Here is a 56,239-nt window from a genome sequence, read left to right as displayed (position 1 = left end):
CGTCGAGCTGGCCCGGCTGGTCCGTGGCGAGGTGCACCGCGCCCTGTCCGGGCGGCTGGACCCGGGCGGCAAGGGCGTGAACGTCGCCCGCGCCCTCACCCTCGCCGGCGTCGACGCCCTCGCGGTGCTGCCCTCGGGCCGCGCCCCGGGCGGGCGGCTCAACGGCCTGCTCGACGCCCTGGGCGTCCCCGCCGTCACCGTGCCGATCCACGGCGCCACCCGCTCCAACATCACGCTCGTGGAGCCGGACGGCACCACGACGAAGATCAACGAGAGCGGCCCGGTGCTGACGGCCGAGGAGGTCGAGGAGGTCACCGAGCAGGCCGTGGCCCGCGCCCGTGGTGCCGACTGGCTGGTGACCTGCGGGTCGCTGCCCGAGGGCATGCCGGTGGACTTCCATGCGACCCTCGTCCGGCGGGCGGGTACCCGTACCGCCGTGGACACCAGCGGGGCCCCGCTCGCCGCCGCCGTCGCGGCGCGGCCGGACCTGGTCAAACCCAACCACGAGGAGCTGGCCGAGCTGGTCGGCAGGCCCCTCGTCAGCCTCGGCGACGTCCTCGCCGCGGCCCGTGAGCTCCGCGCCGCCGGTGTCGGCGCGGTCCTGGTCAGCCTGGGCGCGGGCGGCGCCGTGCTGGTCGAGGAGTCCGGCGAGTACCACGCCGCCACCCCGCCCGTGACCGTGCGCAGCACGGTCGGCGCCGGCGACGCCACCCTGGCCGGGTTCCTGGCCGCCGGGGGCGCCGGGCCGGACGCCCTCGCCCGCGCCGTGGCCTACGGGGCCGCGGCATGCCGCCTGCCGGGCAGCGAGATGCCCGGACCCCACGAGCTCCCGCTCGCCGACGTCCGCGTCGGGATCCCGCACGCCGATCTCGTCCTCACCGGAGATGCCGCATGACCGAGCAGTCCGCCCTGATCACCGCCGATCTCGTCGACCTCGACCTCCCGTCCGCGAACCGCCGTGCCGCGGTCGGGGCGCTGGCCGAGCGGCTGCAGAAGGCGGGCCGGGTCACCGACCTGACGCAGTTCCTCGCCGACATCGAGGCCCGCGAGCAGCAGATGCCGACCGGGCTGGAGGGCGGGATCGGCATCCCGCACTGCCGGTCCGCCGCCGTCACCGTGCCGAGCCTCGCCTTCGGGCGCAGCACCGCGGGCGTCGACTTCGGCGCCGAGGACGGGCCGGCCCGGCTCGTCTTCATGATCGCCGCTCCGGAGGGCGGCGACACCGACCACATGACCGTGCTGGCCGCGCTGGCCCGCCGGCTGGTCCGCAAGGCGTTCAAGGACGAGCTCCTCGGCGCGACCGACCCCGGTCACGTGGCCGAGTACATCCGGAAGGAGGTCGGGGCGTGAAGCTGCTGGCCGTCACCGCGTGCCCGACGGGCATCGCGCACACCTACATGGCCGCCGAGGCCCTCGAGGTCGCGGCGGAGGAGGCCGGGCACGAGATCGTCGTCGAGACGCAGGGCTCGGCCGGCTCCACCCCGTTCACCCCGGAGCAGCTCGCCGAGGCCGACGCGATCATCCTCGCGGCCGACGTCGAGGTCCGGGACAAGGACCGCTTCGTCCACCTGCCCACGGTGACCGCCGGGGTGAAGAAGGCGATCGGCGGCGCTCCCGGCCTGATCGAGCAGGCCGTCGCCGCCGCCGAGGCGGCCCCGAAGGGCGGCGCCGCCGGCTCGGCCGCCGCAGCCGCCGAGACACAGCTCGCCGTCAAGCAGAGCGGTCCGGGCGTCGGGTCGAAGGTCCGCGGCTGGCTGATGACCGGCGTCTCGTACGTCATCCCGTTCGTGGCCGCGGGCGGCCTGCTGATCGCCCTGGGCTTCGCCCTCGGCGGCTACCAGATCTCCGACGCGCCCTCGGTCACCCAGAGCTTCTCCTGGACCTCGCACACCAGCTGGGCGGCGCTGCTGTTCCAGCTCGGTTCGCTGGCCTTCGGGCTGCTCGTCCCGGTGCTGTCCGGCTTCATCGCCTACGCGATCGCCGACCGGCCCGCGCTCGTGCCCGGCTTCGTCGGCGGCCTGGTCGCCGTCGAGGTCCACGCCGGGTTCATCGGCGGTCTCGCCTCCGGTCTGCTCGCCGGTGGCCTCGTCTTCTGGATGAAGAAGTGGAAGGCCCCCAGGGCGATCGCCGGGATCATGCCGGTGCTGGTGCTGCCCCTGGTCGGCACGGCGATCATCGGCGGGATCATGTTCGTGGTGATCGGGCAGCCGCTCGCCGCCGTCACGACCGGCCTCACGACCTGGCTCAACGGCCTGTCGGGCAGCAACGCGATCCTGCTCGGCGCCCTGCTCGGCCTGATGATGGCCTTCGACATGGGTGGTCCGGTGAACAAGGCCGCCTACGCCTTCGCCGTCGCCGGGCTGTCCACCAACTCCCAGACCGCGCTGCTGATCATGGCCTCGGTGATGGCCGCGGGGATGACCCCGCCGCTGGCCATGGCGCTGGCCACCACCGTCCGCAAGAAGCTGTTCACCGAGGCCGAGCGGGAGAACGGCCGGGCCGCCTGGTTGCTCGGGGCCTCCTTCATCACCGAGGGTGCGATCCCGTTCGCCGCCGCCGACCCGCTGCGCGTCATCCCGTCGCTCATGGCCGGGTCCGCCGTGACCGGTGCCCTGTCGATGGCGTTCGGCTCCACGCTGCGGGCCCCGCACGGCGGCATCTTCGTGGTCCCGCTGATCGGCAACCCGTTCGGCTACCTGGTGGCGATCGTCGCCGGGACGCTCGTCTCCGCCGCGATCGTGATCGTCCTCAAGTCGGTGGGCCAGAAGAAGAAGGCCGCCGCCACCACCGAGTCCCCGTCGGCGCCCCGCGCCGCCGCCCACGCCTGATCGTCGAAGGAGAGATCGTCATGGCCGAGCGCCGCGTCAAGGTCGGATCGTCCGTCGGGCTGCACGCCCGTCCCGCCAACCTGTTCTGCAAGGCCGCCGGGCAGCAGCCCGCGAAGGTCACCATCGCCGCGGGCGACCGCGGCCCGGTCGACGCCCGCAGCATCCTCTCGGTGCTGGGGCTCGGCGTGGCCTCCGGTGAGGAGGTCGTCCTGACCAGCTCCGACGACGCCGAGGGCGAGTCCTCGCTCGACGCGCTGTCCGAGCTGCTCGCCACCGACCTGGACGCCGTCCCCAGCTGATCTGCGGCCCCGCCGCCCGTGCGCGGTGGGTGGGGCTCCGGCCCCCCCCACCGCGCCCCGCCCGGTCCCCGCCCCCCCCCCCCCCCCCCCCCACCGCCGTGTCCGGCGAGATGTCAACGGCGGGTTACGGCCTCTCCCAGCGATGGCCCTGCTCGCGCGCAAGCGCGACGATGGCGGGCAGCCCCGCCGTTCCCGCTGCCGCGAGCGGCCCGACACCTCGTGAACGGAGCCCCTCCACGGTGACCGCGAGCGCCCACCGCACCGAACTCCTCGCCCCGGACTCCCTGGCCGCCCACTCCGGCGTCGTCTCCGAGACCGAGCACAGCGCCCTGCGCGCCGACATCCGCAGGCTCTCGACGATGCTCGGCCGGACCGTCGCGCTGCAGGCCGGCGACGAGGTGCTGGAGCTGGTGGAGGAGGTCCGCAAGCTCGCCCGGGAGGCGGGCGGGGAGGGCGGCGACCCGGACGCCGTCACCCGCCGGCTCTCCGGCCTCGACACCGGCACCGCCGTCGTCCTGGCCCGGGCCTTCTCGCAGTACTTCCAGCTGGCCAACGTGGCCGAGCAGCTGCACCGCTCCCGCGAGCTGCGCAGCCTGCGCCCCACCGACCGCCGCCCGCTGCACACGGTGCTGGAGCGGCTGGCCGCCGAGGCGGACCGCGGCGCGGTGCAGGAGGTCCTGGCCCGGGCGCAGCTGCGGCCGGTGTTCACGGCGCACCCGACCGAGTCCTCGAGGCAGTCCGTGCTGGCCGTCCTGCGGCGGGTGGCCGAGGGCCTCGACCACGGCGCGTCGGACGACGAGCTGGGCGCCCTCGTCGACCTGCTCTGGCAGACCGACGAGATCCGGCCGGGCAAGCCGACCGTGACCGACGAGGCCCGCGGGGTCGCCTGGTTCATGGAGCAGCTCGGCACCGGCACCGTCCCGGACCTGGTCGGGGAGTTCGAGGCCGAGGTGCGCGCACACGGCTTCGAGGTCCCGCCGGACTCGCGGCCGTTGAGCCTGGGCTGTTGGGTCGGGGGCGACCGGGACGGCAACCCGAACGTCACGCCCGAGGTGACCCGCGAGGTCCTGGAGCTCTACTCGGACCGCGCGCTCAAGATCCACGGCGCGCTCGTGGAGCAGCTGATCCAGGAGCTGTCGATCTCCACCCGGGTGATGGGCGTGTCCGAGGAGCTGCGCGGCACACTGGCCCGCGACCGGCGCGCGCTCCCCGAGGTCCACGACCGGTTCATCCGGCTCAACGCCCACGAGCCCTACCGGCTGCACCTGAGCTACGTCCAGGCCCGGCTGGAGAACACCCGCGCCCGGATCGCGAACCGGGGCGCCCACGTCGCCGGGCGGGACTACCTGGGCGTCGCGGACTACGTCGCCGACCTGGGTGTGCTGGACCGCTCGCTGCGGGGGCACCTCGGCGGCCGGATCGCCGACGGCACCCTCGCCCGCGCGCTGCGCGCGGCCCGCGCGCTCGGGCTGCACCTGGCCGAGCTGGACATCCGCGAGCACAGCCAGAAGCACCACGACGCGCTCGGCGCGATCTACGACGAGCTGGGCGAGCTCGACAAGCCCTACGCCGAGCTGACCCGCGAGGAGCGCCGCGCGCTGCTGTCGCAGGAGCTGCAGGGGCACCGCCCGCTGGTCCGCCGGCACTACGGCGTGCCCGAGGCGGCGGCGCAGGTGATCGCCACCTTCGACATGCTGCACACGGTCCAGCACGAGTTCGGGCCGGAGGTCGCCCGGACCTACATCGTGTCGATGGCCCGCGACGTCGACGACCTGCTCGCCGTCGCCGTCCTCGCCCGCGAGTCGTACATGGTGGAGCTGCGGACGAACCCGCGCTCCTCGGTGGACCTGGTCCCGCTGTTCGAGACCGTCGAGGAGCTGTCCCAGGCGGGCCCCCTGCTCGAGGGCCTGCTGTCCGACCCGGGCTACCGGCAGCAGGTGCGCAACCGCGGCGACCTGCAGGAGATCATGCTGGGCTACTCGGACTCCAACAAGGGCGCCGGCATCACCAGCTCGCAGTGGGAGATCCACCGGGCCCAGCGGCAGCTCCGCGACGTCGCCGCGAAGCACGGCGTGCGGCTGCGGCTCTTCCACGGCCGCGGCGGGTCGGTGGGCCGCGGCGGCGGGCCGGCGGGCGAGGCCATCGCGTCGACGCCCTACGGCTCGGTCGACGCCACGATGAAGCTCACCGAGCAGGGCGAGGTCATCTCCGACAAGTACTCGCTGCCCACGCTGGCCCACGACAACCTGGAGATCCTGCTCGCCTCGATGCTCGACGCGAGCGTGCTGCACAAGGCCTCCCGCTGGCCGGACGAGACCCTGGCCCGCTGGGACGAGGTCATGACCTGCGTGTCCGAGGCCGGCAAGAAGGCCTACCGCGAGCTGGTCGGCGACCCGGCGCTGCCGGAGTTCTTCACCGCGGCCACCCCGGTCGACGAGCTGGGCCGGCTCAACGTGGGCTCCCGGCCGTCGAAGCGCCCGGGCAAGGGCACCCCCTCGCTCGACGACCTGCGGGCGATCCCCTGGGTCTTCGGCTGGACGCAGACCCGGATGGTCGTCCCCGGCTGGTACGGCCTGGGCAGCGGGCTGAAGGCGGCGCGCGACGCGGGGTACGGGAAGGTCCTCGACGAGATGCGCGAGTGGGCCTTCTTCGCGAACCTGCTCGGCAACGTCGAGATGACCCTGGCCAAGACGGACCTGCGGATCGCCTCCTACTACGTCTCGACGCTCGTCGAACCCGGCCAGCAGGGGCTGTTCGAGCTGATCCGGGCCGAGCACGGGCGCACGCTGCGCGAGGTGCTGGCGCTGACCGGCGGTCCGGTGCTGCTCCACCGGCACCCGGTCCTGCGCAACACCCTCGCGGTGCGCAACGGCTACCTCGAGCCGCTGCACCACCTGCAGGTCGAGCTGCTGGACCAGCGCCGGCGGCGGGGCGAGGAGGACGGCGCGAAGGACACCGACCTCGAGCGTGCCCTGCTGCTCACCATCAACGGCATCGCGGCCGGGATGAAGAACACCGGCTGACGCGCTCACGGGTCGCCTCCGGCCCGGCGACGACCCGTGAGGATCAGTCGGCCCGGACGGCCGGTTCGGAGCTGCGCGGGACGGCGATGTCCGTGGGCACCCCGCGCCCGCGCAGCACCACGGGCTCCCCGAGCTCCCAGCGGCGCGCCTCCTCCGGGTCCGCCAGTGCCACGGCCGCGCCGGAGGCCGCGATCCCGCCGCGGGACTTGGCCAGGTCGGTGAGCCGGGCGGCCTCGTTCACCGGGTCGCCGATCACGGTGTACTCGTAGCGCCGCGGGTCGCCGACGTTGCCGGCCACGGCGTCGCCCGCGGAGACGCCGATCCCCGCCGCGAGCTCCGGCATCTCCTCCGCCAGCCGCTCGGCCAACGCCCGGGCGGCCGCCAGGGCGCACCCGGCCGGGTCGTCGAGGGAGGCCGGCGCGCCGAACACGGCGAGCGCGGCGTCGCCCTCGAACTTGTTGATCCAGCCGCCGTGCTCCTCCACGACGCCGACGACGACCGCGAAGAACGCGTTGAGCACCTCGACGACCTCGGAGGGCGGGCGCTCGGTGGCCATCGTGGTGGACCCCACGAGGTCGACGAACAGCACGGCGACGCACCGGACCTCGCCGCCGAGCTCGACGTCGTCGGACGCAGCGGCGGCGCGCGCGACCTCCTCCCCGACGTGCCGGCCGAACAGGTCCCGGATCCGCTCCCGCTCGCGGAGTCCCTCGACCATCGTGTTGAACCCGGCCTGCAACCGGCCGAGCTCGGTGTGGTCGTAGACGGGGACGGAGACGTCGAGCTCGCCCTTCTCCACCCGCTGCATCGCGCGGCGCACCGCGATCACCGGGTCCGCGGTCGAGCGGGCGGAGCCGATCGTGGTGAGCAGGCCGGCGAAGAGGGCCGCGGCGCCGATCCCGAGGATCATCACGGCCAGCCGGTCCACGCTGACGTCCCGGAACATCAACGCGGCGGCACCGGCGAGCAGCAGGCCGAACACCGGCACCGCCGTGCCCAGCGCCCAGAACAGCACGGGGCGCAGCAGCACCCCCGGCAGTGCCCGGCTGCGCGGCGGCACACCGGCCAGGACGACCGACGCGGGCCCGCGCAGGATCCGCTCGCCGAGCAGGTAGGACAGCGAGCAGGTGGCGATCCCGCCGATCGTGATCGTCGCTGCGACCGAGAAGGCGAGCCGGGCGGAGAACTGCAGGTTGAGCAGCCCGAACAGCACCACCGCACCGGCCCACAGGAAGGCGAGCACCACCACGAGGCGCAGCGGCCCGTAGAGCACCAGGCGCCGGGCGCGCCGGGCCGGGTCGACCCGCGCGCTGCGGCCGCGGAGCCGGAACAGCGCCCGGCCGACCGCCAGCCCCAGCGGCGTGACGGCGACCAGGTACCCCGCGAACACGGCGATGTTGACCAGCCGGACCTGCCCGGGGTCGGCCACCCGCCCGTCCGGGACCACCCATGCCGCCAGCACGAACACCACGGCCGCCCCGCCGAAGTTCGCGAGGACCACCGCGACGCTGAGCAGCAGCCGGAGCGGCAGCCCCAGCACGAAGCCGCCGGGCCGCAGCTGACGGTCCGTCATGGGCGGAGTCTAGGCCGAACGGGGGAGCGGCTCAGACACGGCGGACCGTCCCGCTCAGGTGCACCGCGCCCTTCCGACCGCGGACGGCGAGGTCCCAGCCCTCCTTCGCCTGCTCGGTCACCAGCTCCGCCGTGGACGGCAGGAGCAGCGGCTTGCGGAAGCCGACCTCGTAGGTCGCGGCCTCGGGCACCCGGCCCTGCAGCGCGGCGAGGGCCCGGGCGGCCGACCACATCCCGTGGGCGATCGCCCGCGGGAAGCCGAAGGCCCTGGCCGTCACCGGGTTCAGGTGGATCGGGTTGACGTCGCCGCTGACCGCGGCGTACCGCCGTCCGGTGTCCGCCGGCACCTGCCAGACCGCCGCGGCGGGCCCGTCGACCTCCGGCAGGTCAGGCAGCTCGCCCGCGAGTCCGGTGGGCGCCTGTGCCCCGCGGGCCAGGTAGGTGCTGCGCCCGTCCCACACCCGGACGCCGTCGACCGACACCTCGGCCACGAGGTCCACCTGCGCCCCGCGCGGGTGCGCGGCGAACCGCTCCGCCCGCACCCGGACCTCGAGCCGCTCGTCGGGCGCGATCGCCCGGTGCACCCTGATCCGGTTCGCGACGTGCACGAGACCGGGCAGCGGCAGCGGGAAGGACCGGCCCGCCATCAGCTCGACCTGCAGCGGGAAGGCCAGGACGTGCGGGTACGTGAGCGGCAGCGCGTCGCCGAGCGGGAACCCGCACACCCGCGCGTAGTCGGCGAGGTGGCCGACCTCCGGCGTGACCGACCGCTCGAGGACCGTGTCCGGCAAGGACCGCGCACGGCCGGGCAGGACCGCGGCGACGGCCGCCTTCGCGTAGAGACCGATCATCACGCCCCCAGCATCGACTGGCCGCACACCCGCACGACCTGCCCGTTCACGCCTCCGGACTCGGCCTGGCCGAGCCACCCGATCGTCTCGGCCACGTCGACCGGGAGCCCACCCTGGCGCAGCGAGTTGACCCGGCGGCCGGCCTCTCGGGTGCCGAGCGGCATCGTCGCGGTCATCTCGGTCTCGATGAAGCCGGGCGCGACCGCGTTGATCGTCACCCCCTTCTCGGCGACGACGGGAGCGAGCGCCCGGACCATGCCGATGATCCCGGCCTTGGACGCGACGTAGTTCGCCTGTCCGCGGTTCCCGCCGATGCCGCTCTGCGAGGACACGCAGACGATCCGCGAGCCGTCCTGCAGCAGCGTGCCCTCGGCGAGCAGCGCCTCGGTGATCCGCAGCTGGGCCCGCAGGTTGACGTCGAGCACGGCCTTCCATCGGTCCGGGTCCATGTTGGCGAGCAGCTTGTCCCGGGTGATGCCGGCGTTGTGCACCAACAGGTCGAGGCGGCCGTGGCGCTGGGTCAGGTGCGCGATCAACCGCTCCGGGGCGTCGGCCGCGGTGATGTCGAGCTGCAGGGCGGTGCCGCCGGTCCGGTTGGCGACCTTCGCCAGGTTCTCCCCGGCCGCCGGGATGTCGACCACCACGAGCGTGGCGCCGTCCCGCGCCAGGGTGTCGGCGATCGCCGCGCCGATCCCCCGCGCCGCGCCCGTGACCACCGCGACCCGCCCCGCCAGCGGCTTCTCCGGCAGCGTCGGGCTGTCCATCGCACCGGGGTCCCGGGGCGACCCGACGGGCACCCCGACCCGGACGACCTGCCCGTCGACGTAGGCCGAGCGGGCGGACAGGAAGAACCGGACCGCGCTGTCGACGGCCGCGGGCGGTGCCTCGGCCGCGACGACCAGCAGGTTCGCGGTCGCCCCCGCCCGCAGCTCCTTGGCGATGGTGCGGACCAGACCGTCGAGCGCCTGGGCGGTGGCGGCGGCCTCGACCCGCGCACCGGCCGAGGCCTCGGCCGGGTCCGGGCCGAGCAGCAGCAGCCGCCCCGACGGGGCCAGCTTCCGCACGGCCGGGGTGAGGATCGCACGGGCCGCGGCGAGGTCGTCGAGCGTGGTGGCGGCCGTCAGGTCGACGACGACCGCGGCGAGCTTCTGCTCCCCCACCGCATCGAGCACCTGCTGGCCGGACTCCTCGACCAGCGCCGCGATCGGCTTCGCGAAGCGGCCGGCCCCGACCGAGGTGACGAGCGCCGGCCCGGGCAGGAGCGGCTGGCCGGGTTCGTAGCGGCGCAGCAGCGGCACCCGCGGCACGCCGAGGCGCCCGGCGAGGGCGGTGTTGGAGAGGTCCCGGAAGCGGTCGGTGCTCATGTCTCCTCCGCGGGAACGAGTGCGTCGTCGGTGCTCATGTCTCCTCCGTGGGAGAGAGTGCGTCGGTCGTCATGTCAGGCCGCCTCGAGGATCGCGACGACGCCCTGGCCGCCGGCGGCGCAGATCGAGATCAGCCCGCGGGCCTTCCGCCCGCCCTCCCCGGTGCCCTTCTCGTGCAGCAGCTTCGCCAGGGTGGCGACGATCCGGCCGCCGGTCGCGGCGAACGGGTGTCCGGCCGCGAGCGACGAGCCCGTGACGTTGAGCCGCGACCGGTCGATCGGGCCGAGCGGGGCGTCGAGCCCGAGCCGGTCCTTGGCGAACTCGACGTCCTCCCAGGCCTTGAGGGTGGCCAGCACCGTGGAGGCGAAGGCCTCGTGGATCTCGTAGAAGTCGAAGTCCTGCAGGGTGAGGCCGTTGCGTTCGAGCAGCCGTGGCACGGCGTAGACCGGCGCGGTGAGCAGCCCGTCCCGCCCGTGCACATAGTCGACGGCGGCGGTCTCGGCGTCGACGAAGTGGGCCAGCACCGGCAGCTTGTGCGCGGCGGCCCACTCGTCCGAGCCGAGCAGGGCCAGCGCGGCGCCGTCGGTCAGCGGGGTCGAGTTGCCCGCGGTCATCGTGGCGTCGTCGCCGAACTGCGTCCCGAACACGGGCTTGAGCTTCGCCAGCTTCTCGACCGACGAGTCCGGGCGCAGGTTGTCGTCGCGGGTCAGGCCCAGGTACGGGGTGACCAGATCGTCGAGGAACCCCCGCTCGTAGGCGGCGGCGAGGTTGCGGTGGCTGGCCGCGGCCAGCTCGTCCTGCGCCTCGCGGGAGACGCCCCACTCCTTCGCCGTGATCGCCGCGTGCTCCCCCATGGACAGGCCGGTACGCGGCTCGGAGTTGCGCGGGATGTCCGGGACGATCTGCCCCGGCCGCAGCTTGGCCAGCAGCTTCACCCGCTGCTGCACCGTCCGCGCGCCGTTGATCGCGACGAGCACCCTGCGCAGGTCCTCGTTGACGGCGATCGGGGCGTCGCTCGCGGTGTCGACCCCGCCCGCGACACCGCTCTCGATCTGCCCCAGCGCGATCTTGTTCGCCACGAGGATCGCGGCCTCGAGGCCGGTGCCGCAGGCCTGCTGCACGTCGTAGGCCGGGGTGGACGGGGCCAGCCGCGAGCCGAGCACCGCTTCGCGGGTGAGGTTGAAGTCGCGGGAGTGCTTGAGCACGGCACCGGCGACCACCTCGCCCAACCGCTCGCCCGCCAGCCCGTGGCGGGCCACCAGCCCGTCGAGCGTGGTGGTGAGCATGTCCAGGTTCGAGGCGCGGGCATAGCGACCGTTGGCGCGCGCGAACGGGATCCGGTTGCCCCCGATGACGGCGGCGCGCCGCGGTGTGGACGGCATGGCGTTCCCTCCTGTGCGGATGAGCCCTCCTGTGCGGATGGGCCCTGCAGTGCTCGCGGGCATTACCCACGAGTAGCCAGAACCCACAGTACCGGGTACCGTCGGTTTCATGAAGTCGGAGGCGGAGCTCGCGCAGCCGCCCGTCGACGTGGCCCGGGACCGGCGCGACTCCCGGTGGGACGCCCACCGCGAACAGCGCCGTGCCGAGCTCGTCGGTACCACCGTCGCGGCGATCCGGCAGCACGGGGCCGGTGTCGGGATGGACGAGATCGCGGCCGCCGCGGGCACCTCGAAGACCGCCGTCTACCGGCACTTCCGGGACCGGGCGGGGCTGTACACGGCGGTCTGCCACGCGGTCGCGCGCGTGCTGACCGGGCAGATCCGGCGGGCGACCGACCGGGCGCTGGCCGAGGGCGCCGGCCCGCACGCCACCGTCGCCGCGGGCATCGACGCGTACCTCCGGCTGATCGAGTCCGACCGCGAGGTGTACCGGTTCGTGGTACAGCGCCCGCTCCTCGGCGCCGTGGTCGCCGGCGCCGACCCCGTCACCGACCTGGTGACCGTGATCGGCGACCAGGTCGCCGAGGCCATGGAGGCACACCTGCCCGGCGCGTCGGCCGCGCGCACGTGGGGCCACGCCCTCGTCGGGATGGTCCGCGGGGCCGCCGACGACTGGCTCGCCCGCCCCACCGGCATCACCCGCGACGAGCTCACCGCCCGTCTCACCGATCTCGCCTGGACCGGACTCGCCGGCCTGGCGACCTCACCTCGCGCCGCCCGCGACGCGAGCACCGGCACCGCAGGAGGCACCGCATGACCCCGTCCGTGGACGCGCTCCGCTCCACCCTCGACGGCCGCTGGGCCGACGTCCGGAGCTCGGTCCGGGAGCAGATGTCCCGGTTCCGGCCGGTCGACCCCGACCTGTCGCGCGAGGAGTACCGGGCGAAGGTCCTCGAGCTCGTCCACGAGCTCGCCGCCACCGGTCAGCCGCACACGGGCTTCTCGCCCGACTACGGCGGCAAGGGCGACGTCGGCGGCGTCGTCACCGCGTTCCAGGCGCTCGGCTACGGCGACCTGTCCCTGCTGGTCAAGGCCGGGGTGCAGTGGGGCCTGTTCGGCGGCGCCGTGCAGGTCCTCGGCACCCGGCGGCACCACGAGCGCCACCTGCGGCAGATCATGGACGGCGAGCTGCTGGGCTGCTTCGCCATGACCGAGACCGGCCACGGGTCCGACGTCCAGCACCTGCGCACCACGGCCACCTACGACCCGGTCGCCGAGGAGTTCGTGATCGACACCCCGGAACCGGGGGCGCGCAAGGACTACATCGGCAACGCGGCACGCGACGGCCGGATGGCGGTCGTGTTCGCCCAGCTCGTCACGCGCGGGGAGACCCACGGCGTGCACGCCTTCCTGGTCCCGATCCGCGACGACGCCGGCGCCGCGATGCCCGGCGTCGAGATCGGCGACTGCGGGCACAAGGCCGGGCTCAACGGCGTCGACAACGGGCGGCTCACCTTCCACTCCGTGCGCGTGCCGCGCGAGGCCCTGCTCAACCGGTTCGCCGACGTCTCGGCCGACGGCACCTACACCAGCTCGATCGAGAACGAGGGCCGCCGCTTCTTCACCATGCTCGGCACGCTGGTGCGCGGCCGGATCAGCGTGGCGGGCGGTGCCGGCAGTGCGTCGCAGAAGGCCCTGGCCCTGGCGGTCCGCTACGGCGAGCGCCGCCGCCAGTTCGCCGACCCGGGCACCGGGCAGGAGACCGCGATCCTCGACTACCGCGCCCACCAGCGGAAGCTGCTGCCTGCCCTGGCCACCACCTACGCGCTGCAGTTCGCCCAGGACGACCTGGTCGCCGAGATGCACCGGCTGCAGGCGCCCGGGACCGATCAGCAGGGGGCCCAGCCGGACGAGAAGGCGCAACGCGACCTGGAGAGCCGGGCCGCGGGCATCAAGGCGATCGGCACCTGGCACGCCACGCACACCATCCAGACCTGCCGCGAGGCGTGCGGCGGCGCCGGGTACCTCTCGGAGAACCTGCTCCCGCAGCTCAAGGCGGACACGGACGTCTTCACCACCTTCGAGGGCGACAACACCGTCCTGCTCCAGCTGCTCGCCAAGAACCTGCTCGCGGACTACGGCAAGGGTGTGCAGAAGCTCTCGCCGCTCGGGCTGGCCCGATTCGTCGGCAGCCAGGCCCTCGACGCCGCTGCGGAGCGGACCGGCGTCAACAAGCTGCCGCGGCGGCTCCCCGGCCGCGGTTTCCGCCCGCGGGACCGCGCCGAGCAGCGCCGGCTGCTCGCGGACCGGGCCGAGCACCTGCTCGCGGGTGTCGCGCGGCGGCTGCGGCCGGCGCTGAAGAAGGGCGCGGACCAGTTCGGCATCTTCAACGCCGCGCAGGACCACCTGCTCGACGCCGCCCGTGCCCACGTCGACGTCCTGGTGTTCGACGCGTTCGTCGCCGGGATCGAACGGACCGCGGACCCGGCGGTGAAGGCGCTGCTGGAGACGGTGTGCGACCTGCACGCGCTCGCGACGGTCGAGCGGGACCGCGCCTGGTACCTCGAGCACGGGCGGCTGACCGCGGCCGAGACCCGCTCCGTGGTCGCCGCGGTCAACGCGCTGTGCGCCGAGCTGCGGCCGCACGCGCGGCTGCTGGTGGACGGCTTCGGCATCCCCGAGGGCTGGATCGCCTGCCCGCTGCTGGAGGACCCGGCCGCGGAGAGCGGCGCCACGGCGTCGGTGCCGGAGATGGTGGGCTGAGCCGGGGTTGCCTCCGAGGGCTGAGCGTCACACGTCGCTCGATGCCGTAACGGTCCTCATCACTCTTTCGATGGACGAGTAGCACGGCGGTTGCGCCCGTGCGGCTCCCCGAAGCCGCGTGGAGTAGCCGTCGCCCGCTCCCTGTTGGTCCATCCGGTGGAGGACGCCCCATGCGGCGATCTCGCGTGCGCCGGCGGTCGGTCGCGCTGTTCGCGCTGCCGCTCGCCCTAGGCGCCGCGCTGCTCGCGTGCAGCGCCCCCACGGCTGACCCGGCTCCGCCGCCGCCGAAGGTGGCGCCCGAGGTGCTGCCGTACGTCGACGTCTCGCTGCGTCCCTCGCCGCTGCCCGACATGGTCGCGCAGACCGGGGTCCGCTCGGCGGTCCTCGCCTTCGTGCTGTCGGCGGACGGGAGCTGCACCCCGTCCTGGGGCGGCGAGACGCCGATCACCGACCCCGTCGTGGTCGAGGCGGCCCGCTCGCTCGAGCAGGTCACGGTGGCCACCGGCGGGGCGACCGGCACCTACCTCGAGAACACCTGCACGGACGCCGGCGCACTGGCCGGGGCCTACCGCGCCGCCCTGGCGTCGGTCGGCGCCACGCGGCTCGACGTCGACGTGGAGACCGGGATCGACGCGGAGAAGGTCGCGGGCGCGCTCGGCCTGCTCCAGGGCATCGACGTCACGCTGACCCTGCCGGTGCACGACGCCGCCCAGGGCCTCACGCCTGCCGCGCTCGACCTGGCCCGCACGGTGGCGGCCCACGGCGTCGACGCCCGGGTCAACGCGATGGTCATGAACTTCCCCGACGAGGGCGACTGGTCGGGAGCGATGCTCCGGGCCACGGACACGATCGTCGGACAGCTGGGCCGCGACCCGTCGCGAACCGGCGTGACCCTCATGCTCGGCCGGAACGACACGGGTCCGGTCACCACCCTCGCCGACGCCGCGCGCGTCGTCGGGGTCGCCCGAGACCGCGGCATCGGCGCCGTCGGCCTGTGGTCCGTGGGACGCGACAACGGCGACTGCCCCGGCACCGCCACCGCGTCCTACGCGTGCAGCGGGATCCCCCAGACCCGCTTCGCCTTCATCCGGACAACCCGCGACGTGAGCGCGGGCCTCGCTCCCCCGGAGGACGTCACCCCATGATCGACGACGAGACGCGCGCCCTGCGCTCCGTCCCGGCTCCCCGCCGACCGCTCGACGACCTGGACGACGCGCCGCTGGGTTCCCCGGCCCCGCCGCTGGGCACGCCCGGGTGGCCGGCCGGTTCCGACCGGTCCGGGCGGGCCGACGGGCCGGCCCGGGAGGACGACGCCACCCGCGTCGGGCAGGCCCCGACATGGGAGGCCGACGCGACCCGCGTCGGCGGGTGGGACGCCGCCGCGACCCGGGTCGGGGCGGCGCAGGCGTGGGATGCGACCGCCGTCGCCGGGCCCGTCGACCCCGCCGCCACCGCGCACGCCGGCGCGCCTGCGGTCGAGGCGACCACGGCGATCTCGGCCCGGCGGCAGGCGGAGCTGGCGGCCGAGTCCCCGGTCGACGCCACCACGGCCATCGCCTCGGTGCGCCCGGTGTTCGTCGACGAGCGCGGGCGCCGCACCCGCGGCATCAAGTTCGGCGTGTACAGCGTGGTCGCGGTGTGCGTCGTGTTCCTCGCGGTCGTCGGGATCAGCCTGGCCGCCGGCAACCGGGGACCGCTGATGGAGATCCCGCTGCTCGGCGGCGCCAGCCCCGCCGAGGCGAGTGACACGGTCGACACGAACGAGATCGCCCCGCCGCCGGAGCAGATCGCCGAGGCCGCACCCCGGACCACCACCAAGGCTCCTGTCACCACGACCACCCGGGCCCCCGCCCGGGTCGTGGTCCCCGTCGCCCCGGTGGAGCCGGTCGCGACCCCCAACCCGGCTCCCACCACCACGGTCGCCCCGGCACCCACCACGGTTCCGCCGACCACCCGCACCCGCCCGACCCGCACTCAGCCGGCCCCGACCACCCGGACCACGGCGCCCACCACCGGGCAGGACACCGGCAACGCACAGGTTCCGGACCAGCTTCGCGTTCCCTGAACCTGCCCGAGGACACGAACGGCGCTCCCCTCACCTCGGTGAGCGGGAGCGCCGTTCGTCGACCACCGGACGATCAGCCCGCCAGGCGCGCGGCACAGGCGTCGCGGTCCTCGGCGTAGGCCGGGTCCTGCGCGGCGGCCAGCCGCAGGTGCGGCAGGGCGTCGGCGTGCCGGCTCTGCCGCTGCAGCGTGCGCCCGAGCAGGTACCGGGCGTACGGGTCGCTCGGCGCGAGCGCGACGGCCCGGGTCAGCGTCTCCTCGGCCCGGCGCAGCTGCGCGGACCGGTAGTACGCCCGCCCGAGGAGCAGGGCCCCGGCCGCGGTGTCGCGCAGCTCGTCGACCAACGGGGCCAGCAGCTCGAGGGCCTCCAGCGGCCGTCCGGCCTCCAGGCTCCCCTCGGCCAGGCGGTAGATCAGTGCGTTCTCCATCGCAGCCTCCCTTCGCCGGGCAGAACCACATACCCCCTCCCCCTATTCCGCCGGGCTTCTCCCGTGATCAGGAGCTCAGGGCTCGCTGCGCGGCCCGATCCAGCCCTCAGCTCCTTCTCGACGCCACCGACCGGACCCCACCGCCCGGGCGTCCACCCCGGATACCGTGCGGGCATGGACCTGGACGATCTGCGGGCGGTGCTGTTCGACATGGACGGCACGCTCGTCGACTCCGACGGCGCGGTGGAGCGGGCGTGGCGGACCTGGTCGGCCGAGTACGGCGCGGATCCGGAGGCCGTGCTCGCCGTGGCGCACGGCCGCCCGTCGGCGCCCACGGTGCGCGAGGCCCGGCCCGACCTGGACGAGGCGGGCGTCGCCGCGGCGGCCGCCCGCCAGCTCGAGCTGCAGTACACCGACCTCGACGACGTCCGCGAGATCCCCGGCGCGCGTCGCCTGCTCGGCCTGCTCGACGTCCTCGGGCTGCCCTGGGCCGTCGTCACCAGCGCCGACCGCCGGCTGACCGACGTCCGGCTGCGCGCGGCCGGCATCACCCCACCCACGGTGCTCGTGACCAGCGAGGACATCTCCGCCGGCAAGCCCGACCCGGAGGGCTACCTCCGCGCCGCGAAGGCGCTCGGCGTGGATCCCGCGGCGTGCCTGGTCGTCGAGGACACCGAGCCCGGGCTGGCGGCGGGACGGGCCGCCGGCGCCCGCACCGCCGCGTTGCGCGGCCTGCGCGGCGACCTCTCCCTCACCGGCCTGGACGACCTCGCCGACCTCCTCAGCGAGTGGGCGCCACCCCTGCCGTGAACCCGGTCAGCGGTAGCGCTCCACGATCCGCCGCTTGACGAGCTTGCCCGTGGGCGTGCGGGGCAGGGCGTCGGTGAAGTCCACCGTGCGCGGGCACTTGTAGTGCGCGATCCGGCCCCGGACGAACTCCAGGATCTCCTTCTCGAGCTCCGGGCCCGGAACCGCGCCCTCGGCGGTCTCGACGACGGCCTTGACCTGCTCGCCCATCTCCTCGTCCGGGATCCCGATCACCCCGACGTCCCGCACCGCTGGGTGCAGGGCCAGCGCGTCCTCGATCTCCTGCGGGTAGATGTTCACCCCGCCCGAAATGATCATGAAGGCCTTGCGGTCGGTGAGGTAGAGCCAGCCGTCCTCGTCGACGTACCCGAGGTCGCCGGTCGTGGCCCAGTCCGGGTGCTCCGGGTGCCGCGAGTCCGCGGTCTTGTCCTGGTCGTTGTGGTAGACGAACAGCGGCCGGTCGGTCTCGAAGTAGACGGTGCCGACCTCGCCCGGCCCGACCTCCTTCCCGTCCTCCCCGCAGACGTGCAGGATCCCGACGGTCGCGCGGCCGACCGAGCCGGGGTGCCGCAGCCACTCCTCGGACGTGATCCGGGTCTGCCCGGGGGACTCGGTGGAGCTGTAGTACTCCTGGAGCACCGGGCCCCACCACTCGATCATCCTGCGCTTGACCTCGACCGGGCACGGCGCCGCCGCGTGCACCGCGACCTTCAGCGAGGACAGGTCGTAGCGGGCGCGGACCTCGTCGTCGAGCTTCAGCATCCGGACGAACATCGTGGGCACCCACTGGCTGTGCGTGACCCGGTACTTCTCGATGTCCGCGAGCGCCTGCTCCGGCCGGAACCGCTCCGCGACCACCAGCGTGCCGCCGACCGCGTGGGTCATCGCGCCGAACCGCAGCGGCGCGGAGTGGTACTGCGGCGCGGGCGAGTAGTAGACGGTGTCCCGGTCGAAGCCGTAGACGGGGGCGAAGATCTCCAGCATCGCGTCGCCGGGCTCGTGCACCCGGCGCTCCGGCAGCTCCCGGGTGATCCCCTTCGGACGGCCGGTGGTGCCGGAGGAGTAGAGCATGTCCATGCCGACCGGCTCGTCGTCGAGCGGATCGGCGGACACCGCGGCCAGCGCCGCCTCGTAGTCCTCGTGGCCGGGGACCGCGCCGCCGACGGCGAGCCGCCGGCGCACCCTGGGCGTGTCCGCGACCACGCCCTCGGCGATCCCCGGCAGGTTCGCCGAGACCACGAGCACCCGGGCGTCGCAGTCGTCCACGATGTACGCGACCTCGGCCGGCGTGAGGTGGCTGTTCACGGCGGTGACGATCAGGCCCGACCGGACCGCCGCCCAGTACGCCTCGAAGACCTCCGGCCGGTTCTCCAGGACGACGGCGACGTGGTCACCCCGGGTCAGACCGGTCTCGGCGAAGACCCGGGCGAGCCGGATCGAGCGCTCGTCCAGCTCGCCGTAGGTCTGCACCCGGCCGTCCAGCGGACCGCCGGTCATGATCGTGGCCGGATGGTCCGGCCGCTCCTTCGCCCACGTCCCCGGGTACACGTCACACCACCGTCGCCGCGCTGCGCATGCCCCGTTTGTAGCGGGCTGAACGATCGTTCGCTAGACCTCGTTTGCCAGGTCGGCGTGCTGTACCCTCAGGTCCTTCTTGAGGATCTTGCCGCTGGGGTTCTTCGGCAGGGCCTCGGCGAACACCACGTACTTGGGCCGCTTGTACCCGGCGAGGACCTCCCGGGCGTGCGCGTCGACCTGCTCGCGCGTGAGCTCCACCCCCTGCTTCGGCACGACGACCGCGGTCACCGCCTCGATCCAGTGCGGGTGGCTGATGCCGAACACCGCCACCTCGGCCACGCCCTCGAGCAGGTACAGGGCCTCCTCGACCTCGCGGGAGGCGACGTTCTCCCCGCCGGTCTTGATCATGTCCTTCTTCCGGTCGACGACGGCGAGGTAGCCGTCGGCGTCGACCACGCCCAGGTCCCCGGAGTGGAACCAGCCGTTCCGGAACGCCGCGGCGGTCTTCTCCTCGTCGTTGTAGTAACCCGACGCGGCGTGCGGGGACCGGTGCACGATCTCGCCGACCACGCCCGGCGGGACCTCGTTGTCCTCGTCGTCGACCACGCGGGTCTCGACGTTGAGCGATGCGCGGCCGGCCGAGCCGGCGTGCGGCAGCTGCTCGTGCGGGCGCAGGATCGTGGCCAGCGGCGACATCTCGGTCTGGCCGTAGAAGTTCCAGAACTGCACGTCGGGCAGCCGCCGGGACAGCTCCTTGAGCACCTCCACCGGCATCGCCGAGGCGCCGTAGTAGCCCTTGCGCAGGCTGGACAGGTCGCGGGTGTCGAAGTCCGGGTGGCGCAGCAGCGAGATCCACACCGTGGGCGGGCAGAACAGCTTGGTGACCTTCTCGCGCTCGATCGTCTCGAGCAGCCGAGCCGGCTCCGGGTTCGGCAGGATGATCGAGGTGGCGCCCAGGTAGACGTCGACGGAGAAGAAGCAGTCCAGCTGCGCGCAGTGGTACATCGGCAGGGTGTGGACCTCGACGTCGTCGACGCTCATCCCGCCGTCGATCGCGCAGGACACGTACTGACTGATCAGCGACTTCGACGACAGCATCACGCCCTTGGGCCGCGACTCGGTGCCCGAGGTGTACATCAGCCGCAGCGGGTCGTCGTCGGCCACCAGGACCTCGGGCGGGGCGTCCGGGCCCGAGTCGATCCAGGTGTCGACGTCCTCCCAGTCACCGGTCGGAGCCGCACCCGAGAGCGAGATCCACCCGCGCACCCCGCCGGTGAGCCCGGCCGAGGCGAGCGCCTTCTCCGCGGTCGGGGCCAGCGCGTCCTCGGTGACCATGCCCGAGGCACCGGAGTGGCCGAGGATGAACGCGATCTCCTCGGCGTTCAGCATGAAGTTCACCGGCACCAGCACCACCCCGAGCCGGGCGGTGGCGAAGGCGAGCACGGCGAACTGCCAGGAGTTGTGCGACAGCAGCGCCAGCCGGTCGCCCTTGGTCAGGCCCTTGGCGGCCAGGTTGTTCGCGCAGCGGTTCACGGCGGTGTCGAACTCGGCGAAGCTCGCCCGGCGCCCGCCCGCGACCACCGCGAGCTTGTCCGGGTAGCGCAACGCGGTGCGGCGCAACAGGTCGCCGAGCGAGTGCTGGCGGGCGCGGGCGATCGCCTCGGTGGTCTGCGGGGTGAACTGCACGACGTCGGACACGCCACGCATCCTGCACGAGCGGTCACCCGCCGGACCAGAGCGGGAGCGGCGCCGTCACTCGACGCACCCCAGGCGCGCCGCGCCCGCCCGCATCGACTGCGCCAGGGCCTCCCGGGACGGACCGGGCGGGGCCGGGGCCGACGCGGCGGGGGCGCGCAGCCCGTCGAGCACGAAGGCGGCGAACCGCTCCCACGCGTGCGGCGCCGCCTCGGCGGTGCGGTGGACCAGCCCGGCGTTGGCCATGAGGAGCAGCGGCAGGTCCTCGGGCGTGACGTCCGCGCGCAGGTCGCCCGAGCGCTGCGCCCGGTCCACCAGCCCGGCCAGCCCGGCCTGGACCCGGGCGCGCAGGGCCTCCAGGTCGGGCTCGGCGGGAACGCTCAGCGTGAGCAGGTCGGCGAGGCCCCGGTCGGCGGCCTGCATGCGCAGCACCGTGAGCACGTAGGTCCGGAACCCGGTCCACGGGTCGGGCTCGGCGAGCGCTTCCTCGGCGGCCCGGGCGAAGTCCGCCATCCGCTCCGCGAACACGGCCGCGACCAGGGCGCGCCGGGTGGGGAAGCGGCGGTAGAGCGTGGCGTTGCCGACCCCGGCGCGGCGGGCGATCTCGTCGAACGGCGCCTGCAGCCCCTGTTCCCCGAACACGGCGCGGGCGGCCGCCACGAGGGCGCGGCGGTTGCGCTCGGCGTCGGCGCGCAGTGTCACGCCGCACACCGTAACCGACGAAACGGGGAGTGTTCCCCACTTGTGTTAGCGTCCGGGCATGGCGTTGGCGAAGCTCCGGGAGCTGCCCGGACGGATCAGCAGCGGCGGTTTCGTGCTCCACTCCGGCCTGGAGAAGTGGAAGGCCGGCCCGGAGCAGGCCGCGGGCGTGTACGGCATGGCGACCACCGCCTACCCGTTCCTCAAGCGGATCCCGCAGGAGCAGTTCACGAAGGCGCTCGCGGCGGGGGAGATCGCCACCGGCGTCGCGCTGCTCACCCCGTTCGTCCCCGCGGCGGTCGGCGGGGCACTGCTCACCGCGTTCGCGGGCGGCCTGCTCGGCCTCTACTTCCGGGTCCCGGGCATGCGCCGGCCGGGCAGCGTGTGGCCGAGCCAGCAGGGCCTGGGCATCGCCAAGGACGTCTGGCTCGCCGGGATCGGCGTGGGCCTGCTCGCCGACGGCCTCACCCGCGACTGACCGGCCTCCGCAACCGACCCTGCTCCCGCGGGTCGGCACTTCCCGCGACCGAACCCCACATTCCGGGATGTCCCGGGGTGCGCGGTTCGGTGGCCGGAAGGTGCCGACTCGCTCAGGGGAGGGTGAGGATCCGCGGGCCGTTCTCGGTGATGGCGATGGTGTGCTCGGCGTGCGCGGCGCGGCTGCCGTCGGCGGTGCGGATGGTCCAGCCGTCCCGGTCGTGCCGGTAGGCGTCCTTGCCACCGGCGTGCAGCATCGGCTCGATCGCGATCACGAGGCCCGGGCGCAGCCGCAGGCCGCGGCGCGGCTTGGCCTCGTTCGGCACGTGCGGCTCCTCGTGCATGGACCGGCCGACGCCGTGGCCGCCGTGGTCGGCGAGCATCCCGTACCCCGCGCCGCGCGCGACCTGCCCGATCGCATGCCCGACGTCGCCCATCTGCACGCCCGGCTGCGCCGCGGCGATGCCCGCCTCGAGGGCCGCCTCGGTGGTGGCGATCAGCTTCTCGTCAGCCGGGTCCCCGCTCCCGACGACCACGCTGAAGGCGGCGTCGGCGCACCAGCCGTCGAGGTGGACGGCGAAGTCGACGCTGAGCAGGTCGCCCTCGCGGAGCTTCGTGCGCGACGGGATCCCGTGCACCACCGCGTCGTTCACGCTGACGCAGAGCACCCCGGGGTACGGCCCGGGCGCCCAGCGCGGGTGGTAGCCGCGGAAGCTCGACACGGCCCCGGCCTCGGCGATCATGTCGGCGGCCAGCGCGTCCAGCTCGCTCGGCCGGACACCGGGCGCCGCCCGCTCGCGGACCGCGGCGAGGATGCGGGCGACCACGGACCCGGCGGCGTCGATCGCGTCGATCTCCCCGGGCGTCTTCAGCTCGATCACGTTCGATAACTATACCGGTATTAGTATGACGGGATGGTCCGCGTCCCCCTGACCCCCGAGGACCGCGAGCGCGGCGAGCGGCTGGGCGCCCTGCTGCGCGCCGCCCGGGGCGACCGCAGCATCGGCGACGTCGCCGCGGCCGCGGACATCTCGCCCGAGACGCTGCGCAAGATCGAGACCGGGCGGATCCCCACCCCGGCGTTCTTCACGGTCGCCGCGCTGGCCACGGAGCTGGGCCTCGGGCTCGACATGCTGGCCGCCTGCGGCCGGACCGGGGCCGACGCCTCCCCCGCGGCCTGAACGGGCAGGCTCGGACCATGGCGCACGATCCCGCGGCCCTGCTCGCCCGCGTCCGCAGGGCGGCGAAGGGCACGCCGTACGCGGTCCACGCCACGGCCGACGGGTTCGAGCTGGTCGCCGAGGTCCTGAGCCCGCCCGGGGCACGCGGCCGCCGCCGTCCGGAGACCCTGACCCACCGGGTCGTGCTCGACGCGGCCGGCGGCACCTACCGGGTCACCGACGCCCGGGTCGCCGTGCCCGGGGCACCGGAGGAGCCCGGCGACCGGCGCTCGCTTCTCACCGGCTTCGGCCGCCGCCCCGAGGCCGCCGACGCGGCGGGCGCCGAGGGCCACCGGATCGTCGACGACGCCGCCGCGGGCCTGGGCTGGACCCGGCTGCGGTCGCCGCTGGAGCGCCCGGGCGTGGTGCTCGCCGCCCTCCTCGGGTTCTGCGTGCTGCTGCTCGTGGTCGCGCTCCTCGTCCTGCTCTGAGACGTCGAACTAGACTCGGCTAGGCCGGGTCCCCACCGGCCCGCACGCTCCCCGGAGGTTCCCCCGTGTCCACCACCCCCGACGTCACACCCGGTGCCGGTGCCGACCTCGGCATCCATGTCGGCGCCGACCTCGGCGCCGACGTGGATGCCCGTGTCGATGCCGAGGAGTCCCGGCTGCGGGTGGGCCGCCCGGCCACCCACGCGGCGGGGCTGAAGGCGGTGCGGGTGTCGATGGCGCGGGCGCTGCGGCAGATGGGCCCGGTGAAGTCCGCGCGGAACCTGTTGACGCTCAACCAGGTCGACGGCTTCGACTGCATGTCGTGTGCCTGGCCCGACCCGACCGATCACCGGCACACCGCGGAGTTCTGCGAGAACGGCGCCAAGGCCGTCTCGTGGGAGGGTCAGCGCGCCCGCGTCGACGCGGCGTTCTTCGCCGCGCACCCGATCTCCGAGCTGGCCCGGCAGTCGGACCACTGGCTGGAGAAGCAGGGCCGGCTCACCGAGCCGATGGTCCGCCGGGCCGGCGCCGACCACTACGAGCCGATCTCCTGGGACGCGGCGTTCGCGCTGGTCGCCGAGCACCTGCAGGCCTTGGACTCGCCGGACGAGGCGCTGTTCTACACCTCCGGGCGCGCCTCCAACGAGGCCGCGTTCGTCTACCAGCTCTTCGCCCGCGCGTTCGGCACCAACAACCTGCCGGACTGCTCGAACATGTGCCACGAGTCCACCTCGGTCGGGCTGGCCCGCACCATCGGCATCGGCAAGGGCTCGGTGTCCCTCCAGGACATCCACGAGGCCGACCTGATCGTGATCTCCGGGCAGAACCCGGGCACGAACCACCCGCGCATGCTCTCCGCGCTGGAGATCGCCAAGCAGAACGGCGCGAAGATCCTGGCGATCAACCCGCTGCGCGAGGCCGGGCTGCTGCGCTTCGACAACCCGCAGACCCCGAAGGGGCTGACCGGGCGCGGCACCGGACTCGCCGACACCTACCTGCAGATCCGCTCGGGCGGCGACCTCGCCCTCTGGCAGGCCATCGGCCACCTGCTGCTCGAGCGCGGCGCCGTGGACCGGGACTTCGTCGCCCGCCACACCGTCGGGTTCGACGCCTGGGCCGCCCACATCCGCGAGCTCGACCGGGACGCCGTGCTCGCCGCCACCGGCCTCGAGTGGGCGCAGATCGAGGCCGTGGCGGAGCTGTTCGCGACCTCGCAGCGGATCGTGAACTGCTGGGCCATGGGCATCACCCAGCACCGCAACGCCGTCGCCACGATCTGTGAGTTCGTCAACGTCGCCCTGCTCCAGGGCATGATCGGCAAGCCCGGCGCGGGGCTCTGCCCGGTCCGCGGGCACTCCAACGTCCAGGGCGACCGCACCATGGGCATCTGGGAGAAGGCCCCCGACACCTTCCTCGACGCCCTCGGCGCCGAGTTCGGCTTCGAACCCCCGCGCGCACACGGCCACGACGCCGCCGCCGCGGTCCGCGCCCTGCGCGACGGGCAGGCGAAGGTGTTCATCGGGCTGGGCGGCAACTTCGCCGCCGCCATGTCCGACACCCACGTCACCGAGGCCGCGCTGCGCTCCGCCGCGCTGACCGTGCAGATCTCCACCAAGCTCAACCGCAGCCATCTCACCGCCGGCCACGACGCCCTCGTCCTGCCTACCCTCGGGCGCACCGAGCAGGACCGCACCGGCGGGTTGGTCCAACGCGTCACCGTCGAGGACTCGATGTCCGCGGTGCACGCCTCCCGCGGCCGCGCCACCCCCGCCGGCCCCCTGCTGCGCTCCGAGGTCGACATCCTCTGCGGCATCGCGCACGCGACCCTGGGTGACCGGTACGGCATCCCGTGGGCCGAGTTCGCCACCGACTACGCCCGCATCCGCGAGCGCATCGGCCGGGTCGTGCCCGGCTGCGAGGCCTACGACGAGAAGATCAGCCGCCGCGGCGGGTTCACCCTCCCGCACCCGCCCCGCGACACCCGCACCTTCCCCACCGCGCAGGGCAAGGCCGTGTTCACCGTCAGCCCCCTGCAGGTCCAGTCCGTACCCGCAGGCCGGCTCGTGCTGCAGACCCTGCGCAGCCACGACCAGTTCAACACCACCGTCTACGGCCTCGACGACCGCTACCGCGGCATCCGCTCCGGCCGCCGCGTCGTGTTCATCTCCCCCGACGACCTCGCCGAGCTCGGGTACCGCGACGGCGACCACGTCCACCTCGTCTCCGAATGGGACGACGGGATCGAGCGGCGGGCGGAGAACTTCCGGCTCGTCTCCTACGACACCCCCAAGGGCTGCGTCGCCGCCTACTACCCCGAGACCAACCCCCTCGTTCCCCTCGACTCCCAGGCTCTCGAATCCGGCACCCCTACCTCGAAATGGGTCGTCGTCCGCCTCGAGCGAGCGTGAACCGGGATCATCACGCCTGCGTGAGCCCGGACACGTCTTTCGGCAAGCCACGACGGTGCGGTTCCGGCGAGGTGCTGGTCGTCGGCGGCTTCCTCATGAAGGGCTCGGTCACCGCCCCGAACTCCCGCAACCCGGCCGAGCGCGTTGGGAGCTGAGCGCAGTAGGGCTCCCTACTGCGCTCCAGGCCCTGGTCTGGGCGCGTTATGGAGCCACACTGCGCTTCAGGCCCTGGTCTGGGCGCGTTATGGAGCCATACTGCACTTCTCTGACCTACTCGAGGTGCGTCATGGCGCCATCGTGCGATGCATGCGGGTGACCGCCTCGCGGAGCACCTCGTCCCGCTTGCAGAAGGCGAAGCGCAGCAGGGTCGGGGCGAGATGCGGGTCGTCGCAGAACACGCTGACCGGCACCGCGGCCACACCGAGGCGCTCGGGCATGGCGCGGGCGTAGGCGGCGGCGTCGGTCACGCCCAGCGGGGCGAGGTCGGCGACCACGAAGTACGTGCCGCCGGGCTCGAACACCCGCATCCCGGCCTCGCGCAGGCCCTCGGTCAGCAGGTCACGCTTCGGCCGGAGGGCGCCGGAGATCGCCGCGAACACCGCGTCGGGCAGGGCCAGCGCGTTCGCGACGGCGGGCTGGAACGGTGCGCCGCCGGCGAAGGTCAGGAACTGCTTCACCGCCCGGACGGCCGCGACGAGCTCGGCCGGCCCGTGCACCCAGCCGATCTTCCAGCCCGTCACCGAGAAGGTCTTGCCCGCGCTCGAGACCGTGAGGGTGCGCTCGCCCATGCCCGGCAGCGTCGCCATCGGCACGTGGTCGGCCCCGAAGGTCATGTGCTCGTAGACCTCGTCGGTGATCACCACGGCGTCGTGCGCGATCGCGAGGTCCCCGATCGCACGCAGCGTGTCCGGGCCGAACACCGCGCCGGTGGGATTGTGCGGGGTGTTGACCAGCACCGCCCGCGTCCGCGGCCCGAACGCCGCGCGCAGCTCGGCCGGGTCGGGCAGGAAGTCCGGGGCGCGCAGCGGGACGGTCCGACGGGTGGCCCCGGCCATCGCGATCACCGCGGGGTACGAGTCGTAGTACGGCTCGAAGACGACGACCTCGTCCCCGGGCCCGCAGAGCGCGATCACCGCGGAGGCGATCGCCTCGGTGGCCCCCGTGGTGACCAGCACGTCCCCGGCGTCGAGGGAGTAGAAGCGCTCCTGGTGCGCCGCCACCGCCTCGCGCAGCGCCGGCAGCCCAGGCGCCGGCGGGTACTGGTTGAACCCGCCCTCGGTGATCGCCGCGGCGGCGTCGGCCAGCAAGGAGGGCGGCCCGTCCGTGTCGGGGAAGCCCTGCCCCAGGTTGATCGCGCCGGTGCGCACGGCGAGCTGGGTGATCTCCGCGAAGATCGTGGAGGTGAAGGGACGCAGCCGCGGGACCAGCACGGTCACCAGCCTCGCATGTCCACGGCCCAGCGTTCGGCGACCTGCTCGCCGTCGACCAGCCACATCGCCTCGTGCAGCGCGACGGTCGGGTCGACGTGGGCGGGCACCACCCGGATCCGGTCGCCCACCCGCAGCCGCAGGTCGCCGGGGGCGAAGGTGGTGTGCTCGTCGGAGCAGAACCAGACGTGGGCGCCGGGGATCGTCGGGTTGCCGTGGTCCATGCCCAGCGCCTTGAGCCCGACGTCGACGACCGCCCACTCCGCCGACACCGAGATCACCGTGCCCAGCACGAACAGCGCCTGCTCGAACGGGTGCCCGAGCTGGGTATAGGCGCTGTCCATCAGCGCGTACGAGCCGGCCTGGATCTCCGTGGCCCACTCGTTGACGTCGTAGGTGCCGGTGCCGCCGGCGCTCACGAGCTCGCCGCCGACGTCGCGGGCCGCGGCCGCGAGCTTCTCCATCGCCTCGCGCACGAGCCGGCGCCGTTCCTCGGCGGGCTGGGCCATCATCAGGTGGCCCTCGTAGCCCATCACCCCGCGCACCTCGAGACCGTTGCGCCGGGCCAGATCGGCCAGCTCACCGGCCTTCTCCGGCGGGCAGCCGCAGCGCGGCAGGCCGACGTTGACGTCGATCACCACCTCGAGGACGTTGCCGCGCAAGGCCGCCGCGATCGTCTCCCGGGAGTCGACGGCCAGCGTGATCCGGGCGCCGTCGCGGACCAGCTTGCCGAGCCGGGACGCGTCGACGACCTCGTTGGCCAGGAACAGGTCGCCGCCCAGGCCGTGCTCGGCCATGACCTCGCACTCGCGGATCGTGGCGCAGGTGAAGCCGGGATGACCGTTGTCGCGCTGCCAGCGGGCCAGCGACGTGCACTTGTGCGCCTTGACGTGCGGGCGCAGCCGGGCGCCGGGGAGCGCGGCGCTCATGGTGTCGAGGTTGCGGCGCAGGACCCCGCGCTCGACGAGCAACGCGGGCGTGGTGAGGTCGTCGACGCGCACGAGCAGAACCTACCCGGCGCGCATTATGGAACCATATTGCGGTTTTCGAGCCCTTTTGCAGGCGTTATGGAACCATACTGCGAATCTGGAGCCGGTTTTCGCGCGTTGTGGAACCATAATGCGGCGTCAGCTCGGGGCGGGGAGGCGGGCGACGCGGCGGAGGGCGGCGGGAGCCACCTTGGACAGTGCGTAGGCGGTCCGGCTCTCCACTGTGAGCAGCTGGATCGGGCGGTTCGCCTCGACGGCGCCGATCACCGCGTCGGCCACCTTGTCCAACGAGTACGGACGCCGCTTGAGCAGCCGGTCGGTGGAGCGGCGCCGCTGGGCCGCGGTCGCGTCGTCGACCCCCACGAAACGTGCCGAGCCGCCGATGTCCGTGGGCAGGAAGCCGGGGCACAGGGCGGTGACGCCGATGTCGTCGCCCGCCAGCTCGGCGCGCAGGCACTCCGACAACATCAGCACCGCGGACTTGGTGGTGCAGTAGGCGGGCAGGAAGGTCGTCGGCGTGAACGCGGCCGCGGAGGCCACGTTGACCAGGTGCCCGCCCTCGCCGCGCTCGCGCATCCGGGCGGCGAAGAGCCGGCAGCCGTGCACCACGCCCATCAGGTTGACGTCGACGATCGCCCGCCAGTCCGCGGGCTCGTGGGCGAGGAACGGGCCCGAGACCGCGATGCCGGCGTTGTTGACCACGACGTCGGGCACGCCGACCTCGGCGCACACCCGGTCGGCGAAGGCGGCCATGGCGTCGGGGTCGGCGACGTCGACCTGGTAGGCGTGCCCGCCGGTCTCGAAGGCCGTCTGCCGCGCCGTCGAGAGCTCCTTGTCCGCCGCGACGACGACCGCGCCGCGCCGGGCGAAGCCGCGCGCCACCGCCCGGCCGATGCCGCTGCCCGCGCCGGTCACCAGCACGACGCGGTCGGTCCACCGGCCCGGCGCCCGCCGCGGGACCGCCCGCTCGCCGGACACCGCGTCGACCTGCTCCCGCACGCACCGCGCCACCACCTCCGGGCGGCTGCGCGGCAGCCAGTGCCCGCCGGCCACCGTCCGGAACCGGAAGTCCGCGACGAACCGCTCCGCGCTCGCCTGCAGCACCGGGGTGACGTACCGGTCCCCGGACGGGGCCAGGACCTGCACCGGCACCTCGGTGCGGCGCTCCCCGCCGCCCCGGCCGAGGTTGGCGCGGTAGAGCTCGAGCCCGCGCACGGCGTCGCGCACGACCGGCCGCGGGATTCCCTCCCGGCGGGCGACGAGCCCGCCGGCCAGCCCGGAGCGCCAGAGCAGCTCGGGCAGCACCGGCAGCTGGAAGAACCCGACGTACCAGGAGCGACGCAGCTGCCGGAGCCGGTCGCGCAGGCGCGCGCTTCGGCCGAAGGCACCGATGTGCGCCAGGCCGGGGCCGGAGATCGACGTGTAGGAGGCGAACCGCGCCCGCAGCGCCGGATCGGTCACGGCGTGCCAGCCCTGGATCGAGCCCCAGTCGTGGGCGAGCAGGTGCACCGGCCGGTCGGGGGCCACGGCGTCGAGCACCGCGACGAGATCGGCCGCGAGCCGTTCGACCCGGTACCCCTCGCGGTCCGCCGGGGCCTGCGACGCACCCGCGCCGCGGACGTCGTAGGTCACGACGCGGAAGGTGTCGGCCAGCAGGGGGACGACGCCGTCCCACACCGTGTGGTCGTCGGGGTAGCCGTGCACCGCGACGACGACCGGGCCGCCCTCCGGCCCGGCGACGTGGACGGCCAGGTCCAGGCCGTCCGGGGTGCGAACGGTACGTGCCTCGCTGCGCATGGGCCGAGCCTAGCTACTCGTGAGTACGTGACCCACGGCACACCTGATCGGGGAACCGGAACAGCACGCCGGGCATCCGGCCTTGAACCACCCGGAACACCACCGGCGGGTACGAACTTCGACCGAGCGACGACGCCGGGCGATCCGGACCCGTGAGTACGAGGAAGGCCCCGCCGTTGCCCACACCACCAGCGACCCCCGCGCGCGCCACGGCGCCCGCCACGCCGGGTCGCGCGCGCACCGCCCTGCTGCTGGGCGCCCTGATCGCGCTCGGCCCGCTCACCATCGACATGTACCTGCCCGCACTGCCGGGCATCGTGACCGAGTTCGCGACGACCTCGTCGACCGTGCAGCTCACGCTGACCGGCACGCTGATCGGCCTGGCGCTCGGCCAGCTCTTCATCGGCCCGCTGGCCGACGCCGTCGGCCGTCGCAAGCCGCTCCTGATCGGCACCGCGCTGCACGTGCTCGCCTCGCTGCTGATCGTGGTGGCCCCGACCATCGCCGTGCTCGGCGTCCTGCGCGTGCTGCAGGGCGTCGGGTCCGCCGCGGGCGCGGTCGTCGCCATGGCCGTGGTCCGCGACCTGTTCACCGGCCGTGCCGCGGCCACCCTGCTCTCGCGGCTGATGCTCGTCATGGGCGCCGCCCCGGTGCTCGCGCCGACCCTGGGCGGCGAGCTGCTGCGGGTCGCGGACTGGCGGGGCGTGTTCGTCGCGCTCGCCGGGTACGGCCTGGTCATCCTGGGCGTGCTGTTCTTCGCCCTGGGCGAGACGCTTCCGCCGGAGCGCCGCCGCAGCGCCGCCGTCGGGCCCACGTTGAGGGCCTACGGCACGCTCCTGCGTGACCGGGCGTTCGTCGGCCTGATCCTGGTCGCCGGGTTCGCCATGGCCGGCATGTTCGGCTACGTCTCCGGGTCGAGCTTCGTGTTCCAGGAGCAGTTCGGGCTCGACGCCCAGCAGTTCGGCCTGCTGTTCGGCGCCGGCGCGGTCTTCCTGATCGGCGCGACGCAGGCCAACGCGGCGCTGCTGCGCCGCTTCGAGCCGCGGCAGCTGCTGCTCGTGGCCAGCGTCTCCGGGACCGTCGCCGCGGCCGTGCTGGCCGTGCTCGCCGGCACCGGGACCGGCGGGCTCGTCGGGGTGCTCGTGCCGCTGTGGGCGGTGCTGGCCTCGGTCGGGCTCGCGCTGCCCAACGCCCCGGCCCTCGCGCTCTCCCGGCACGGCGAGCGCGCCGGGACCGCGGCGGCCCTGCTCGGTGCGGTCCAGTTCGGCGTCGGCGCTCTGACCTCGCCGGTTGTCGGCCTGCTCGGCAACGACGCCCTGGCCATGGGCCTGACGATCGCCGGCGCGCAGGTCCTCGCGCTGACCGTGCTGCTGACCGTCGTCCGGCCGTGGTCGCTGGGGGACATCGACGAGGGGCCCACGCCCGTCGCCGCGGCCGAGCCGGAACTGCTCGACGAGCGCCCCGCGGTGGCCTGACCCCGTACCGCTCGACACCGACGGCCCCGGCCCGCGCCGGGGCCGTCGGCGTTCTCGGACGCCCTCAGGCCCCCTGCTCGCGCTCCAGGCGCTCGATCGCCCACCGGGCCCAGTCGCGGACCGCCTCGTACTGCCGCAGCCCGAACTCCGCCGCCAGCTGGCCGAACCCGTCCGCGCCCGTCACCGGCGCCTCGGCGTGCTCCTCCCGGACCTTCCGCAGGTCGGTGACGCCCTGGTCGGTGGCCTCGGCGATCCGGTGGAGCACGACGAGCGCGTCGGCCGGCTCCAGTGCGGAGAGCAGGAACATCCGCAGCACCTGCTCGTTGCGGACCTTGGCCTGCTTCGGCGGGGTGAGCAGCCAGGTGCGCAGCTCCTCACGGCCCGCCGGGGTGACGTCGTAGGTCCGTGCACCGCGGGCGCCCTCGTGCGTGACCTCGACCAGGCCGGCCTCCGCCATCCGGTTCAGCTCCGGGTAGATGCTCGTGTGGCCCGCCTGCCAGGCGTACCGGCCCAGGTCGCGCTCGAAGGCCTTGGTCAGCTCGTACCCGCTCCGGGGGTGGACGGAGAGCAGACCCAGCAGTGCGTGCGACAGCGACATGCGCCCAGCCTACCTGTCGAACACGACATGTCACTATTGACATGTATCGGGTACAGGGTGCACCGTTCTCCCCATGACGACGACGGAGACGCCGCTCTACCTGCAGGGCCACCTCGCCCCGGTGCCGGACGAGATCGAGGCCGTCGACCTGCCCGTCACGGGAACGCTCCCACCGGAGCTCACGGGCCGGTACCTCCGGAACGGGCCGAACCCGCTGCCGGGCGAGAACCCCGGCCACTGGTTCGCGGGCCACGGGATGCTGCACGGCATCCGACTGCGCGAGGGCCGCGCCGAGTGGTACCGCAACCGGTGGGTGCGCACGGGCGCGCTGGAGGGCAGGCCCTTCCTGCGGCCCGACGGCACCTTCGACCGCACGGCCGTCCACGCCAACACGCACGTGATCGAGCACGGCGGCCGGATCCTGGCCCTGGTGGAGAACGGCTTCCCGTACGTCGTGACGCCGGAGCTCGACACCGTCGGGCCGGACGCCTTCGCCGGCCGCCTCACCACGGCGATGACCGCGCATCCCAAGACGGACCCGGTCACCGGGGACCTGCACTTCTTCGGCTACTCACCGCTGCCCCCGTACCTCACCTACCACCGGCTCTCGGCCGGCGGCGAGCTCGTGGAGAGCGCCGAGGTGCCGGTCGCCGGGCCGACGATGATGCACGACTTCGCCGTCACCGCCCGGCACGCCGTGTTCCTCGACCTGCCGATGACGTTCCGGATGCGGCCCGGCCTGCCCTACGGCTGGGACGACGGCTACGGCGCCCGGCTCGGCGTCATGCCGCTCGACCGCCCCGGCGAGGTGCGGTGGTTCGAGATCGAGCCCTGTTACGTCTTCCACGTCGGCAATGCCCACGAGGACGCGGCGGGCCGGATCGTGCTCGACGTCGCCCGCTACACCCGCGACGCCATCACGGCCACCTGGGAGGCGATCGGGCCGAGCCCGTCCGGGCACGCGGCGAAGGCCGCGGCGGCCGGCGTCGCGACCCTGCACCGCTGGACGATCGACCCGGCCGACGGGACCGTCGCCCAGGCGCAGCTCTCCGAGGAGGGCCTGGAGTTCCCCACCGTCGACGACGAGCGGGTCGGCCGGCCCAACCGGTACCTGTACGCCGTGTCCGACACCGCCGGGATCCTCCAGCACGACGCCGAGCGCGGCACCGTCGCGAGCCACGGCCTCGGGCCGGACGTCGTGGCCGGCGAGGCCGTGTTCGTCCCGTCCGGGGCGCCGGGCCGCGGCGAGGCCGACGGCTGGCTGCTCTCGATCACCACCACCCGCGACGGGAAGGCCTCGGAGCTGCTGGTGCTCGACGCGACCGACGTCGCCGGCACCCCCGTCGCGCGGGTGACGCTGCCCCGCGGGGTGCCCGCCGGCTTCCACGGCTCGTGGATCCCCGACGCCGACCTGCCCTCCCAGGAGGTTCGATGACCGCCATGGCCGCCGCCCCGTCCCGTCCCGAGATCCCCTCGCCGCGGGTGATGTTCCGCGGCCTGGTGTTCGACGTCGGCCTCCCGATCGCCGCCTACTACGCCCTGCACCTGCTGGGCGCCTCGGACTGGGTCGCCCTGCTGGCCGCATCCGGGATCGCGGCCCTGCGCATCCTCTGGTCCGCCGTGCGCCAGCGCCGGTTCAACGCCTTCGCCATGGTGATGCTGCTCGTCTACGGCATCGGCTTCGTGCTGGCCTTCGCCACCGGCGACCCCCGCACGCTGCTGCTGCGGAACTCGCTGATCACCGCGTCCGTCGGCGTCGTGTTCCTCGTGACCGCGATCCGCGGGCGCCGGCCGCTGACCCTCGCGGCGCTGGAGAGCTTCGCCCCGTCGAAGGCCGCGGCGGCCGCCGAGGCCTACGCGACGGACCCGCGCGTCCGGCACGGGCACCGGCTCGCCTCCACGGTGTGGGGCGTGGGCCTGATCGCCGAGTCGATCATCCGGATCCCGCTGGTCTACCTGCTGCCGGTGGACGTCTCGGTCGGCGCCACCGAGGCACTGTGGATCGCGGCCTTCGCCGCGCTCATGGTGTGGAACGGCTGGTACGTGCGGCGGGCGCAGAAGGGGCGGGGGTCGGCACCCGGAACAGCGGGAGGAACGCCTGCGTGAGCGGCCCGATCGCCAGCGCGTAGAGCACCGTCCCGATCCCGGCGGTGCCGCCGAGCAGCCAGCCGGTCACGAGCACCACGACCTCGATCGCCGTCCGCACCAGCCGGATCGACCGGCCGGTGCGGGCGGCGATCCCCGTCATCAGCCCGTCCCGCGGCCCCGGACCGAGCCGGGCGCCGATGTAGGCGGCGGAGGCCACGCCGTTGAGCACGATCCCGCCGGCCATCAGGCCCACCCGCGCCGGCCACGTGTGGGCCTCGGGGATCAGCGCCAGGGCGGCGTCGACGGCGAAGGCGATCACGACGACGTTGGCCACGGTCCCGATGCCGGGTCGCTGCCGCAGCGGGATCCACAGCAGCAGCACCACGACCCCGGTGATCGCCGTGATCAGCCCGAAGCTCAGCGGCAGGCGGGTCGACAGCCCCTGGTGCAGGACGTCCCACGGGTTGAGCCCGAGCGCCCCGCGGACCTGCATCGCCATCGAGGTGCCGTACAGCGCGAGGCCGGCGAGCAGCTGCGGGAGCCTGCGGAACGGGCGGTGCGTGACGGGGAGCGGGCGGAGATCCACGGTCCCATGCTCCGACGAGGTGGCCTGATCACCAAGGGCCACTTCGCGAGCAGTGGCCACGAGTGGACGTCGCCCGGGACCCGCGTGGAACAATCACGGCGAACGCGCGACTGGCGGCATACCGAGGATGGCAACGACCATCGGGGAGCTGACGTCCGCGGGGGTCGACCGCCTGGGCCCCCGCGTCACGAGGGAACCCATGACCGCACGACTGCTACCCGGCAAGCCCGTCGCCGAGCGGGTCCTGGCCGACGTCACCGCCCGGGCGGACGCACTGCGCGCCCGCGGCGTGACGCCCAGCCTGGCCACGATCCTCGTCGGCGACGACGACGCCTCCGCCGGCTACATCCGCATCAAGCAGAAGCAGGCCGCCGAGCTCGGCATCGACTCGCCGCACACGCACCTGCCGCAGGACACCACGCAGGAGCAGCTGGTCGCGGCCATCCGCGGCTACAACGACGACCCCGCGGTGCACGGCCTGCTGATCCAGTACCCGATCCCGGGCCACCTGGACTACGACGCCGCGTTGGCCGAGCTCGACCCGGACATGGACGTCGACGGCATGCACCCGATGAACATGGGGCGCCTCGCCGTCGGCCTGCCCGGCCCGCTGCCCTGCACGCCCGCGGGCATCGAGGAGCTGCTGGCCTTCCACGAGATCCCGGTCTCCGGCCGCGAGGTCGTCATCCTCGGCCGCGGCGCCACCCTCGGCCGCCCGCTCGCGATGCTGCTCGCGCAGAAGCGGCCCACCGCCAACGCCGCGGTCACCGTGGTGCACACCGGGGTGCCGGACTGGGACCGGTATACCAGGCGCGCGGAGATCCTCATCGCCGCGGCCGGCGTGCCCGGCATCATCCAGCCCGAGCACGTGAAGCCCGGCGCGACCGTGATCGGCGGCGGGGTGCGGTACTCCGGGAAGAAGCTGCTCCCGGACGTCGACGAGTCCTGCGCCGAGGTCGCGGGCGCGATCACCCCGCGGGTCGGCGGGGTGGGCCCCACCACGGTCGCCATGCTCTTCCGCAACGTCATCGCCGCCGCCGAGAAGGCGGCGGACAAGGCCGCCTGACGTCGCTGATCGCCGGTTCCGTGCAGCTGCGGTCGTTCCCGCCGCCTGGCTGCACGGAACCGGTGAGCGTGTGGCCGTCAGGCGAGGTGACGGACGAACCAGTCCCGCGCCAGCGGGGCGGCGAGGTCGACGTCCTTCACGTAGGCGTCGAAGTGGCCGCCCGGGAGGATCTCCAGCGCCTTGGGCTCGCGGGCCTTCTCGTAGGCGTCGATGGCCAGGTGGGCGGGGGTGAGGTGGTCCTGCCGCGCGACGACCATGAGCAGCGGGGTCGGGCTGATCCGGGCGATGTACGCCTCGGGCTCGTACTCGCCGAGCATCTCGACGGTCCGCAGCGTCACCTCGTTCCGCCAGGCGGGGGCACGCAGCTTGCCGGTCTCGGTGAACCAGGTCCACGAGTCCGGCGTCGGGAGCGCCGAGGGGGCCAGCGGGTCCTCGGCGACCACGGGCACCATGGCCGGCGGGTCGCCGGCGTACCGGGCGACGCGGTCGGCGTCGAACATCTCCCGGAACCCGGCCCGGAAGTCCGCGCGGACCAGCTCGGCGATGTTCTTCGAGCCGCTGATCAGCGGCACCTGCGCGACCACGGCCTTGACCCGCCGGTCGATCGCGCCGACCACCAGCGCGTGCCCCCCGGAGTAGCTCGAGCCCCACACACCGATGCGGGTGGCGTCGACCTCGTCGAGGGTGCCGGCGTAGGTGATCGCGTGCCGGTAGTCGCGGACCTGGGCGATCGGGTCGATCTCCTGGCGGGGCTCGCCGTCGCTGGCCCCGAAGTTGCGGTTGTCGAAGACCAGCGCGTTGAGCCCGGCGGCCGCGAAGACCTCGGCGAACGCGTCGAGGTACATCTCCTTCACGGCCGAGAAGCCGTGGGCCATCACGATCGTCGGGGCGCGCCCGGTCGCACCCTCCCCGCGGTAGAACCAGCCGCGCAGGGTGGTGCCCTCGGCGTCGAACTCGACGTCCCGTCGCGTCATTGCGACCTCCTGGGGGATCGGGTCCCCCAGTCTCGCCCGGCGGGGCCGCCCGGTCCAGCTTGACCTGTAGTTCACTTCAGGTTTTACCGTCGCCGCATGGACGTGAACACCTGGAGTGCCCTGCGCACCGCCTCCCGCGAGCGGGAGGAGACGCGGGCGCCCGTGCCCGTCACCCTGCGGCGGATCGCGGGGTTCGCCCGGCCCCACCGGCGGCGGATCACCGCGTTCGTGCTGCTCAGCGTGGCGGGGGCGGTGCTGACCGTCGTCACGCCGCTGCTGGCCGGGCGGGTGGTCGACGCGATCGACGCCCGGGAGGGGTTGCGGGTCGTCGCCGGGCTGGCCGGGCTGATCGCCGCGGTCGCGGTCGCCGAGGCCGCGCTCGGCCTGTTCACCCGCTGGTTCTCCGCGACCATCGGCGAGGGCCTGATCCTGCAGCTGCGCACCGCGGTGTTCGACCACGTGCAGCGCATGCCCGTCGCGTTCTTCACCCGCACCCGCACGGGCGCGCTGGTCAGCCGGCTGAACAACGACGTGCTGGGCGCGCAGCGGGCCTTCAGCGACACCCTGTCCGGGGTCGTCGGCAACGCCGTGACGCTGATGCTCACGCTCGCGGTGATGCTGAGCATCTCGTGGCAGGTCACCCTGCTCGCCCTCCTCCTGCTGCCGGTGTTCGTGCTGCCGGCCCGGCGGATGGGCTCGCGGCTGGCGCGGCTGCAGCGCGAGGCGGCGGACCACAACGCCGCGATGAGCACCCAGATGACCGAGCGGTTCTCGGCGCCCGGCGCCACGCTCGTCAAGCTCTTCGGGCGGCCCGCGGAGGAGTCGGCGGAGTTCGCCGCGCGGGCCGGCCGGGTGCGCGACATCGGTGTGCGGTCGGCGATGGTGCAGTGGGTGTTCGTCACGGCGTTGACGCTGGTCTCGGCCCTGGCGCTCGCGCTGGTCTACGGCGTCGGCGGCGGGCTGGCGCTGGGCGGGCTGCTCGCGCCGGGCGCCGTCGTGTCCCTCGCGATGCTGCTGACCAGGCTCTACGCGCCGCTGACCGCGCTCGCGGGGGCGCGGGTCGAGGCGATGGGCGCGGTCGTCAGCTTCGAGCGGGTGTTCGAGGTGCTCGACCTGGAGCCGGCCATCCAGGACCCCGGGGAGCCGCGTGCCCTGCCGGCGGGACCGCTCGACGTCCGGTTCGACCACGTCGACTTCGCCTACCCGGCCGCGGCGCGCGTGTCGCTGGCCTCGCTGGAGGAGGTCGCGACGCTCGACGCCCGCGGCGGCGACACCGTGCTGCACGACATCTCGTTCACCGTCCCGGCCGGGTCGCTGACCGCGCTCGTCGGCAGCTCCGGGGCCGGCAAGTCGACGATCGCGCAGCTGCTCGCCCGGCTCTACGACGTCGACGGCGGCGCGGTGTCGGTCGGCGGCGTCGACGTACGGGAGCTGCGGGCCGCGGACCTGCACGGCGACGTCGGGTTCGTGACCCAGGACGGCCACCTCTTCCACGACACGATCCGCGCGAACCTGCTGCTCGCGGCGCCGGGGGCGAGCGAGGACGAGCTGTGGGCGGCGCTGCGCCGGGCCCGGCTGGGTGCGCTGGTCGCGGCCCTGCCGGACGGGCTGGACACGGTGGTCGGCGAGCGGGGCTACCGCCTCTCCGGCGGCGAGCGGCAACGGCTGACGATCGCGCGGCTGCTGCTGGCGAGGCCCAGGATCGTGGTGCTCGACGAGGCCACGGCCAGCCTCGACTCGACCTCCGAGGCCGCGGTGCAGGCCGCGCTGGCCGAGGCGCTCGACGGGCGGACCGCGCTGGTCATCGCCCACCGGCTCTCCACGGTGCGCGACGCCGACCAGATCCTCGTCGTGGAGCAGGGGCGGATCGTGGAGCGCGGCACGCACGAACGGCTCCTCGCCGGGTCCGGCCGCTACGCCGAGCTCTACCGGACCCAGTTCGACGAGCCCGAGCCCGAGCCTGCCGCCGCCTGACCGTCACGGGAGCCGGCGGGAGAAGGTCCAGGCCAGCAGGTACGCGCGGGAGTTGCCGGCGTCGACCGCCGACGCCGGCAACCCGGCCGCCGCCGCCCGGGCCGCGGCCGGGTCGGCCAGGGCCAGGTACATCACCAGGTAGTCGCCGAACGGGACGTCGAAGCCCGCCGGCGCCGCCTCGGCCACGTCGGTGCGGATGCGGTCGGCGTCACCCGCGAGGTAACCCGCGACGGGCGACATGGGGATCAGCTGGATGCCCAGGACCGCTCCCGGGGCGGGGCTGAACCAGGTCGCGTAGTCGCGCTTGCCGCCCCAGTTGATCGCGACGACGCGGTGGGCGAACCCGTCGAACTCCGCGGAGCGCAGCGGCGGCGCGACGTAGTACCGGGTGGCCGCGGCCGCCTCGCGGCTCAGGAGCACGACAGCCCGCTCCCGCAACGGCGCGTCGCCGCGGACCTGCGCCCACAGGGCGAGGCCGTTGTAGGCGGCCACGGCCTCCGAGCTCGACTCCTGGTTGTTGCCGTCGGCGAACGGGCTGAAGCCCGACGCCCAGGAATGCCCGGCGTACTCGTCGAAGGCCCGGCCCCGCGGGAACTCCGCGGTCCTCCGGCCGGCCCCGATGTCGGCGGCCAGCAGGTCCGTCACGGGCGCGAGGGCGGCGGCCAGGCCCGGGTCCTGGCGGGCCGCGACCGCCGCGGCGTAGAGGAAGTAGCCGTAGTGGAACTGGTGGTCGTTGAACTGCTCGGAGCCGAACGCGACGCCCAGGCCGACGACCCCGCGCAGCACCGGGTCGTAGACGAAGCAGTGCGTGTCCCGGTGCGCGCACCCGTCCGGCTCGGCCCAGCGGCGCAGCTCGGCGGCGAGCGCGGCGCGCAGCCGGCTCTCGGGCTCGTCCAGGCCGAGCTGCTCGGCCAGGCGCAGCAGGTTCGCCGCCCGGGCGAGCTCCTTGCCGGCGGCGTAGGTGTCGGAGGCCGTGAAGGACGTGGTCGCGGCGTCCGCCTGCACCGCCGCGGCGACGGCGACCCGGTCGGCGTCGGACAACCCGGAGAGGTCGAGCCCGTCCGACGGCGCCACCAGCGGGTCCGCGAGCGTGAGCGCGGTCCCGGCGCACAGCGACAGCGGCCCGTAGATCGTCGGGTAGGTGCCGGCCGTGCAGCCGGGCCCGGAGTCCTGGTGCGGCATCGCACCGACGAGGGTGTCGCCGCCGTCGGTGCGGTAGTCGAGGGTGGTCACGACCCGGTCGCCCATGATCCGGTGCGTGGCCTGGCCGCCGAGCACCGCGACGGAGGCGTGCCCGGCGAGGAGGGCGGCGTCGCCACCCGGCGGGACGGCGAACAGCGTGACCCATCCCCGAGCCGGCAGCCGCGCGCCGTCGCCCTCGACCTCGGCGCCGTCGCCGGCCACGAACCCGTACCGCTGCCCGAGCCTCTCGACGGCCCCGGCCTGCGGCGCCGGGTCGAGCGTGATCCGCTGCTCGACCGTGGCCGTGTAGCGCACGTACGGGGAGCCGCGCGCCAGGAGCACGCGGCCGCGCTCGGCGCCGCTCTCGTCGAGGAACGCGACGGTCACGGTGAGGTCGTCGTACCGCACGACCAGCATGCGGGCGGTCCCGAGGCCCAGGTCGAGCGCGGGCCGGTGACTGCCGAAGATCGTCGTCGCGGTCGGGGTGACCTCCGGCAGGCCGATCGCGAACCCGTCGTCGCGCACGCCGACCGACAGCGGCAGCGGGAAGACCGGTTGCGCGGCGGCGGGGAACACCAGCCCGGAGAACCACCGGTTCGTCGGCGGCACCAGTCCGCCGGCCAGCCGCAGCGCGGGCGCGCTCCCGACGCTGCGCTGCGGCAGCGCGGCCACGGCCGCGGCGAGCGCGGGGTCGCTGCGGTCCACCTGCTCCGCAGGGGCCGGCGTGCTGCCCGTGCAGCCGGCGAGGACGAGCAGGACCACCAGCACGGGGAGCGCGGACCGGTTCCTCACGCGTCGAGGCCCATCCGGCGGAGCACCGAGGTCGCGGCGTCGGTGACGACGCCGACCTCGCGGAGCACCCACGTCGTGGCGTCTGTGACGACGCCGTCGTTGCGCAGGTGCAGGGTCGCCGTGACCGGGGTGCCCACCGCGAACAGCCCGTCGGCGGTGGCGTCGCCGAGCTGGTCGCTGTACGCCTCCACCTCGGTGCGCGCCTGCCCGTCCTCGGTCTGCACCCGGATGCGCCGCACCTGCGCGTCGACGGACCGGTTCGACGGCAGGAGCACCTCGAGCGTCGCGTCGGGGGGCAACCGCGCGTAGTCCTGGGCCGTGAGCACGAACTCGCCCTCGACGTACAGCGAGCCCGCCCGCTGCACGGTCGCGATCGTGCTGTTCGCCGGCACGAACGAGCCGAGCGGGTAGGCGAGGGAGGCCACCCGGCCGGCGTCGCTCGCGGTGAGGACGAGCGTGCCGTCGGGACGCAGCTCGTAGGGCAGGGCGCTGGTGTCGACGAGCCGCTGGGCGAGGTCGCGCTGCACCGCGCTGCTGCGCAGCTCGAACATCGGCTGGCCGACCGCGACCTGGTCGCCGATCCGCACGAGCTGCGTCACCAGCGTGCCGCCGTAGTCGGTGCCCACCGGGTACGTCTCGGCGGCCAGCGCGGCCGAACGGCTCTCGACGACCCCGTTGCGGGCGTTCAGCACCATGGTCAGCACCGCGGTGACCGCGAGGACGCCGAGGATCCCGAGACCGAGCCGGAACCGGCCGCGCCAGGTCATCCCGCGTCCTCCGCCCGGGCCAGGGCCGTCGACGAGTGGACGGCCGACCGCGGGACGTCGGCCCCGCCCTGCCGGGGCACCGGCACCGGCTCCTCCGCGGTCCACCCCCGCCCGCGGTCGCGCAGCTGCCGGCGTGCGGCGCGGTTCAGGGCCCGGGTCTCGCGGGCCTCGCGCATCGCCGTGACCACGAACGCGCCGAGAACGACGGTGTTGGTGACGTTCCAGACGAGGGCGAGCGTGACCGTCCGGTCCGCGTGCGCCTGCCAGATCCCCACCGCCGAGGTCAGCAGCAGGAACACGAAGGTCAGCACCTGCGGGACGATGAAGTCGAACGGCGAGTTCCGGACGCCCGAGCGATGGGTCGCGCTCCAGGACTGCTCCCGGCGCAGCAGGGCGTTCAGGAACGCCCGGGTGTAGATCGGGAAGGACGCCGTGGCCAGCATCAACGTCTCCCACCGGAACGACCCGATGGTGTAGAGCGCGACCACGACCTGCATGAAGTAGAAGCCGGCGTAGTGGAAGAACCAGGTCGCCCCGGAAACGTCGGCGTCGATGGGGCCGATCCCGAAGTAGATCTGCAGCGGCGGCACCAGGATCAGCAGCAGCGGCGCCACCCCGACCAGATAGAAGGTGGCCGTGCCGAAGTACTGCAGACGCTGGTCGAGGGTCAGCCTGCGGCCGCGCCCCATCGGATTGCTGCGCAACAGGATCTCGAAACCGCCCGTGGCCCAGCGCAACTGCTGTTTCGTGTAGGTCTCGATGGTCTCCGGGGTCCGCCCGACCGCGAGTTCGGTGGCGATGTACACCGACCGCCAGCCGCGCTCGTGCAACTTCAGCGACGTCCAGACGTCCTCGGACTGGGACTCCTGGTAGATGCCGCCGATCTCCTCCACGGCCGCGCGTCGGAACACCACGTTGGTGCCCACGCAGAAGGCTGCGTTGAACCGGTTCTTGCCCGGCTGCATGAAACGGTAGAACACGGTCTGCATGTAGCCCGCACCGCGCGAGATCAGATTGTTCAGGTTGCCGTACACCTGCGGTGTCTGCACGAAGGCGACGGTCGGATCCGCGAAGAAGGGCACGGTCTGACGGAGGAAATCGGGCTGCGCGACGAAATCGGCGTCCAGGATCACGAAGAACTCGCCGGTGGTCAGCCCCAGTGCGTGGTTGACGTTCCCCGCCTTGGCGTAGTCGTTGCCGGTCCGCGCGACGTAGACCGCGCCGAGCTCCCTCGCGAGCGCGAACACCCCGGCCGTCCTGCCGTCGTCCAGGACGTAGGTCGTGTGCCGCCCCTCCATCGCGAGTGCGGCGACCACGGTGCGCCGGATGTCGTCGAGGGACTCGCCGTAGGTCGTGACGAAGACGTCGACCGTTGCCCCGGCACCGCCGAGGAACATCGGCCGGTCGGGCGGCGGCACGTCGCGGCCGGCCTCGCCCCCCGGGCCGTGCAGCCGGCGTTGCGCGTCGTAGAAGCGGTAGTCGCGGGGGTCGTGGCCACAGGAGAGGATCGTCCACAGCGCCAGCGCGGCCTGGAGCACGATGAAGGACTCGGCGACCAGCACCATCAGGTACGGAACCCAATTCCCGCGATGGGAGAAATCGAAGAGGAAAACCGTGTAGAGCACCACGCCGATCGTCGCGACGAAGACGATCGCCATGAGCGAGGGCGAGTCGGCGACCTCCTGACTACGGGACCGCGGCGCCGGGGAATCGCCCGTTCCCGTACGGCCGGCGGCGCTCGGCGACGACTGGCTCGGCACGGTGCGGTCTCCAGGGGCGAGTGCGCGACGACGACTTCGGGGTGAGCGAGGAAAATGAGCACAAGGGCGAAGAGTCCAACGAGGAGTATGATCGTGACGGCTCACTGTGCTGTCAAACCCCGATTTCGGGACTTCTCCCCACTACTCCGGATGCCGCGGTCACACCTCTCGGCCACAACGGATCCGGCAGCCCGCACAAGGCCCGAATCGCGGTGATCGAATCGTGCCGACGGTCTATTCCGCCGACGGGGTGGCCGTGCTAGAGGAGCATGCCGCGAATCGTCTCATCGTTCTCCGGTGCGGCCAGTCAGGGCCGCGATGCCGTCGAGCATTCTCGCCAGGCCCGTCTCGAAGATCGTGTCGAGGTCGAAGCCCGTGTCGGCGTGCAGGAACACCCGCACCGAGTTCGGGAAGGAACCGGACTCCATGACCGCGCGGTTCTCGGTCTCGCGGGCGCGGATCCACTGCCAGAGCGTCACGCCCGTCTCCGCCTCCTCCCGCGCCTCGGACTCGAGGCTCGCGGCCGCGCCGTGCACGTAGCCGAACAGGGCCAGGTGCAGCCGGAAGATCGTCGGGTCGTCGAGGCCGAGGCCGGTGAGGGCGCGCAGGTTCCACTCCGAGTACGGCATCTGGTTCGGGCCGGCGTAGGGCCGGGTCATCGACGTCGTGCGGGCCACCCAGGGGTGCCGGCGGTACAGCGCCCACAACGAGCGCGAGGACACCTCCAGCTGCGCCCGCCAGCCGGGCGGCGGGACCGGGGGCAGCGGGAACTCGCCGAACGCCGCGTCGCGCATGAGCAGGAGCAGCTCCTCCTTGCCGGGCACGTGCCGGTACAGCGACATCGTGCCGGTACCGAGCGCCGCGGCGACCCGGCGCATGGACAGCGCGTCGATGCCCTCGCCGTCGGCGATCCGGATCGCGGCGCGCAGGATGCGGCCGCGGCCCAGCTCGGGCTCCGGGGCCGCGGCACCGCCCGCGACGACCGTCCCGACCCCGGGCAGCACCCGGACGAGCCCCTCCTGCCGCAGCGCCGCGATCACCTTGCTCGCCGTGGCCATCGCGACACCGAACTCCGCCACGATCTGCCGGGTCGACGGGATCCGGTCGCCCGGAACCAGCTCGCCGGCCGTGATCCGGGCCCGGATCACCTCGACGACGTCCGTGTACGCCACGCGCCCTCCCCGCACCAGTGCACTGCTGGTGCACCTCGCCGGTGCACTAGAGCGCTTTCGTCCATCCGATCGTATCCACAGCCAGAGACATCGAGAACACCTGCGTACGCCGTACCCTCGGCGCATCAGCACCGAGAGGTAGGAATCATGACCCGCACCGTCCTCGTCTCCGGGGCCGGCATCGCCGGCCCCGCCCTGGCCTTCTGGCTGCAGCGGCGCGGCTTCGCCGTGACCGTCGTCGAGAGCGCACCCGGGCCACGGCCCGGCGGCCAGACCGTCGACCTGCGCGGGGCCGGCCGCACCGTCGTCGAGCGGATGGGGCTCATGCCCGCCGTGCGGGCCGCGTGCGTGGACCAGGAGGGCGTCGCGTACGTCGACGCCGACGGCCGGCACCTCGCCGAGATGCGAGTCGCGGACCTCGGCGGCGACGGCATCGTCAGCGAGTACGAGATCCTCCGCGGCGACCTGTCCCGGATCCTGCTCGAGGCGACCTCCGCGCAGTACCTGTGGGGCCTGCGCGTGACCGCGCTCGACGACGGCCCCGCGGGCGTCGCCGTCACCTTCTCCGACGGCGGCACGCGCACGTTCGACCTGGTCGTGGGCGCGGACGGGCCGCACTCGGGGATCCGGCGGCTGGCCTTCGGGCCGGAGGAGGAGTTCGTGCACCCCGTCGGCGGCTACATGGCCTGGTTCACCGCGCCCGATCCGGTCGGCCTCGACGGCTGGTACGAGATGTACAACGAGCCGGGCCGGGTGGCGTCGGCCCGCCCGGACAGCACGCCCGGCCGCGCCAAGGTCGGGCTCTCGTTCCTCTCCGCACCGCTGGACCACGACCGCCGCGACCTCGACGCCCAGCGCGCGATCGTCGCCGATCGGATGCGCGGCATGGGCTGGGTCGCCCCGCAGCTGGTCGCCGCCATGCACGCCGCCGACGACTTCTACCTCGACCTGGTCGCGCAGGTCCGCATGGACCGCTGGACCGCGGGCCGGGTCGCCCTCGTCGGCGACGCCGGCTACGCCCCCTGCCCCCTCACCGGGATGGGCACCAGCCTGGCCCTGGTCGGCGCGTACGTGCTGGCCGGCGAGCTGGGCCGGCACGCCACGCACGAGGCGGCCTTCGCGGCGTACGAGGAGCGGATGCGCCCGTACGTCATGCAGGGCCAGGTCCTCCCGCCCGGCGGCATCCGCGGCTACGCCCCGCACACCCGGGCCGCGATCCGCAACCGCATCTGGTCGATGAAGCTCATGGTCAGCCGGCCGCTGCGCGGCCTCGCCCGGAAGCTGTTCTTCGCGAAGGCCGAGGCGATCGACCTGCCCGACTACGACGAGCGGCCACCGGCTCCGCTCGGCGCCGACGATCGCTCCGCAGGCTCGCTCAGCGCCGACGATCGCTCCGCAGGCTCGCCCGGCGCCGACGATCGCTCCGCAGGCTCGCTCAGCGCCGACGATCGCTCCGCAGGCTCGCTCAGCGCCGGAAGTCGTCCGGCGTGACGTCGTCGAGGAACTCCCGGAACTCCCGCAGCTGCTCGGCGGGGGGCGCGTCGGCGCCGTCGGGGAACACCTCGGAGGTGTCCTGCCCGACCTCGTCGAGGATGGCGTCGGCGACCCCGATCGCCAGCCCCTCCCGCACCGCCACGGCCAGCGCGTCGCTCGGCCGGACCTTCACCCGCACCTCGGCCGCGGCCTCGTCGCGCAGCACCAGCTCGGCGGTGTAGACGCCGTCGACCAGGTCGGTGATCTCCGCGCCGGTGAGCCGGGCCCCGAGCGCCCCGACGAGCGGGACCAGCAAGTCCTGCACGAGGGCGGTCTCGGCGGCGGCCGGGTCGCCGCCCTCGCGCGGGCCCACCGCGATCACCTCGGCCTGCTGCGGCCGCAGGAAGACCGGTACGCACCGCTCCCCGTCGACCTCGCCGAGCACCAGCACCGGCTGCCTGCTCCGCGCGTGGACGACCAGCCGGAGCACCTGCATCGCACGCATCGCGCCAGTGTGCTGGATCACACGTCCGCTCCCTGTCTCAGATCGAGACTGCACGCGATGCGCGCCGCTCCCGCTAACGAGCCGGGCGACGCGCGCGACCCCGGACGTGTGATCGATCGGACCGCGCAGGTCGCCGCCCAGGCCACGGCGGTGGCCGACGCCTGGTCCGCGCCCGGCGCCCCGCCGAGCTGGTGGCTCACCGCCGCCCTGCTCCGCGGCATCGCCGAGGACCAGGTGCTGCTCGGGATCGCCGCCGACCTGCCGCTCGACCACCAGCCCGCCCTGCTGCTGTCCGCCGCCGTCCGCCGGCTCGCCACGGAGAAGGGCGGCGCGCTCGCCCGCTACTTCCCGGTGCCCGGCGCGCCACAGCCCGAGCAGGACGCCGGGTTCGTTCCCGCGCTGGCCGCCTTCGCCCGCGGCGAGCGGGAGGAGCTGGCGCGCCTGTGCGCGGGCCACCGCTACCAGATGACCGAGGTGGCCCGGTGCCTCGACGTGCTGCCCGTGCTGGCCGCGGTTGCCGCCGAGGATCCCCGCCCGCTCGCGCTCGTCGATCTCGGCACCGGGGCCGGGTTGGGACTGCGTCCCGATCGCTATGCCTACCGCTATCGGCTCCCGGACGGCACCGAGCTGCGCTGCGGGACGGGCCCGCTCGAGCTGTCCTGCGAGGTCCGCGGCACGCCGCCGCCGGTCCCGCCGCAACCGCCGGTGCTCACCGCGCGGGTCGGCGTCGACGCGGAACCGCACGATCTGGCCGACCCCGCCACGCGCGCCTGGCTCGCCGCCTGCGTGCCGCCCGAGGCCGGCGCCGTGTCCCGGTTCGCCACCGCGACCCAACTCGCGCTGGCCGACCCCGCGCCGATCGTGCGCGGCGACGTCGTCGACGCGCTGGTCGAGGTCGTGGCAGGGCTGCCGCCGGACGCGCTGGTGTGCCTCGTCGACACCTACGTGCACGTCTTCCTCGGCCCGGAGCGGCTGGCCGCGTTCGACGACGCGCTGGTCGCCACCGGCCGGGACGTCGAGTGGGTCTCGGTCGACCCGTTGGTCCCGCTGGGGCCGCAGGCCCGCACCACGGTCCAGGGCCTCGAGGTGCCGGAGCACTGGATCGCGGAGAACCGCGAAGGTGGCGTGTTCGGGGTGGTCGGGCGGGTCTCGGTGCGCGACGGCGTCCGGCACGGCACGGTCCTCGGCCGCGCGCACCCCGGTGCCGCCTGGCTGGAATGGCTCGGCTGACGTCCGACCGCCGTCCGGGCGGAACGGCTCCCGGCCGGGAGCCCGGCCGGGTTACCGTGCCCGGGTGCGGGGACGCGGACGTCGCGCGGTGCCGGGGTGGGTCGCGCTGTGGATCGTGGTCTTCGCCGTCGCGTACGGCACGAACGTCCCGACACCGCTGCTCCTGCACTACCGCGCGACGCTCGGGTTCTCACCGACCGCGCTGACCACCGCCTTCGGGGTGTACGCCGCCGGGCTCGTGCCCGCCCTGCTGCTCGCCGGGCCGCTGTCCGACGCGGTCGGCCGGCGCCGGGTCGTCGTCCCGTTCGTGGCGTTGGCCCTGCTCAGCACGCTGGCCTTCCTCGCCGTCCCCGTCGCGCCCTGGGTGCTGTTCGCGGGGCGGTTCCTGCAGGGCGCGGTGTCGGGGGTCGTGTTCAGCGTCGGCACGGCCTGGCTCGGCGAGCTGATGGCCGCGACCGGCGACGGCGGGGCGCGGGCCGCGCGGCTGACCGCGGTCGCGCTGGGCGGCGGCTGGGCCCTCGGCCCGCTGGTGTCCGGGCTGCTCGGCCAATGGGCGGCCGGACCCGCGGTGCTGCCGTACGTGGTGCACGTCGCCCTCATGCTGCCCGCGCTCGCGCTGCTCCCCCGGGTGCCGGAGACCCTGCCGCCCGAGCAGCGGCGCGGCGACGGGCCGTTGGTGAACCTCGGCGTGCCGCCGGGGGCCGGGCGGGCGTTCGGGCTGGTGGTCGTGCCGATCGCGATCGGGGTGTTCGCCTTTGCCGCGACCGCGGTCAACGTGCTGCCGCTGGAGCTGGAGCCGGTCATGCCCGGGATAGGCGTGGCCGTCACCGGGCTCGTGGCCGGGCTGACCATGGGGACCGGGGTCGTCGTCCAGCCGCTGGTCCGCCGCCTGGGGACGACGTGGGCCGGCGCGATCGCCCTCGCCCTCGGCGCCGCGGGGATCGCCCTCGGGCTGGTGGCCGACGTCGCCGGGGTGTGGCCGCTCGTGCTGCCCGTCTCGGTCCTGCTCGGGCTGGCCTACGGGATCTGCCTCGCGACGGGCCTGACGCTCGTCGCCCGGCTGGCCGACCCGGCCGCCCGCGGCGCCCTCACCGGCACCTTCTACGCCTGCTCCTACCTGGGCTTCTTCGTCCCGCTGCTGCTCGCGGCCGTGGGCGGCGGGCACGGCTTCGTCCCCGGTCTCGCCGGGCTCGCGGTGGTGTCCGCGCTGGCCGCGGCCTGGCTCGCGAGCCCGGCCGCGCGGGCGCTCGTCACCTCGCCGCCTCCCACTGCGACAGGTCGTGCCGTGCCGCGAGGGTCCGCCGCGCCGCGCTCGGCGGCTCCCCCACCACCCGGGTGAAGGCCCGGCTGAACGCCGCCTCGGACCGGTAGCCCAGGTCCGTACCGATCCGGGCCACCGTGTCGCCGCCGGCGAGCCGGTCCAGCGCGACGTGCATCCGCCAGCGCGTCACGTAGGCCATCGCGGGCTCGCCCACCAGCGCGGTGAACCGGGCCGCGAACGCCGACCGGGACATCGCGACCTCACCCGCCAGGGCGGCGACCGACCAGTCCCGTGCCGGGTCCCGGTGCACCAGCGCCAGCGCCCGGCCGACCTGCGGGTCCGCCAGCGCGCCGAGCCAACCGGTGCGGGCCGCGGCGTCGGTCTCCATCCACGTCCGGATGGCCTGGATGACCAGCACGTCGGCGAGCCGGGTGATCACGGCCTCGCCGCCGGGGCGCAGCTCCTCCACCTCCAGGGCGATGAGCCGCAGGGTGTCCCGCAGCCGGTCGGTCAGCGGCGAGACCGGCACGTGGATGAGGTCCGGCAGCAGCCCGACGAGCGTGCGCGCGGCGGGATGGTCGAAGCGGACCGCGCCGCAGACCATCGTCGCGGGCGTCCCGCCGCCGCCGTGCCGGAGCACCGCGTAGCGCGAGTCCGGCATGTCGTGCGGGATCGCGAGGATCGACGGCGACGCCGCCCCCGGGTCGCTGCGCAGCACGTGCCCCTCGCCGCGCGGGACCAGGACGAGGTCGCCCTCCCCGAGCTCGCGCACGCCGTCGCCCACCTCCAGGAGGCACCCACCCGCGGTCACGACGTGGAACCAGAGGCAGCCGGGCATCGCAGGCAGCGTGAAGCCCCAGGGCGCACCGAGCTCGGAGCGGCAGTAGAAGGTCCCGCTCATCCGCAGCACGTGCAGGGCCTCGCCGACGGCGTCGGACGGGGTCCAGGGCGGGTGCAGCGTCACGGCACCACTGTCACGAGGAGGAGAGCACGAGTCCAGTGGTTCTGGACGATCGAGCACGGAAGCCGGCTCCTCGGCCGTTCCTCGTCCTGGTCGGCGGCCGCACGCTGGACGCACACCACCGACGCGACCACGCCCACGACCGTCGCGACGTGGGCCGACGGGCTGGGGGTGCCGGCATGACCACAACGGTTCTCGTCCCTGGGACGACGATCGGGACCGCGCTGCTGGGCGGGCTGTTCCTGGCCTTCTCGGTCGCGGTCATGCCCGGTCTGCATCGGCGGCCGGGTCCGGAGGCGGCGGCCGCGATGCAGGCGATCAACCGGGCGATCGTGAACCCGGTGTTCGGGACGCTGTTCGTCGGCACCGGGCTGCTCGCGGTCGCCACCGCGGTCCTCGCGGCGCTCGCGGGCGCCTGGCTCGTGGTGGCCGGGGCGCTGCTCGCGGTGCTGGGCGCGCACGGGATCACCGTCGCCGTCAACATCCCGCTGAACACCGCGCTCGACCGGTCCGCCGCCGACGCCGAGGCGTGGGAACGGTTCGAGCGGCCGTGGAACCTCGCGCACACCGTGCGGACACTGCTCACGGTGGCCGCGGCCGTACTGCTCGTGGTGTGACCGAGCGGGGGATGGCCCGGGGCGGGCGGACGGGGCAGAGTGGTGCCCCGGTCCGCTTCCCCCGGGCCACGTCCTTTGTTCGGCACGACCCTCGGGGGAACCGGTGCATCCGTACGAGCGCCGCCGTCACGCCGCCCTGCGCGCGGACCAGGAGATCATCGGCCGGGCCGCGGCCTGGCTGCGGCACGACGCCGTCCAGGCCGGCTACGCGGGCCTCACGCATCCCGAGTACGCGTTCGGCCTCGCGTCCCTGCTCGACGAGATCGCCCTCCGGGCCGCGGACGACGAGCACCTGCGGGGCCACGCGGTCCGGGTCTGTCGGACGATGCTCGGCGACCGCATGGACATGCCCGCCACCCGCCGCACCCGCCGGCGCTGACGCGGCCCCGTGCGCGGGGCGCGGTGCTGCCGCACCGCCTCCCGTGCACGACCGAGTTGTCCACAGGTCCGTCCACACCTGTGGATCGAACTACTGTTCGAGGTCCGCGGGCCCCTCGGCGACGGCCATGCCGAGCTGGTCGGCGACCCGGCCCATGATGTCCTGCACCGCCACGGTGTCGGCCAGCGGCATCACCGCGCTCTCGGCCAGCCCCGCCTTCACACCCTCCGTGACCTCGGCGATCTCGTGCGAGTAGCCGGCGCCGGTCGCAGGGAGGTGGAGCTCCTCCGGTTCGTGGCCGTTGCGGTGCACGAGCAGGCGCGAGGGGTGGTGGAAGCGCGGCGGCACCTCGAGCCAGCCGCCCGTGCCCACCACCCGCGCCATGCCGGGGGACTGGCAGCGCAGCGAGGCGAAGAGGGTCGCGCTGCGACCCTCGGGGTAGCCGAGCAGGATCGCCTCCTCGACGTCGACGCCCTCCTCGACCATGTAGCCGTGCACGGTGACCGTCTCCGGGGTGCCGAGCACCATCTGGGCGAACGAGATCGGGTAGACGGACAGGTCGAACAGGGCGCCGCCGCCGAGCGCGGGGTTGTAGAAGCGGTCGTCGGGGCTGCTGGGCTGCTGGGCACCGAGATCGGCCTGGACGGCCATGACGTCGCCGATCGCCCCGTCGGCGATCAGTTCCCGCAGCCGGACGATCGCGGGCTGGAAGCGCGTCCACATCGCCTCCATCACGAACACGCCGCGCTCCGCGGCGAGGGCCGCGATCTCCCGGGTCGCCTCGGGCGTCACGGTGAAGGCCTTCTCGACCAGCAGGGCCTTGCCGGCCCGGAGCCCGGCGAGGGCCACCGCGCGGTGCAGCGGGTGCGGGGTGGCGATGTAGAGGACGTCGACGCCCGGGTCCTCGACGATCGCCCGGTAGGAGTCGTGCACCGTGTCCGCCCCGACCTCGGCCGCGAACGCCGCCGCCCGCTCCTTCGACCGGGACGCGACCGCCACGACCTCTGCGTCGGGCACGTGGACGAAGTCCGCCGCCACCTTCCGCGCGATGCGCCCCGGCCCGACGATTCCCCAGCGAACGGTCATCGGATCCCCTCCATGAGCCGCTTGAGCAGCGGCGTCGACAGCGCGACGAGCACGCCGACCACGATCGCGACGGCGCCGAGCACCCCGAAGTAGACCCCCTCGGAGTCCTCGCTGTAGAACCCTGCCAGGGCCCCCGAGAGGGCCGTGCCCAGTGCGATCGACAGGAAGAACAGCCCGACCATCTGGGCGCGGAAGGCCTCCGGGGCGAGCTTGGTCGAGATCGACAGGCCGACCGGAGAGATCATCAGCTCGGCGATCGTGAACACGAACAGGATCCCGATCAGGCCGAGCAGCGGGGCGCTGTTGGGGCCTCCGCCGGCCATCGGCAGGAACAGCAGGAAGGCCACACCCATGATCGCCACGCCGAGCGCGAACTTCACCGGCGTGGACGGCTGCCGCGGGCCGAGCTTCGTCCAGAGCGCGGCGAACACCCCGGACAGCACGATGATGAAGATCGGGTTGATCGACTGGACCCACGCCACCGGGAACTCCCAGCCGAACAGGTTCCGGTCCAGCCGCTGGTCCGAGTAGATCGTCACCACCGTGAACTGCTGCTGGTAGAGCGACCAGAAGGCCGCACTGGCGATCCACAGCGGGATGAACGCGAGCACCCGGTGCCGCTCGACGGGGGTCACCCGCCGGCTGCCGAGCATCAGGGCGAAGTAGCCGACCGCGGCGGCGCAGGTCACGACGATCACCGAGAGGTCGAGGCGGTCGGCGCTCAGGACCCCGGTGAGGGCGAGCACCAGGATCACCACGACCCCCACGCCGGCGACGACGAGCGCGCGCACGCGCTCCCCGCCGCCGAGCGGCGACGGGATCTCGTGCGCCTTCGCCGGCAGGTTCTTCCGGCGGATCGCGTACTGGATCAACCCGGCGGCCATGCCGACCGCGGCGAGGCCGAAGCCGAAGTGGAAGCCCGCCGTGGACTGCAGCAGCCCGGTGAGCAGCGGACCGACCAGCGCCCCGAGGTTGATGCCCAGGTAGAACAGGGAGAACCCGGCGTCACGCCGCTCGTCGTCGGGGGCGTAGAGGGTGCCGACGAGGGCCGTCGCGTTGCCCTTCACGCCGCCGCTGCCGAGGGCGACCAGCACCAGGCCGACACCGACCCCGGCCAGGCCCGGGATCACCGCGAGCGCGATGTGCCCGGCCATGACCACGATCGCGGCGGAGAAGAGGGTCCGTTCGGCGCCCAGCACGCGGTCGGCGAGCCAGGTGCCGACGATCGTCGACAGGTAGACCAGGCCGCCGTAGGCCCCGACGATGCCTGCGGCCGTGGCCTCCGGGATCCCCAGGCCGCCCTGCTCGGCGGAGTAGTACAGGTAGATCAGCAGGATGCCCTGCATCCCGTAGAAGGAGAACCTCTCCCACATCTCCACCCCGAACAGGGCGGACAGCAGGGACGGCTGGCCGAAGAAGCCGCGATCGGCGCGCTCCTCGGCCACCGGTGGTGCATCACTCATGCCCGACACCCTGTCACCGCAGGTCGGCGGGGGCACACGCGGGCGGGGAACCTACAGACGGCGGTAACCGGGGTGGACGCCCGGCGTGAGGCCGTGGGCGTCGGCCAGCCGCGCGAGCAGCTCGCGCAGGCGGGCCCGGTCGGCGGTGTCGAGCGGGCCGCAGACCGCGTCGTCGTGGGCGCGGCCGATCTCGGCGACCCGCTGCAGCAGGGCCTCCCCGGCCGCGGTGACGTACAGGGCGTGCAGGCGCCGGTCGTCGGGGTTGCGGCGGCGTTCGACCAGGCCGCGCTCGTCGAGCCCGTCGACCAGCGCGACCAGCCGACTGGGTGGCGTGCCGAGCAGCCGGGCGAGGGCCTGCTGCGACTGTCCCGGCTCGGCGGCGATCGCGCGCAGCAGCCCGGTCTGCGGCGGGGTCAGGTCGAGTTCCGCGATCCGCTCGGCGAACCGGCCCGCGGCGAAGGCGCCCAGCTGGGCCAGCAGGAAGGCGGAACCGGGGCCGCTCGGGTCGATCACGGCAGAACCGTATCCCTTGACAAACCGTATACACAAGTGAACGATTCTTCCGTGTAAAGGATCCGAGGGGGAACGATGACCATGTCCACCCGCCCGACCACCCGCCGCCCGCCGGACGTGCGCCCCGACCGCCAGGGCGGCCCGCCGCTCCTCGTGCCGGCGCTCGCCTTCGCCGCGCTCACCGTCACGGGCGCCGTGCTCGGCGCCTCGGGCCCGCGGCCCGGCACCGACGCGGCGGCCGCGCTGGCCTGGACGGCGGCCCACGGCACCCTGCTGTCCGTGGGGGCCGCGGTGCTGCTCGGCTCGGCGTTCCCGCTCGTCGTCTACGCCGCAACGGCGGTGCGGCGGCTGCGCCGCCTCGGCGTCTCCGCGCCCGGCCCGTCCATGGGCTACGCCGGCGCGGTGCTGGCCGCCGGCGCGCTGAGCCTCAGCGGCCTCGTCGGCTGGGTCGCGGCGCAGACCGCGGGCCTCGGCGACGCCGCGCTGGCCCGCGCCCTCGCCTGGCTCTGGTTCGCGACGGGCGGGATCGGCTTCGTGGCACCACTCGGCCTGCTGCTGCTCGGCCTGGGGGTGCCGGCGCTGATCCGCCGGCTCGTGCCGCGGTGGCTCGCGTGGGCCGCGCTGGTGATCGGCGGCCTCGCCGCGCTCAGCACGTTCGCGCTGCTCACGGACGTGCTCTACCCGCTCATCCCGGTCGGACGGTTCGGTGGCGTCCTCGTGCTCGTGGCGTTCGCCCTGGCCCTGCCGGCGACGCGCAACGGCGAGGTGACCCGATGAGCCGGCCGTTCCGCTTCGGGGTCGTCGCGGCGCCGCAGGGCCCGGGCACGGCCTGGGCCGCTCGCGCCCGCCGGGTCGCCGAGCTGGGCTACTCGACCCTGCTCACCCCCGACAACCTGCACCTGCACGCCCCGCTGCCCGCGCTCGCGACGGCCGCCGCGGCCGCGCCCACCGTGCGGGTCTGCCCGTTCGTGCTGGCCGGACCGCTGCGCACGCCGCGCGCCACCGCCTGGGAGGCGCACACGATGACGGCGCTGACCGACGGCCGGTTCGACCTGGGCATCGGCACCGGCCGGCCCGACGCGCGCGCCGAGGCCGAGGCGCTCGGCATGCCGTGGGGCACCGCGGCCGAGCGGCTCGAACAGGTCCGGGCGGCCGTCGCCGCGCTGCGCGAGCTCGACGGCCGTGCCGAGACCCCGGTGCACACCCCGGTGCTGATGGCCGCGTCCGGGCCGAAGGCCCTCGGCCTCGCCGCGGAGGTGGCCGACGTCGTCACCCTCGCGGCACGGCCCGCCACCCCGAGGCCGGAGGTGAAGCGCATGGCCGCGGATCTGCGGGCCCGCGCCGGCGGCCGTGACCTCGAGGTCGCGATGAACGTCTTCGTGGTCGGCGACGAGATCCCGGACTGGGCGGTGCGGTGGGCGGGCCCCGGAGCGGTGGAGGCGCTGCGCGACCCGGACACCCTCGCGGTGCTGCGCGGCACGCCGGACGAGATGGCCGCCGAGCTCGAACGCCGCCGGGCCGAGCTGGGCGTGAGCTACCTGGCCGTCAGCGAGGCGTTCGCCGAGGAGCTGGCGCCGGTGGTGGAGCGGCTCACCGGTCGGTGAGGTCGCCGGCGAGCGGCCAGGTGGCGAGATCGTCGTAGCGCGGGCCGGGGCGGCTGCGGACCAGGCGCAGCGTCTCGGCCCGCCACGGCCGTCCGGCGAACCCGGACAACGCCCGCACGGCCGGTCCGAGCCGGCTCACGCTGCCCCGGCCGCGGGCCAGCGTCAGGTGCGCGCGGAAGGCCCGGTCCTCGAGGGCGACGCCGGCGGCGCGGGCGGCCGCGGCCACCCCCGCCGCGAGGGCGGCGAGCGCGTCGGTGTCGCCGACGAACCCGGTCCACAGCACCCGCTCCCCGAACCGCCCCGCACCGGCCAGCGCGAGCTCGACCGGCGCGGCCCGGGCGGCGACGGCGGCCAGGCCCGCCGCCACCCCGTCGAGCGTCGCCCCGTCGACCTCGCCGAGGAAGGCGAGTGTCAGGTGCCACTGCTCCGGAGGCGTCCACCGGACCCCGCGGTGGTCGCCCCGCACGGTCGCCACCGCGTCGACCAGCTCCGCGACCGCCTCCGGCGGCGGGACCAGGGCCACGAACGCGCGCACGGGCCCGATCCTGCCGCCCGGGGCGCCGTCGCGCCGGTGGTTAGGCTCGGGAGGGTGACGCTCCTCGTGAGCCGGCTGGCCCGGTACCCCGTGAAGTCCTGCCGGGGCGCCGAGGTCGCGGAGGCCCGGGTCGAAC

52 protein-coding genes and 1 riboswitch (1 of these 53 cut by a window edge) are annotated in these 56,239 nt (G+C 74.3%); of the genes, 27 read left to right on the top strand and 25 right to left on the bottom strand.

Going from position 1 to position 56,239, the window contains the following annotated elements:
• From pfkB to ppc, 5 genes are all read left to right on the top strand, one after another.
• Positions 1–895 carry the 3' portion of a 1-phosphofructokinase gene (gene pfkB / locus LWC35_RS00255; protein WP_232867674.1) on the top strand. It extends 41 nt beyond the left edge of the window, so only the last 895 of its 936 coding nucleotides appear in the window; its start codon lies beyond the left edge, outside the window; it ends in the stop codon at positions 893–895.
• Complete coding sequence (locus tag LWC35_RS00250; RefSeq protein WP_232867672.1) at positions 892–1,350, top strand: PTS sugar transporter subunit IIA; 459 nt, start codon at positions 892–894, stop codon at positions 1,348–1,350. The genes pfkB and LWC35_RS00250 overlap by 4 nt, the downstream gene beginning before the upstream one ends.
• The gene (locus tag LWC35_RS00245) at positions 1,347–2,828 is read left to right on the top strand and encodes a PTS fructose transporter subunit IIC (RefSeq protein ID WP_232867671.1); all 1,482 of its coding nucleotides are present in this window, start codon (positions 1,347–1,349) and stop codon (positions 2,826–2,828) included. Before LWC35_RS00250 ends, LWC35_RS00245 begins: the two co-directional genes overlap by 4 nt.
• Before the next feature lie 20 nt (positions 2,829–2,848).
• On the top strand, positions 2,849–3,127 hold the full coding sequence (locus LWC35_RS00240) for an HPr family phosphocarrier protein (RefSeq protein WP_232867669.1): 279 nt from the start codon (positions 2,849–2,851) through the stop codon (positions 3,125–3,127).
• Positions 3,128–3,366: 239 nt separating this feature from the next.
• The gene (gene ppc, locus LWC35_RS00235; RefSeq protein WP_232867667.1) at positions 3,367–6,150 is read left to right on the top strand and encodes a phosphoenolpyruvate carboxylase; all 2,784 of its coding nucleotides are present in this window, start codon (positions 3,367–3,369) and stop codon (positions 6,148–6,150) included.
• Between the two features lie 43 nt (positions 6,151–6,193).
• On the opposite strand, the gene LWC35_RS00230 is transcribed toward ppc, so the two are convergent.
• From LWC35_RS00230 to LWC35_RS00215, 4 genes are all read right to left on the bottom strand, one after another.
• Positions 6,194–7,723 carry an adenylate/guanylate cyclase domain-containing protein gene (locus tag LWC35_RS00230; protein WP_232867666.1) on the bottom strand — a complete coding sequence of 510 codons (1,530 nt, stop codon included), beginning with the start codon at positions 7,721–7,723 and terminating at the stop codon, positions 6,194–6,196.
• A gap of 31 nt (positions 7,724–7,754) precedes the next feature.
• The gene (locus LWC35_RS00225; protein WP_232868042.1) at positions 7,755–8,573 is read right to left on the bottom strand and encodes a MaoC/PaaZ C-terminal domain-containing protein; all 819 of its coding nucleotides are present in this window, start codon (positions 8,571–8,573) and stop codon (positions 7,755–7,757) included.
• Complete coding sequence (locus LWC35_RS00220) at positions 8,573–9,937, bottom strand: 3-oxoacyl-ACP reductase (RefSeq protein ID WP_232867664.1); 1,365 nt, start codon at positions 9,935–9,937, stop codon at positions 8,573–8,575. Before LWC35_RS00220 ends, LWC35_RS00225 begins: the two co-directional genes overlap by 1 nt.
• A 74-nt stretch (positions 9,938–10,011) precedes the next feature.
• On the bottom strand, positions 10,012–11,319 hold the full coding sequence (locus LWC35_RS00215) for an acetyl-CoA C-acetyltransferase (protein WP_232867662.1): 1,308 nt from the start codon (positions 11,317–11,319) through the stop codon (positions 10,012–10,014).
• A gap of 109 nt (positions 11,320–11,428) precedes the next feature.
• On the opposite strand from LWC35_RS00215, the gene LWC35_RS00210 reads away from it, so the two are divergent.
• The 4 genes from LWC35_RS00210 to LWC35_RS00195 all read left to right on the top strand — a co-directional run bounded on the left by LWC35_RS00210 (position 11,429) and on the right by LWC35_RS00195 (position 16,147).
• On the top strand, positions 11,429–12,136 hold the full coding sequence (locus tag LWC35_RS00210; RefSeq protein ID WP_232867660.1) for a TetR family transcriptional regulator: 708 nt from the start codon (positions 11,429–11,431) through the stop codon (positions 12,134–12,136).
• Positions 12,133–14,082, top strand: coding sequence for an acyl-CoA dehydrogenase family protein (locus LWC35_RS00205; protein ID WP_232867658.1), 1,950 nt, complete (start codon positions 12,133–12,135; stop codon positions 14,080–14,082). The genes LWC35_RS00210 and LWC35_RS00205 overlap by 4 nt, the downstream gene beginning before the upstream one ends.
• Positions 14,083–14,252: 170 nt before the next feature.
• Complete coding sequence (locus tag LWC35_RS00200) at positions 14,253–15,227, top strand: glycoside hydrolase family 18 protein (protein ID WP_232867655.1); 975 nt, start codon at positions 14,253–14,255, stop codon at positions 15,225–15,227.
• On the top strand, positions 15,224–16,147 hold the full coding sequence (locus LWC35_RS00195) for a hypothetical protein (RefSeq protein ID WP_232867654.1): 924 nt from the start codon (positions 15,224–15,226) through the stop codon (positions 16,145–16,147). The genes LWC35_RS00200 and LWC35_RS00195 overlap by 4 nt, the downstream gene beginning before the upstream one ends.
• Positions 16,148–16,220: 73 nt before the next feature.
• Here the strand turns inward: LWC35_RS00195 and LWC35_RS00190 are convergent, their stop codons facing one another.
• Complete coding sequence (locus LWC35_RS00190; protein WP_232867653.1) at positions 16,221–16,574, bottom strand: tetratricopeptide repeat protein; 354 nt, start codon at positions 16,572–16,574, stop codon at positions 16,221–16,223.
• Between the two features lie 174 nt (positions 16,575–16,748).
• Between LWC35_RS00190 and LWC35_RS00185 the strand changes: the two genes are divergently transcribed.
• Positions 16,749–17,384 carry an HAD-IA family hydrolase gene (locus LWC35_RS00185; protein ID WP_232867651.1) on the top strand — a complete coding sequence of 212 codons (636 nt, stop codon included), beginning with the start codon at positions 16,749–16,751 and terminating at the stop codon, positions 17,382–17,384.
• A gap of 6 nt (positions 17,385–17,390) precedes the next feature.
• Here the strand turns inward: LWC35_RS00185 and LWC35_RS00180 are convergent, their stop codons facing one another.
• Genes LWC35_RS00180 through LWC35_RS00170 form a run of 3 tightly spaced genes read right to left on the bottom strand, consistent with a single transcriptional unit; the run spans position 17,391 to position 21,296 of the window.
• Positions 17,391–18,929 (bottom strand): acyl-CoA synthetase, encoded by a 1,539-nt coding sequence (locus tag LWC35_RS00180; RefSeq protein WP_232867650.1) that lies wholly within the window; start codon positions 18,927–18,929, stop codon positions 17,391–17,393.
• 60 nt (positions 18,930–18,989) lie between these two features.
• A complete protein-coding gene (locus LWC35_RS00175; protein ID WP_232867648.1) occupies positions 18,990–20,597 on the bottom strand; it encodes an acyl-CoA synthetase in 1,608 nt (535 codons plus the stop codon).
• 54 nt (positions 20,598–20,651) lie between these two features.
• On the bottom strand, positions 20,652–21,296 hold the full coding sequence (locus LWC35_RS00170; RefSeq protein WP_232867646.1) for a TetR/AcrR family transcriptional regulator: 645 nt from the start codon (positions 21,294–21,296) through the stop codon (positions 20,652–20,654).
• Positions 21,297–21,354: 58 nt separating this feature from the next.
• Here LWC35_RS00170 and LWC35_RS00165 point away from each other — a divergent pair, with 58 nt between their 5' ends.
• Positions 21,355–21,771: a hypothetical protein gene (locus LWC35_RS00165; RefSeq protein WP_232867644.1), complete on the top strand. Its 417-nt coding sequence runs from the start codon at positions 21,355–21,357 to the stop codon at positions 21,769–21,771.
• Between the two features lie 112 nt (positions 21,772–21,883).
• Here LWC35_RS00165 and map read toward each other — a convergent pair whose 3' ends face one another.
• Positions 21,884–22,651, bottom strand: a complete 768-nt coding sequence (map, locus tag LWC35_RS00160) for a type I methionyl aminopeptidase (protein WP_232867642.1) — start codon at positions 22,649–22,651, stop codon at positions 21,884–21,886.
• Between the two features lie 33 nt (positions 22,652–22,684).
• Here map and LWC35_RS00155 point away from each other — a divergent pair, with 33 nt between their 5' ends.
• From LWC35_RS00155 to LWC35_RS38805, 4 genes are all read left to right on the top strand, one after another.
• Positions 22,685–22,951, top strand: coding sequence for a helix-turn-helix domain-containing protein (locus LWC35_RS00155; protein WP_232867639.1), 267 nt, complete (start codon positions 22,685–22,687; stop codon positions 22,949–22,951).
• 17 nt (positions 22,952–22,968) lie between these two features.
• On the top strand, positions 22,969–23,421 hold the full coding sequence (locus LWC35_RS00150) for a hypothetical protein (RefSeq protein ID WP_232867638.1): 453 nt from the start codon (positions 22,969–22,971) through the stop codon (positions 23,419–23,421).
• Between the two features lie 143 nt (positions 23,422–23,564).
• Positions 23,565–25,829: an FdhF/YdeP family oxidoreductase gene (locus tag LWC35_RS00145; protein WP_232868041.1), complete on the top strand. Its 2,265-nt coding sequence runs from the start codon at positions 23,565–23,567 to the stop codon at positions 25,827–25,829.
• A 20-nt stretch (positions 25,830–25,849) separates the two neighbouring features.
• The gene (locus tag LWC35_RS38805; protein WP_269803348.1) at positions 25,850–25,984 is read left to right on the top strand and encodes a hypothetical protein; all 135 of its coding nucleotides are present in this window, start codon (positions 25,850–25,852) and stop codon (positions 25,982–25,984) included.
• A gap of 129 nt (positions 25,985–26,113) precedes the next feature.
• Here the strand turns inward: LWC35_RS38805 and LWC35_RS00140 are convergent, their stop codons facing one another.
• From LWC35_RS00140 to LWC35_RS00130, 3 genes are all read right to left on the bottom strand, one after another.
• The gene (locus LWC35_RS00140) at positions 26,114–27,259 is read right to left on the bottom strand and encodes a pyridoxal phosphate-dependent aminotransferase (protein ID WP_232868040.1); all 1,146 of its coding nucleotides are present in this window, start codon (positions 27,257–27,259) and stop codon (positions 26,114–26,116) included.
• A 2-nt stretch (positions 27,260–27,261) separates the two neighbouring features.
• Positions 27,262–28,257: an alanine racemase gene (locus tag LWC35_RS00135; RefSeq protein ID WP_232867636.1), complete on the bottom strand. Its 996-nt coding sequence runs from the start codon at positions 28,255–28,257 to the stop codon at positions 27,262–27,264.
• Positions 28,258–28,383: 126 nt separating this feature from the next.
• A complete protein-coding gene (locus tag LWC35_RS00130) occupies positions 28,384–30,042 on the bottom strand; it encodes an SDR family oxidoreductase (RefSeq protein ID WP_232867626.1) in 1,659 nt (552 codons plus the stop codon).
• A 176-nt stretch (positions 30,043–30,218) separates the two neighbouring features.
• On the opposite strand from LWC35_RS00130, the gene LWC35_RS00125 reads away from it, so the two are divergent.
• The gene (locus tag LWC35_RS00125) at positions 30,219–31,517 is read left to right on the top strand and encodes a multidrug effflux MFS transporter (RefSeq protein ID WP_232867624.1); all 1,299 of its coding nucleotides are present in this window, start codon (positions 30,219–30,221) and stop codon (positions 31,515–31,517) included.
• Between the two features lie 64 nt (positions 31,518–31,581).
• Here the strand turns inward: LWC35_RS00125 and LWC35_RS00120 are convergent, their stop codons facing one another.
• Positions 31,582–32,115, bottom strand: coding sequence for a PadR family transcriptional regulator (locus tag LWC35_RS00120; RefSeq protein ID WP_232867623.1), 534 nt, complete (start codon positions 32,113–32,115; stop codon positions 31,582–31,584).
• A 73-nt stretch (positions 32,116–32,188) separates the two neighbouring features.
• Between LWC35_RS00120 and LWC35_RS00115 the strand changes: the two genes are divergently transcribed.
• Together LWC35_RS00115 and LWC35_RS00110 are read left to right on the top strand one after the other, a co-directional pair.
• A complete protein-coding gene (locus LWC35_RS00115) occupies positions 32,189–33,550 on the top strand; it encodes a carotenoid oxygenase family protein (protein ID WP_232867621.1) in 1,362 nt (453 codons plus the stop codon).
• The gene (locus tag LWC35_RS00110) at positions 33,547–34,221 is read left to right on the top strand and encodes a VC0807 family protein (RefSeq protein ID WP_232867619.1); all 675 of its coding nucleotides are present in this window, start codon (positions 33,547–33,549) and stop codon (positions 34,219–34,221) included. The genes LWC35_RS00115 and LWC35_RS00110 overlap by 4 nt, the downstream gene beginning before the upstream one ends.
• Here the strand turns inward: LWC35_RS00110 and yczE are convergent.
• A complete protein-coding gene (gene yczE, locus LWC35_RS00105; RefSeq protein WP_232867617.1) occupies positions 34,136–34,789 on the bottom strand; it encodes a membrane protein YczE in 654 nt (217 codons plus the stop codon). The genes LWC35_RS00110 and yczE overlap by 86 nt on opposite strands.
• Positions 34,790–34,887: 98 nt before the next feature.
• A riboswitch (ZMP/ZTP riboswitch) is annotated at positions 34,888–34,974 on the top strand.
• 14 nt (positions 34,975–34,988) lie between these two features.
• Between yczE and LWC35_RS00100 the strand changes: the two genes are divergently transcribed.
• Positions 34,989–35,855 carry a bifunctional 5,10-methylenetetrahydrofolate dehydrogenase/5,10-methenyltetrahydrofolate cyclohydrolase gene (locus LWC35_RS00100; protein WP_232867615.1) on the top strand — a complete coding sequence of 289 codons (867 nt, stop codon included), beginning with the start codon at positions 34,989–34,991 and terminating at the stop codon, positions 35,853–35,855.
• A 77-nt stretch (positions 35,856–35,932) separates the two neighbouring features.
• Here LWC35_RS00100 and LWC35_RS00095 read toward each other — a convergent pair whose 3' ends face one another.
• Positions 35,933–36,829, bottom strand: coding sequence for an alpha/beta hydrolase (locus LWC35_RS00095; protein ID WP_232867613.1), 897 nt, complete (start codon positions 36,827–36,829; stop codon positions 35,933–35,935).
• A 96-nt stretch (positions 36,830–36,925) separates the two neighbouring features.
• Between LWC35_RS00095 and LWC35_RS00090 the strand changes: the two genes are divergently transcribed.
• The gene (locus LWC35_RS00090) at positions 36,926–38,803 is read left to right on the top strand and encodes an ABC transporter ATP-binding protein (RefSeq protein WP_232867611.1); all 1,878 of its coding nucleotides are present in this window, start codon (positions 36,926–36,928) and stop codon (positions 38,801–38,803) included.
• A gap of 3 nt (positions 38,804–38,806) precedes the next feature.
• On the opposite strand, the gene LWC35_RS40015 is transcribed toward LWC35_RS00090, so the two are convergent.
• From LWC35_RS40015 to LWC35_RS00070, 4 genes are all read right to left on the bottom strand, one after another.
• A complete protein-coding gene (locus LWC35_RS40015; RefSeq protein ID WP_232867609.1) occupies positions 38,807–40,777 on the bottom strand; it encodes a glycosyl hydrolase in 1,971 nt (656 codons plus the stop codon).
• Positions 40,774–41,544, bottom strand: a complete 771-nt coding sequence (locus LWC35_RS00080; protein WP_232867607.1) for an RND family efflux transporter — start codon at positions 41,542–41,544, stop codon at positions 40,774–40,776. Before LWC35_RS00080 ends, LWC35_RS40015 begins: the two co-directional genes overlap by 4 nt.
• Positions 41,541–43,202, bottom strand: coding sequence for a glycosyltransferase family 2 protein (locus tag LWC35_RS00075; protein WP_232867606.1), 1,662 nt, complete (start codon positions 43,200–43,202; stop codon positions 41,541–41,543). The genes LWC35_RS00080 and LWC35_RS00075 overlap by 4 nt, the downstream gene beginning before the upstream one ends.
• Before the next feature lie 386 nt (positions 43,203–43,588).
• On the bottom strand, positions 43,589–44,476 hold the full coding sequence (locus LWC35_RS00070; protein ID WP_232867597.1) for a TetR/AcrR family transcriptional regulator C-terminal domain-containing protein: 888 nt from the start codon (positions 44,474–44,476) through the stop codon (positions 43,589–43,591).
• Between the two features lie 147 nt (positions 44,477–44,623).
• Here LWC35_RS00070 and LWC35_RS00065 point away from each other — a divergent pair, with 147 nt between their 5' ends.
• Positions 44,624–45,967, top strand: coding sequence for an FAD-dependent monooxygenase (locus LWC35_RS00065; protein WP_232867585.1), 1,344 nt, complete (start codon positions 44,624–44,626; stop codon positions 45,965–45,967).
• On the opposite strand, the gene LWC35_RS00060 is transcribed toward LWC35_RS00065, so the two are convergent.
• Positions 45,942–46,454: a bifunctional nuclease family protein gene (locus LWC35_RS00060; protein WP_232867573.1), complete on the bottom strand. Its 513-nt coding sequence runs from the start codon at positions 46,452–46,454 to the stop codon at positions 45,942–45,944. The genes LWC35_RS00065 and LWC35_RS00060 overlap by 26 nt on opposite strands.
• Before the next feature lie 108 nt (positions 46,455–46,562).
• Here LWC35_RS00060 and LWC35_RS00055 point away from each other — a divergent pair, with 108 nt between their 5' ends.
• Both LWC35_RS00055 and LWC35_RS00050 read left to right on the top strand, forming a co-directional pair.
• Positions 46,563–47,684 (top strand): DUF2332 domain-containing protein, encoded by a 1,122-nt coding sequence (locus LWC35_RS00055; RefSeq protein WP_232867571.1) that lies wholly within the window; start codon positions 46,563–46,565, stop codon positions 47,682–47,684.
• Between the two features lie 64 nt (positions 47,685–47,748).
• Complete coding sequence (locus tag LWC35_RS00050) at positions 47,749–49,023, top strand: MFS transporter (protein ID WP_232867570.1); 1,275 nt, start codon at positions 47,749–47,751, stop codon at positions 49,021–49,023.
• On the opposite strand, the gene LWC35_RS00045 is transcribed toward LWC35_RS00050, so the two are convergent.
• Positions 48,935–49,909, bottom strand: a complete 975-nt coding sequence (locus LWC35_RS00045) for an AraC family transcriptional regulator (RefSeq protein WP_232867568.1) — start codon at positions 49,907–49,909, stop codon at positions 48,935–48,937. The genes LWC35_RS00050 and LWC35_RS00045 overlap by 89 nt on opposite strands.
• A gap of 176 nt (positions 49,910–50,085) precedes the next feature.
• On the opposite strand from LWC35_RS00045, the gene LWC35_RS00040 reads away from it, so the two are divergent.
• Together LWC35_RS00040 and LWC35_RS00035 are read left to right on the top strand one after the other, a co-directional pair.
• Positions 50,086–50,523, top strand: a complete 438-nt coding sequence (locus LWC35_RS00040) for an anthrone oxygenase family protein (RefSeq protein ID WP_232867567.1) — start codon at positions 50,086–50,088, stop codon at positions 50,521–50,523.
• 103 nt (positions 50,524–50,626) lie between these two features.
• Positions 50,627–50,902, top strand: coding sequence for a hypothetical protein (locus LWC35_RS00035; RefSeq protein ID WP_232867565.1), 276 nt, complete (start codon positions 50,627–50,629; stop codon positions 50,900–50,902).
• 90 nt (positions 50,903–50,992) lie between these two features.
• Here LWC35_RS00035 and LWC35_RS00030 read toward each other — a convergent pair whose 3' ends face one another.
• From LWC35_RS00030 to LWC35_RS00020, 3 genes are read right to left on the bottom strand one after another with little or no spacing between them, the layout of a single operon-like run.
• On the bottom strand, positions 50,993–51,988 hold the full coding sequence (locus tag LWC35_RS00030; RefSeq protein WP_232867564.1) for a Gfo/Idh/MocA family protein: 996 nt from the start codon (positions 51,986–51,988) through the stop codon (positions 50,993–50,995).
• Complete coding sequence (locus tag LWC35_RS00025; protein ID WP_232867563.1) at positions 51,985–53,451, bottom strand: peptide MFS transporter; 1,467 nt, start codon at positions 53,449–53,451, stop codon at positions 51,985–51,987. The genes LWC35_RS00030 and LWC35_RS00025 overlap by 4 nt, the downstream gene beginning before the upstream one ends.
• Before the next feature lie 51 nt (positions 53,452–53,502).
• A complete protein-coding gene (locus LWC35_RS00020; protein ID WP_232867561.1) occupies positions 53,503–53,964 on the bottom strand; it encodes a MarR family winged helix-turn-helix transcriptional regulator in 462 nt (153 codons plus the stop codon).
• A 75-nt stretch (positions 53,965–54,039) separates the two neighbouring features.
• Here LWC35_RS00020 and LWC35_RS00015 point away from each other — a divergent pair, with 75 nt between their 5' ends.
• Positions 54,040–54,741: a DUF4386 domain-containing protein gene (locus LWC35_RS00015; RefSeq protein ID WP_232867559.1), complete on the top strand. Its 702-nt coding sequence runs from the start codon at positions 54,040–54,042 to the stop codon at positions 54,739–54,741.
• Complete coding sequence (locus tag LWC35_RS00010; protein ID WP_232867557.1) at positions 54,738–55,568, top strand: LLM class flavin-dependent oxidoreductase; 831 nt, start codon at positions 54,738–54,740, stop codon at positions 55,566–55,568. The genes LWC35_RS00015 and LWC35_RS00010 overlap by 4 nt, the downstream gene beginning before the upstream one ends.
• Here the strand turns inward: LWC35_RS00010 and thpR are convergent.
• Positions 55,555–56,103 (bottom strand): RNA 2',3'-cyclic phosphodiesterase, encoded by a 549-nt coding sequence (thpR, locus tag LWC35_RS00005; protein WP_232867555.1) that lies wholly within the window; start codon positions 56,101–56,103, stop codon positions 55,555–55,557. The genes LWC35_RS00010 and thpR overlap by 14 nt on opposite strands.
• Between the last annotated feature and the right edge of the window lie 136 nt (positions 56,104–56,239).

The organism is Pseudonocardia kujensis, from assembly GCF_021283305.1.
Lineage (GTDB): Bacteria > Actinomycetota > Actinomycetes > Mycobacteriales > Pseudonocardiaceae > Pseudonocardia > Pseudonocardia kujensis.
Note: the sequence above shows the minus strand (reverse complement) of the source record. Positions and strands in the feature narration are given on the sequence as shown.

What these genes read in the sequence shown, in the direction of transcription:
- LWC35_RS00030 (WP_232867564.1), bottom strand. Translation starts at nt 51,988, where the DNA reads ATGACCGTTCGCTGGGGAATCGTCGGGCCGGGGCGCATCGCGCGGAAG.
- LWC35_RS00010 (WP_232867557.1), top strand. Translation starts at nt 54,738, where the DNA reads ATGAGCCGGCCGTTCCGCTTCGGGGTCGTCGCGGCGCCGCAGGGCCCG.
- LWC35_RS00015 (WP_232867559.1), top strand. Translation starts at nt 54,040, where the DNA reads ATGACCATGTCCACCCGCCCGACCACCCGCCGCCCGCCGGACGTGCGC.
- LWC35_RS00025 (WP_232867563.1), bottom strand. Translation starts at nt 53,451, where the DNA reads ATGAGTGATGCACCACCGGTGGCCGAGGAGCGCGCCGATCGCGGCTTC.
- LWC35_RS00240 (WP_232867669.1), top strand. Translation starts at nt 2,849, where the DNA reads ATGGCCGAGCGCCGCGTCAAGGTCGGATCGTCCGTCGGGCTGCACGCC.
- LWC35_RS00060 (WP_232867573.1), bottom strand. Translation starts at nt 46,454, where the DNA reads ATGCGTGCGATGCAGGTGCTCCGGCTGGTCGTCCACGCGCGGAGCAGG.
- LWC35_RS00075 (WP_232867606.1), bottom strand. Translation starts at nt 43,202, where the DNA reads ATGGCGATCGTCTTCGTCGCGACGATCGGCGTGGTGCTCTACACGGTT.
- LWC35_RS00210 (WP_232867660.1), top strand. Translation starts at nt 11,429, where the DNA reads ATGAAGTCGGAGGCGGAGCTCGCGCAGCCGCCCGTCGACGTGGCCCGG.
- LWC35_RS00165 (WP_232867644.1), top strand. Translation starts at nt 21,355, where the DNA reads ATGGCGTTGGCGAAGCTCCGGGAGCTGCCCGGACGGATCAGCAGCGGC.
- LWC35_RS00065 (WP_232867585.1), top strand. Translation starts at nt 44,624, where the DNA reads ATGACCCGCACCGTCCTCGTCTCCGGGGCCGGCATCGCCGGCCCCGCC.
- LWC35_RS00190 (WP_232867653.1), bottom strand. Translation starts at nt 16,574, where the DNA reads ATGGAGAACGCACTGATCTACCGCCTGGCCGAGGGGAGCCTGGAGGCC.
- LWC35_RS00200 (WP_232867655.1), top strand. Translation starts at nt 14,253, where the DNA reads ATGCGGCGATCTCGCGTGCGCCGGCGGTCGGTCGCGCTGTTCGCGCTG.
- LWC35_RS00090 (WP_232867611.1), top strand. Translation starts at nt 36,926, where the DNA reads ATGGACGTGAACACCTGGAGTGCCCTGCGCACCGCCTCCCGCGAGCGG.
- LWC35_RS00110 (WP_232867619.1), top strand. Translation starts at nt 33,547, where the DNA reads ATGACCGCCATGGCCGCCGCCCCGTCCCGTCCCGAGATCCCCTCGCCG.
- LWC35_RS00205 (WP_232867658.1), top strand. Translation starts at nt 12,133, where the DNA reads ATGACCCCGTCCGTGGACGCGCTCCGCTCCACCCTCGACGGCCGCTGG.
- LWC35_RS00225 (WP_232868042.1), bottom strand. Translation starts at nt 8,573, where the DNA reads ATGATCGGTCTCTACGCGAAGGCGGCCGTCGCCGCGGTCCTGCCCGGC.
- LWC35_RS00115 (WP_232867621.1), top strand. Translation starts at nt 32,189, where the DNA reads ATGACGACGACGGAGACGCCGCTCTACCTGCAGGGCCACCTCGCCCCG.
- LWC35_RS00215 (WP_232867662.1), bottom strand. Translation starts at nt 11,319, where the DNA reads ATGCCGTCCACACCGCGGCGCGCCGCCGTCATCGGGGGCAACCGGATC.
- LWC35_RS00095 (WP_232867613.1), bottom strand. Translation starts at nt 36,829, where the DNA reads ATGACGCGACGGGACGTCGAGTTCGACGCCGAGGGCACCACCCTGCGC.
- LWC35_RS00150 (WP_232867638.1), top strand. Translation starts at nt 22,969, where the DNA reads ATGGCGCACGATCCCGCGGCCCTGCTCGCCCGCGTCCGCAGGGCGGCG.
- LWC35_RS00080 (WP_232867607.1), bottom strand. Translation starts at nt 41,544, where the DNA reads ATGACCTGGCGCGGCCGGTTCCGGCTCGGTCTCGGGATCCTCGGCGTC.
- LWC35_RS00185 (WP_232867651.1), top strand. Translation starts at nt 16,749, where the DNA reads ATGGACCTGGACGATCTGCGGGCGGTGCTGTTCGACATGGACGGCACG.
- LWC35_RS00220 (WP_232867664.1), bottom strand. Translation starts at nt 9,937, where the DNA reads ATGAGCACCGACCGCTTCCGGGACCTCTCCAACACCGCCCTCGCCGGG.
- LWC35_RS00130 (WP_232867626.1), bottom strand. Translation starts at nt 30,042, where the DNA reads ATGCGCAGCGAGGCACGTACCGTTCGCACCCCGGACGGCCTGGACCTG.
- LWC35_RS00100 (WP_232867615.1), top strand. Translation starts at nt 34,989, where the DNA reads ATGACCGCACGACTGCTACCCGGCAAGCCCGTCGCCGAGCGGGTCCTG.
- LWC35_RS00155 (WP_232867639.1), top strand. Translation starts at nt 22,685, where the DNA reads ATGGTCCGCGTCCCCCTGACCCCCGAGGACCGCGAGCGCGGCGAGCGG.
- LWC35_RS00250 (WP_232867672.1), top strand. Translation starts at nt 892, where the DNA reads ATGACCGAGCAGTCCGCCCTGATCACCGCCGATCTCGTCGACCTCGAC.
- LWC35_RS00120 (WP_232867623.1), bottom strand. Translation starts at nt 32,115, where the DNA reads ATGTCGCTGTCGCACGCACTGCTGGGTCTGCTCTCCGTCCACCCCCGG.
- LWC35_RS00230 (WP_232867666.1), bottom strand. Translation starts at nt 7,723, where the DNA reads ATGACGGACCGTCAGCTGCGGCCCGGCGGCTTCGTGCTGGGGCTGCCG.
- LWC35_RS00040 (WP_232867567.1), top strand. Translation starts at nt 50,086, where the DNA reads ATGACCACAACGGTTCTCGTCCCTGGGACGACGATCGGGACCGCGCTG.
- LWC35_RS00195 (WP_232867654.1), top strand. Translation starts at nt 15,224, where the DNA reads ATGATCGACGACGAGACGCGCGCCCTGCGCTCCGTCCCGGCTCCCCGC.